The sequence below is a fragment of the Aquicoccus sp. SU-CL01552 genome (assembly GCF_040365005.1).
Classification (GTDB): domain Bacteria; phylum Pseudomonadota; class Alphaproteobacteria; order Rhodobacterales; family Rhodobacteraceae; genus Antarcticimicrobium.
Window position 1 is genome coordinate 56714 of record NZ_BAABWV010000015.1, and the last position, 51447, is coordinate 108160.

A 51447-nucleotide genomic window follows, 5' to 3' on the forward strand; every position below is an offset into this window, starting at 1 on the left:
GGCGAGGTCTTCCGTACCTTCGGTCATGATGTGGCCTGCCCTGCGTCCTGGACGCAAACCACATCTTCGCCAAGGCGAAGGACCCATTGTCGGTTGACGCCGGACACGCGGATGACGCCGTCACTCAAGGCTTGGCTGTTCACCGCGCGTTCCCTGCCGTTCGAATATCGGAAGATGGCGGGCACCGGCGCGTGCCGCGCGAACCGGAAATACGTGAAGGTACCATCATCCCAGATGGCCGTCGGCGTGAACTCTTCTCGGGCGCTGACCGCATAGTTCGCGTTCGGCGCATCGGCCGCAACCGCCCTGGTGGGTTGCACGCGGTTTTCAGGATAGCGGAACTGCACGACATAATGCGGCGTCTCCCGGGCTTCGACGACATGGAAGTAGTAGGAGCGGCGGTTGGTGTAGACGGTGATGTTGGTGGCGACGCCAGATGCTATCGGCTTGATGGCGAAGGCACGGCCACCCGGGACACCGTCGAATTGAAACCCGACCGTATCGCCGGCGATGATCGAGCGGATGGTTTCACCCTCACCGAATTCGACTGTGGTGACGCGGGTCAGAGTCGTGACGACACGGTAAACCTGGCCCTCAGTCCAGGTCGCCACGCGCACGCGATTGTCGTGCGAGCCTGGGCGGGGGGTGGTCTCGGCCAAGGCAGTTGTTCCCGCGAACGCGAGTATGCTGGCGGCCAACAGCGTAGAGATTGGAGTGCGAGTCATTCGGAACGGTCCGATCGGATGGCATATTGGGTAACAGTGAAGCCGAAAGGGTTTTGCCAGACATCGTCGATCGCGCGGGTCCGCTCGGGCCGGAATTCGAACATCAACGTGGCAGTGAACGATCCATCCTGCACCCCCTGCGGGCTTGTCAGGCGCTTTCTGAGCCGCACCTGGGCGCGGTTATCGCCAATAAGGGTGATCGATGCGATCTCAACGGCCATCTCGGCCGCAGCCCCGTAACGCGTCGGCGGATAGCTCTCCTGCCCCGATGTCCACATCGCGCGCATGTTGGCCTCGGCCGACCCGGAAGACTGTGCGAGGACACGGCGGACACGAAGGTCGTTGTCGAGCTGGTTGTAGGTTTCGCGGTCGAGAATGTAGCGGTAGATTTGCGCTTCGATCACGGCAGGCCGTTCGGCGAGCGACACGGTTTCAACCGTGGCATTGGGGAGCGCCATCCCGGTCGCGGGATCGTAGGGCACAACCACGGGAGGCGGCGTTTCGACCATCAGCGCGACAGCTGCAGCCGTCAAACAGCCGAATACGCCAAAGCCCGCCCCGGAAAGGCCGATCATCCGCCAAAGCTGTTCCCGGCGCAGGGCACCGTAGACAAGTTCCTCTTCCACGAGTTCGCGCGCAGTCATCACCCCTGCCCCACTCACGGCTCAAGATCCGGCAAGGTGAAGTCCATGTAGCGGCGTTCTTCAGCAACGGTGGCGGCGTCAACCACGCCTGCATTGCCAGCGCCGAGGGTTTGGATCGCTTCCAGCTCCCACATCCGGGTCATGGCGATGGCGAGTTCCGCCGTGACGCGTGTGTTATGATCCATCGAGGCTTTGAGATCTTCCATGTCCGGGATCATCTCGACCAGACGTTCCACCCGCTCGAGAGACTGTTCCGCCTCTGCGTGGCTGTTCTGCGCCGCCGCCGACATCACAGCACCTGTGGTTGCCCGCGTGGCCACGCCTTCGGCGCCCGGATTGTCGCTGGTGGCGATCTCGCGGAGTGAATCCTCGTCGAACCCGGCGCTTGCCAGCGCCTGTTCCATCTGCGTGCGCATGGGCCCGGCATTGGGCCCGATGAGAGCGCTCCAATCGCCCGCCTGGATGCCTCGGATCAGGCCGGGGATGTCTTCGAAGTTGGCCTCAAGCAAGGTGTCGAGGTCCCCGCCCATGGCAAGCCCGAGGATGCTGCGCGGCCCGGTGAGCGAGGCATACATCTCGTTCAGCTGATCGAGTTGACTTTGCAGCATGTCCAGTTGCTCCAACGCATTGTCCAGAAGATCCGTCTGGATCCCGAAATCCTGCAGCATCTGTTGAAGCTGGCGGATTTCCTGGGCGATGTTCTGAGTGTCCACTGTGGGCACACCCTGTGCCGCGACAGGTCCGGTGACATTGAGGGTGAGCGCGAGAGCAATGCTACCGGCGAAAAGGGAACGGGGCAGGCGCAGGTTCAACGCAAATCCTCCTGACTGAAATCCATGAATTGCCGCTCGGCAGCCTGCGCTGCCGCCAAGGCGATCTGCTCGGCGCTGAGTGGCTCGGTTCGGGCGGCCTTAATCCGGGTCCGGATTGCGACCAGCCGGGCCAGTTCGGCCCGGGCATAGGTGTTGAGAGCGATGGCCTCGTGCAGGTCTTCGGTTTCGCCAATGCGGGTGATGATGTCCTGAACCCGCAGGGCGGCGGCACGGACCGAGATCAGCGAATAGTCGCCATAGACCCCTGCGCCGTGGGCCGAGAGGCTGAAACTCGCGTTGGCGAGGAGCACAGGGTCGATGGTGCCAAGCGCATCAATGCCGCCTACGGCGGCGAGGTAGCTGTTGTACTGCTGCGGGATCACCACGACATAGGCTTGGGTTTCCGCGAAGGGCGGCACACCGCCATAATCCTGCACATTGCCCGGACCGGCGTTATAGGCGGCGAGCGCATGGATAATGTTGCCATCGAACATGTTCAGCATCTGGGCGAGGTATCGCGCACCGCCCGTGACCTGCAGATAGGGATCGTCGTAATAGGCCGGGTAGATCCCGAGATCGCCTGCGGTACCGGGCATGATCTGGGTGAGGCCGAAGGCCCCCACGGGTGAGCGTGCCCCGATCTGGAAACGGCTTTCCTGCCAGATCAGCGCCTGCAAGAGACAGCGCCATTGCACGAGCGAAAGACCTGCGCGGCCGACCCCGGACAGACTATGGGTGTCGCGTGCTGCGCGGATGATCAGCTCCTCGATCCCCTCCCGGGCATCGCCGAACATCCGGGCCGCGGCCGGATTGTTATCCTCGGGCGCATAGAGGCTGGCGGCGGCGCTTTCGACGTCACCAACCGACCCCTGCCCCGCCTCGAGCCCGGCCACGGTGCCTGCGACATCGCCGGAGCCGAGGGACATGGCATCCATCAGCCCTTCGAGCGAGGCGAGTTGTTGCCGCTCGATCTCGGCCAGTTCCTCCTCGCGGGTCAGCCGGTCCTGTTGCAGTGCCAGGTCCCGATCAGTCTGCTCGAGGATCGCCTGCCGCTCTGCAAAGAGGCGCAGATCGAAGGTTGGCACGCCTTGGGCGACCGCTGGCCCCGCCGCGGGAGCTGCCAGTGCAAAGCCGATCATTGAGAGAGGAAGCCAGGTCCGCATTGGCTCAGTCGCCCGCCCCCAAGAGGACGAAATCGCAGGCCGTGTCGCGCCGCGTGACCTCCGCCCCCATGGTCGAGATCGTGGCGGTGGCGGTCCCTGCCTGCGCAGGAGCCTCGTGAAAATTGAAGCAGTTGGCTTGCGGGGGGTTATGCTCCGCACAGGCCGTCAGGGTCAGGCCGAGCCCGAGCAGCGCGACGCTGCGAATGATGGTACGGGTCATGTCACTCTCCAGAAATCAGGACGTTCGCGATAATCGGCGCCGACAAGCGCTTCGCCCTTCTCCATTCCGCCAAGGATGGTCACGAGCGGGCCGAGCGCGCTGAGATCGGCATCGATCACGACGGAACCACGGTCGTCGCGTACAAGCGCGAGCCGCGAGGCCGAGCCGACGCCTAGAAGCACGTCGAGCTCTTTCTCGGTCAGGCCGAGCATCGCGTAGTCAGCGGCGGAAGCACGAATGTTGGGCAAGAGCACCTGCGTCGGCACCGCTTCCACGATGGTCTTGCCGGTGCGCGTGCGCTCGAGCTGGCTGGCATATTGCGTCATCATCACGACGACGGCGTTCTGCTTGCGGGCGGTCACCAGCCAGTTGCTGAGTCGCTCCGCGAAGTAGGCGTTGTCGAGGGCTTTCCATGCCTCGTCGATGACGATGATGGTGGGCTTGCGGTCCTCGATCACCCGCTCGACCCGGCGGAAGAGGTAGGACAGGACCGCCATGCGTTCCCGCTCGCTCTCGGAATCGAGGATGCCGGTGAGGTCAAAGCCCGCGACGTCTCCATCGATGCTGAAACTGTCCTCGGCATTGGCCCCGAAGATCCAGCCGTAGCGACCCTCGGCCGTCCATTCCTGCATACGCTCGAAGAGATCGCCTTCGTCATCGGTCGAGACCAGCAGCGAGGCGAAATCCGACCAGTTCCGTAGGCCCGCATGTCCTGCGCTCGCGTTCTGGCGTACGACCTCCTGCAGTCGGTTGGTCTGCACCGGGGTCAGAGGCCGGTCGCGGCGCTCGAGAAGACTTGCAAGCCAGTCGGCAAGCCAGGCCTGCCCGCGGGCGTCGATCTCGGTTTGCAGCGGGTTCAGACCCGTGGGTCGCCCTGCCCGCACCGTCGAATAGCTGCCGCTGAGCGCGCGTACGGCCATCTCCATGCCCGCGCGATAGTCGAATACGAAGACCCGCGCACCTGCCCGCCGTGCCATGGTCATCAGGAAAGCCGCCAGGACGGATTTGCCGGAGCCGGGACGGCCGAGGATCAGCGTGTGGCCTCCCGTGGGCTCGCGATCCGGCGCGCCCTGTTCGTGGAAGTTGAAGCGAAAACCACTGCGCTCGGGTGTCGGAAAGAGCGTGATCGGCACGCCCCAGGGGACTTCCCGCCCTGTCTTTCCGAGCGGGGTGCGGTGGAAGGTGGCGAGATCGGCGAAGTTGTGGTTCGTGATTGCGGCCTTGCGGCTGCGCGCCCCTGTGTTCCCGGGATGCTGCGCCATGAAATGCGCCCGCGCCCCGAAGGCTTCCGAGATCAGGTTGATCCCGGAAGTGGCGGAGATGTTGCGGATTTCGGCCGCGATGTCGTCAAGCGCCGTCTGGGTGCGGGCATAGACGGCCAGGGTCATGTGGTGCTCGCCGAAGATCAGGCGTTTGGATTCCAGATCGTCCTGCGCGAGTTCCAGTTCCTGGGCGAGACTGACGGCTCCGTCATTGGCGGCCTGCATTAGCCGCAGCTGCCGCTTGATCCGGCCCGCCATGATGTTGGCGTTGATCGGCACAAAAGAGTGCGTGACCACCATGTCGACGGGCAGATTCAACTCGTCGAGCATCAGGCTATCGGTCTTGGCCGGGTAGTTCTTCACCGCAAAGATCGCCCCGAGCTTGTCGCCGACGGCACCGTCCGAGAGTGCGATGGTCGTGCCGCGGAAGGTGACGCGCGTATTGGCTACGTCCTCGGCGATCACACCGAGGCGCGACCGGGGGAAGAGCGGGTGCTCCTCGCCCGTGTTGAGTGAACCGAGGAAGCCCAGAAGCTCGCCGGTGCTTGCGGCCAGCAGGCGGGGCTTCAGCTCATCGAAGGAGGACAGCAGAAACCCCACAACCTCGTCGAGCTTGCGCAAGCGGCGGGAGGTGTCGGCCGCATGTCGCGAGCGAGACGCCCCAAGTCCGAACGGCAAGCGGCTGCCGGTCTCAGGTCGCTTCAGCACCGTCAGGGTCAGCGTCTTGTCGCGCAAACCCGCGCGGCCGAGATGCGCGTGCCATCGTTCGTCGACGGCAGCCGCAAACCCTTCGCCCTGAACGGGCGGCAGGGTCACGTCGACCGCTTTCGAGACCTTGTGCAGGTAGAATGAGAACTCGGTCCCGACCTGCGCCACGATGCCAGCCAGCAACCCTCCGATCCGGTCGAGATGCGCGTCCTCGCTCGTGGTGCTGTTCACCCCCTCGAGCCTGATGCATTGCATCAGTTCGTTGCCGCGTGTCCGGATCGTTCGGTCGTTCACGAGGCTCACATAAGGCAGCATCATTGAGAGCCGCTTCTCGCCCTTGACCCATGCCGGTAGCGCGGTCAGCGGATCGATGGCGTTCTCAACCTCATAGGCAATTCCATCACGGGGCATAGCTGTCGCCTCCGTGCAGCTTGCGATTCGTCGTGGGCGGGGTTTCCTGCAGGGTGATCACCAGGACATCGAGGAAGTTCGGATCCCAGTCTGCGGCCTTCCAGAGCGCCGGCCAGGCCAGCCCCGCGAACACAGCGACCACCCAGCTCTGCACCCAGAGAAACAGAAGCGTCGAGCCGAAGAGCCAGACCATGGCGTACATGATCGGCAAGCCCATCAGCTTGGGTGGCCTGAGAAGGCCGATGAACACGCGGGACTGGTCAGCCATGGACGGAGCTCAGGTGGTCCAGATGGCGGCGACGATGGTGGGTGCTGCGGCGATGCCCGCGATTGCAACCACGACCCAGAGCGCCTGACGGAAGTCGAGGATGCCAAAGAGCCAGGAAAGGAACACCCCGATCAGTGCGAGCGTGCCAATCACGATCCCCAAGGGACCGGTAATCGCATCGACAATGCCTTGAAGCAGGGTCTGTACCGGCGAGAGGTCGATGCTCTGTGCAAGCGCTGGACCCGCCAGCATGATAAGGGCCATCGCGCTGAGCGCGACGATCGAAGGTCTCGATGTCATGAAAGATCTCCTCTGAGCCGCTCAAACACGGCGGTCACACGGGCCACATGCCCTTGGGTTTCTCGAAAAGGGGGGATGCCGCCGTGGTGTGTGACCGCCTCAGGGCCAGCGTTGTATGCCGCAAGGGCCAAGGAGCCCTCGCCGAACTGGTCGAGCATCATCAGCAAGTAGCGGGCTGATCCGTCGAGGTTCTGCGCAATGTCATGTGGGTCCACGCCGAGGTCGCGGGCGGTATCCGGCATAAGCTGGCCAAGGCCTATGGCACCGACAGGGCTACGTGCAGCCGGATTGTATGCGCTCTCGACTTCGATATTGGCCCGGTAAAGGAGCGCCCAATCAGTGACTGAAAGCCCTGCGCGACGCAGCGCACCATGCCCGGCATACCGCAGAGCCGTGGTCTCGATCGCATGGAGGATTTCTGGGGTGGCGCGGGCGGCGGATCGAGCCGGGATCGCTGTCTCGCTCGTTGCGTCAGGAACGCAAGGTTCTGCGAAGAGAAAAAGGCGCCCGTTTGCCTCTTGAGAAGAGGATATCAATTGGCCGTCTGGGCGGACCTGGAAGATGAAACCGTCGGCCAGGGCCGGGGGCGCGGAACAAACGCCTGTACCCAAAGCAACGACGAGCGCAGTCGCGCGGTCAGCTGCCTTTGACCGGAGGCGCGGCGTGGCGCTCGCGGCCACCTTCTTCAAGTGGGATGCTAGCGGTCGTACAGCCCATGTCGGCCAGGAAACTGACAAGGCCAACGATGGTTTTGAAGTCGCGGAGCTTGAGGACGCTTCGGCTGGTGACGAGCATCTTATCGTCACGCCCATCAGTGGCGACGGCGCGGATGACCCACGAGCCGTACCAGCTGTTATGGCGCTTCTCTGCTCTCTCCTTGCAGACCACCTCAATGAGGTAGCCCTCGGCGAGCAAGCCGCGCAGTCCGTCTTCTGTAACCACATTCGGGGCTTCTTCTATCATGGCCTTCCCTTGGGTCCTTGTTCTGCCTGGGTGCAGTATCAGGCCCACGGGGTCGCAACACCGTGAGCGATACAAAACAACATTAATGATAGCAAGACAATAATGACGTGTTGACGAAGTTCGCCTTGCTCCGATAAAAGTGATAGCCGACAGAATGATAATCTTAAAGGCGGCAAAGGAGTTTTGCCCTGCGCTTGTTTATTGCGCGCAACGCACCGTTGCTGTTCGCGCTTCTGCTTGGAAGCATGCCGGTAGCCGCCGCTGCGGATTGCGTACCTCCCGAACGACCGTTCTTGCCTCAGTCTCGGGAAGACATTCGAGAATATGCCGATCTGCTGCGATCCGATTTCGAGGGCTACATCGCCGACATCCAGGACTACTTCCGCTGTCTTGATGCCGAGCGCCAACGCGCGTTTCAGGAGGCGCGCGAGGTCAGTGAGGACTATGGAAGGCTAGTCGAGCTATTGGAATGAGGAGACGCATGGCTTAGCCGCCGTCGAGATCCTCGTAGTAGACGAGCGCGGGCATGTTGCGGCGCTGGTGCACGATGCGCAGGATAACTGCCGCGCCATCCGCCGCATCTAGCCGCTTGTAGAAGATCACGTGACGCTGGCAATTGACGGATCGCATCCCTGGGACGAAGAGACTCCTATCCCGCCCTCTGTCGGGATCCCCGGTGATCCGCTCGAAGGCGGTGACCAACTGGCGGTAATAGACGAGCCATTGGTCCCTGCCCCAGGTCTCGACGGTGTAGGCACGGATCTCTTCAAGGTCGGCCCTGGCCCGACCGGAAAGTCGAATAGTCATGCGGGTCAGCGATCAAACGCATCCGGTTCGAAAGCATGGGCATCGAACTCGGCGAAGTCCCCATTTTCGGCTAGGGTGGCTGCCATCTCGAGATCGGCCTTGAGGGCGTAGAACTGCCGCGCGCCATCCCGCTCCATCAGCATCCTTACGCCGGCACGCACGACTTCGCTCAGATTGGCGTAGGCGCCGGACTCGATCTGCGCCTGCACATACTTCTGCATCGGTTCGGTCAGGTGGACGTTTGGCATCAGACTCTCCTATCTATGCTCGATCCTATCAGATACTGACATAAATCTTCAAGCTCATGTTCGGTTCCAACATGGGGCCAAACATAGGCTCGTTGCTCCATCCCGTCCTTCTGCGTCCGGATTCCAGCCGGGGAACCAGGCGGGACAGTTTTCCGTTCCGCCCGTCCCGAGACCATGAGCGCTGCGACTCGCCGTGTGATGGGCTCATGCGGTCTGTTCTTCCATGACCGCTTTCGTGGCCGCATTGGAACGCAACATTTTCCTTTTGTCACAAATGTTTGTTTGGCAGTTAACGTGAGTGGGGACCGCTATTTTGGCCGCTTTCAAGACGCCACAAAAGCCCAAATCGGCGTCAAACCTTGGAAGCCGTCACGCGACACAAGCGAACAATCGCATGTCACCATCAATCAAATCTCCTTGCTATCAGTAATGTTGTTTCGTATCGCTGCACCATTATAGATGGAGTCGGCATCATGAAGCACGTGATCCACGGCGTGGCCACGGCCACGGCAATCAGCATATCTGGACTATTGGCCTCGTCAGCACCGGCTCAGGCTTATCAGGTCGACTGTGCGATCCTCCTCTGCCTTGCGGGGGGCTGGCCTGCCTCCGCGCCCTGCGCGCATGCCAGAGCGGTCTTCATTCGGCGGATCACACCCTGGCCGATCGAGCCGCCCTTGCAAATCTGGCGGTGTCCGATGGGTGTTTCGCTCAACGATCCCAGTCCGATGTCGCCCATGGAACGCCTTTATGCCATCACGTTCCGCGATTCGCCCGAACCGCCCGAACCGCAGGAGACGATTCCGATCCCGCTTGTCCGCGTCCAGGCGGATGAACAAGCCGACATCGACATCTCGGGCGACGCCTTTGATTTCGTGCGCAGCATTCGCGTTTATCACATCCAGTACCGCCAGCATGAAAACCGAGATGGCGACTGCAATCGCAGCGACTCGACGCGATTGGGGTCCTACGGCGTGCAGGGCGACTACCGATGGACAAGATCCACCGTGGGCCAGGTGCCAGCCGCATCCGGCCTGAGCATCCCGAATGGATGCGGCAGCTACTTCTACCGCTCCGTCTTCGTCGACTGGCGTGATCACGCCGGGATCTATGGTTCTGAAGAAGTTCGCTACTGACAAAATCTGCGCGCGGTTTTGCCGCGCGCGTCCTTACAACCCGGCACGGAAGGCTGTGCAAAACGCCAAAAAAAGGAGACGACGCCAGACCGTGAAGCCTGACGCCGTGCTAGAAAACTCCGTGAACAAGAGTTTCCTAGCGCACCGCTAAAACACCTGCAACCAGCAAAGTTGTTTTGCTGGCAAGAATGTTGTTGTCTCACGACATGGCGTCGGATCTCCAAGGAGACCTCGACCATGGAACCTACGACCGGCCTGATCCTGCGACGGATTACGCAGACAAATCTCTCTGTTGCAGCGCACAAGCTTGCCACCCTCATCCTCGACGCCATCGCCTGGAAGGATGGCTACAACGGTTTGTCGCGCGGAACGGCAGCCTTCACCCTCTCGGCTTTGGCGGAGAAGATGGGTGTTTCACGACAATATCTTTCGGTTCTTTTGAGCGAACTTGAGACGTCGGAGTTGCAGCTCGAGCGGGCAAAGCCGAATGGAAAATTCGCGCCCTGGATCTTTCGGTTTTCCGCCTTCGACGAGGAGAGTGAAACCCATGATCTCGTGTCAGGTGAAGGCGACACATCACTATCTAGAGATAATAATAACAAAACTATCTTCTCAGGGCTGATCGAAATCACCCCGAGTTCGAACGTTTTTCAGACCAGTTGGGCGGAGCTCATCAAAGCAGCGAAGACCACCCTGCCCTGCTGGAACGTCGACACCCAGGTCATCTGGGATCGCTTCCTCGCTTTCAACCGGTCCCGAGGCAACGGTAAGGTGCCTGCCGGCTTTTTGCTTGGCTTCATGCGCAGATGGCGGAATTCGTCGGGAACTCCACCTCGTCCCGCGGTCAAGCCGCCCGCGAGACCAATAACGGACCCCAAAGAGCGCGAATTGCTGAGACAGATGCAAGCCGCACCAACTGCGAACCGCCAGTTCCACGCGTCCGACTTGTGTCGCTTGATTGGACACGCTGCCTACGAAGCGCGGGTACTCGATGTGATCCGCAAGTTTGGGTGCCAAAGGTTTTCAGCGACCTTGGCCGTGCACGGACGAGCGGTGTTGGCGGGAGAAATCTCGAGGTAAGGCTCAATTACGTCAAGTTTGGATCGAGTGACCTGCAAAGTCTTTCATCGATCCATACCTGAGCTCGAGCTTGAATGCCATCAGAGGTTTGAAGGAGGATCTCGCGGCCAGCATGGCTTCTGGAGAGTGTCTATCTCTTTGTTAGATGGCCCTGCCTGGTCAAACCCCGCACAACGCGGTCCGCCATGTTGGCGCAACGTGCACCATCGAAGGGATAGATGGCATCAAAGCCCCCTTTCACCCGGCGCTCCAGATCCTGTCGCAACCAGCGGCGTGCCCGGAACAGCCGGGTTTTGACCGTAATCGGGTTGAGTTCCAGGTCGCGGGCGATCTCTTTCTGCGTCATGCCTTCCGTTTCGCTCAGGACGAACACGAGACGCAATTCGTGGGGCAGACAGTCTACCAGCTCTTCAAGGATCCGTCGAAGCTGCTGGCGCCCATGCACGGTCTCGGCGGTTTCAGAGACCATTCCCGGAAAAGGCGTAACGGAAGTCCCATCGTTCTCATTCACCGTATCGTACTCCTCCTCCTGGTGCTTTCGACGCAGTTGCATCAGGGCGGTATTGATCGCAATGCGTGTGATCCAGGTCGAAAAAGCAGAGGTTCCGCGAAAGCTGTCCAGACGTCGAAACGCTGCGAGATAGGTTTCCTGCACCACATCTTCGGCTTCGGCATCCGTCGCAACGATCCCCCTTGCGACCCTGAACAGCCGAGGGTTGTTGCGCCGGATCAGTTCCCGGACCGCGGGTTCAGAACGTGCAGCCGCAGCCGCCAGCAGGTCGCCCTCGCTGATCGTTTCGTCGATGATCTGGTGTTGATCGACCCGGTGCCGGGACAGATTGGTCATTCGTATTCCTCCCGCAGGATCCGGCCGCGGGCGATGATGTCGTCCACCCGCGGAAATCCTGCAAGCGCCTCGGGCTCAAGATCGTCGCTGTCGCCCGCCGCCCCCTCCCATCCCTGATCGGTTGGCTGACCGACCAAGATCCGGCCGACCATTCCTGCCATTTCATGCGGCAGGCAATAGTAATCGTAGACACCGGGAACCGTCAGCGTGACCTCGAAACTCTCACCGGGCAGCAGGAAGTCGCTGTCCCACGCGACGGCCTGTTCCGGAATACGCCGTTGCCGATCAAAAATGTCCGGATGGTAGGCGGTCGCGGTATGGCTGTTCCCGGGATCTCGGTTCACGAAACGTACGGTCGTGCCCGGGGCCACCGCAAGGCCAACCGGTGCGAACCAGACATGCTCTCCCCGTGCGGTTCCCTTCATCTCAATGGTTTCACCAGGGCCCGCCAATGTGACGCGCGGAAAGCCGAGGGTGGCGATCACGCCACCCCCGACCATAAGAAACTCTCTGCGGCCCGGCGTCATTCCGCAAGCCTCGATTTGGCATCCTCGTCGTGGAACAGCACGACATGGGCATGGGGCCTGTCCACGCCGGGATGCCCGGCGTTGAAGTAGATGTCGACGGATGAAACCGTGTGATTGCCGACCGCCAGCCCGTCATAGGAGGTACCGCTCTGCAGGTCTTCCAAAGGCGTCATGTAAACCGTGGCCGAGAGATTGCCGTCATGGTCATAGGCCAGGAACGGGCCGGCTGGGAGCGTATCCGGGTCAACGAACAGCGTGCCGAGACCCGGGATGAATTCCGGCAGGGGCAGCGCATTGCTGACCTGGATATAGGGGGCGCCCGGGGGCGACATCTGCAGCACGTCCTCGTCATGGGCAAGGGCATTGCCCGTGGACAAAGTGAGCGCGATCGCGGCGAGAGTGAGAGCGGATTTCATTTTACTTCCTTTCAATGTCTGAGGTGCCACAGTCGTGGGCACCTGTCTCTTTGATGCGCCAGAGTCAGAAAGGTTCGCAGAAATGTTTCGCCGTCAGGTTTTGGCCCGCCTGGTTGTGGCAGGTTCCATGTTATCTTGCTTGGGCAGCCCTGTTCGGATGACCGACCGGAAACGTGCTCTTTCCCAGAATCTCGCCACGCCTATCGACGATCAACCGCAGGGCGCGGCCCTGGTGACGGAATGTCAATCGCCAACGGCCCGCGTCCTCACCCTCTCCCGTCTCGCAAAGAGATGCGATCTGCCCGCCTTGCATCCGGTGACGGGTTTCTTCGACGGACAGGTCAAACGCGTCGGCCAGAACCAGCGCGTCGACGACGAATTGGTTCCCGCGTCGTTCAACGTCGGTCATGTCCTGTCTTGCCAGTAGCCATTTGCCGCCGCGACGGTGGCGAAATGCGTCGCGACCACCTGGCTGACAGCGATCAGGGCGCCGGAGTCTTCGGCGTATTCCGGTCGCAACCGGTCACGCACGTCGGCGTCTGGTTGGGTCAGCTTCACGGCCACACGTGCAAGCTTTACCGCGAGGTCATAACCCTCTTCGGGCGTTGTCGTCTTCAGTGTCGGGAGCCAGTTTGCCATCGGATTTACCTTCTGTTTCGATTGCTTGATCAGGAGGGATGATGCGCCACGCGGCACCATCAGGGTCATCGAACTGTCCGTTTCTGAGCGCCCAGAAAAACGCGCAGAGACCTAGCAGACCGAGTCCGATCGAGAGAGGTATGAGCAACAGGAGGCTCACTGCCGCTCACCCGCGATTGCCAGGTAAGCATGCCAGGTGCCGTGACCAAGAACCGGGAACAGGACGATCAGCCCAATCAGGCCGGTTACGACTGACAGGCCCAATCCCAGGGCGACAAACAGACCCCAAACCAGCATGGGGCGCAGATTCTTCACCGTCATGACAAAACTCAGCCCCATGGCGGTCAGCGCATCGGTCTTGCGCGACACCAGCATGGGAATGGAAAAGACGCTGATCGCGAAGGCGAAGGCCGCGAACAACCCGCCCACCAGAGTACCGGTGATGATTAGCGCCCATCCCCGTGGCGTCGTCAATGCGTTGATCAACGCCTCCTCCGCGCCGGGGAACGGGCTAAGGCCAAAAAACAGCGCATAGAGCAGGTCCGCGGCCCTGAGCCAGAACAGGACGAGCAGTCCGAGCAGCAATCCTGCATAGGCCAATTGCCCGCCCGACGCCGGCCGGAACACCAGCATGTCGGAAAACGAAACCTGTTGACCCTGTGCCTGCCTGTGGCTTTTCTCGTAAAGCCCGATCGCCAGGAACGGGCCGACAATCAGGAAGCCTGAGATCGCGGGCAGCGCGAGATACAAGAGATGGCTCGCGTGGAGTGCCCAGAGGACCGCATAGGATACCAGTGTCAGAAACAGCCCATAGGCAAGGCCGGCCCACGGCGCCATTCGCACATCATGCCAACCTGCCCGCAACCAGTCCGCCGCCGAAGACGATGGCAGGTCGCGTGCGTGGGGCGAGGCGGGCCGATCCGGGTTTCGCAAGGTTGGTAGTGGTTCCAGCATCCCGTTCTCCTTTTCAGCAGGACCGCCTGGCAGGCATCGCCCCGGCCGTTTCGCGGCAGTCCGGCTGCGATCGCAGGGCAACGGTCAGCAGATGCGCATTCGCGCCGAGGAACAGCAGGACGGCGGCCAGCGCCGCGCCGACCGCCAACCGTTTTTGCACGGCCGGCCTCATTGTCCGCCTCCTTCGGGTCGGCCAAGCCGGGCCACGTAGAGCGCCAGGAGGTTGATTTCGGCCTCTGACAGGCGACCCGACCAGGCCGGCATCACCCCGTGGCGCCCGCGTCGGAGCGTTTCCATCACCGTTTCCCGGTCCTGGCCATAGATCACCGCCTCGTCTGTGAAGGAGGGTGCGCCGATTTCGAGACCTCCCGTCCCGGTCTCGCCGTGGCAGGAACTGCAATTCTCCGAAAAGAGCGTGCCCGCGGCGCTCTCGAAATCGACAACTCCACCGCGCATTTCGGAAACGAATTCGGCCAAGGCCAACCGATCAGATCGCTCCATCCAGTCAAAGGTCGGCATTTCGGCGTAGCGGGTGTCGGGATCTTCGGTATTGATGCCGTGGCGAATGGTCGTGGCGATTTCTTCCGTGTCGCCGCCCCACAGCCATGTTTCGTCCGACAGGACCGGAAAGCCCGGCCCTCCCTGCCCGTTCGTGCCGTGGCAGGCCGCGCAGTTGTCGGCGAACAGGCGCGCGGCGGCGGGCATTGCGGTCGCCATCAGTGTCGCGTCGGATTGCAGAGCGACGAAATTCTCGCCCTCGAAACGCGACAGCCAGTCCTGCCGCCTGTCGGCAAGGCTGTTGAAGCCCTTGATCGCTTCTTCGCTCTGGTCCAGCCCGAGCAAGCCACGTGTGTAATCGCGTCCGGTCGGCCAGGCGGGCAAGAGAATCCAGGCAACGACCGAATAAAGAAACGTCAGCACCAGTGCCCAGATCACGACCTTCGGAAACGCGGTATTGAGCTCGGTGATACCGCCCCAGTCGTGCCCCGTGGTGTCGTAGCCGGTGACCGGATCGATCTTGCGATTGCCCGTATGGGGATCGGCGCCGGGCAGTTGCCTCGGATCGGTCGGGTTACTCATCTCCAACCTCCTTTGAAGGCAGCACGGACCGGGCGGCGGCGTCATAGGCCTTGCGCCGGGACGGGCTGTAGGCGCGGATGACGACAATCAGGAAGAACCCCATCAGCCAGATCAGGCCAACCGTCTTGGACAGATAGACCAGCATGTCATGGGTCATTGGGACCCCCCCGCCAGTATCCGGTAGGGTGCATCGGTCAAGGTGCCCAGCGACTGGAGATAGGCCACAAGCGCATCCATCTCTGTCAGGCGAGACGGATCACCATCGAAGACTCGGGCCTCGGGACGTTCCCCGTAGCGCTCCAGAAATCCGTCCACTGCGTCGCTGTCCGGGCGGCTTTGCGCCAGCGCATCGGCTTCCGCCGCCGCGATCATGTCCTCGTCATAGGGTACGCCAAGCCGGGCCAGCGTGGCCAACGCGTCAGATAACAGATCGGTATCAAGGGGACGCGTCAGCCAGGGGTAGGACGGCATGATCGAGGCCGGCACCACGCTGCGCGGGTCGATCAGGTGCGCCACATGCCAGTCGTCCGAATACTTGCCGCCCAGTCGCGCCAGATCCGGGCCGGTGCGCTTCGATCCCCAGAGCATCGGGTGATCGTAGGCGCTTTCCGAGGCCAGCGAATAGGGGCCATAGCGATCCAGTTCGTCGGCCAGGCTGCGCACCATCTGGCTGTGGCAGGCATAGCAGCCCTCGCGGATGTAAATCTCGCGCCCGGCCAGTTCCAGAGGGGTATAGGGGCGCAGGTCATCGGGAAGCTCAACCGTTTCGTCGATGGTGAACAGCGGTGCGATTTCCACGATCCCGCCGATCGAAGCGGCCACGATGATTGCCGCCACCAGCCCCATGGAGATTTTTTCCAGATTGTAGTGCAGTTTTAGCATGGGCTCACTCCGCCGGCTGCGCGACAAGGGGCCGGTCGGTGGCATCCTCCGTCGTTCCGCGCATCGTGGCGCGACAGTTCCAGGCGCAGATCACGGCCCCGGTCAGGAACAGCCCTCCGCCGATGGTGCGCAGCAGGTAATAGGGGGCCATCGCCTCGACCGACTGGACAAAGCTGTAGGACAGCGCGCCGTTCTCGTCATAGGCCCGCCACATCAGCCCCTGCGTGATCCCGGCGTTCCACATCGATATGACGTAGACGAGTGTGCCTGTGACGGCGAGCCAGAAGTGCCATTCGACGGCCCGTGGCGACGCCATCTCCGTCTTGCCACTGAGTTGCGGAACCAGCGTATAGATCGCACCAAAGACGATCATCGCCACCCATCCGAGCGTGCCGGAATGGACGTGGCCCACGGTCCAGTCGGTGTAGTGCGACAGCGAATTGACCGGGCGAATGGCGAGGAACGATCCTTCGAAGGTCGACAGACCATAGAACACCGCGGCCACGAACATGAAGCGCAGCGTGGCGTCGTCGCGCACCTTGTGCCAGGCGCCGTTCAGCGTCGCGATGGCATTGCCCGCCGAGGCCCAGCTTGGCACCAGCAACATTACCGAAAATGTCATGCCGAGCGTCTGCGCCCAGTAAGGCAGCGCGGTGTAATGCAGGTGGTGCGAGCCCACCCAGATATAGAAGAAGGTGATGCCCCAGAAGCTGACGATCGACAGGCGGTAGGACCAGATCGGTCGCCCGGACCGCACCGGGAGAAAATAATAGAGCATTCCGAGGAACCCCGCGGTCAGGAAGAAGGCAACCGCATTGTGGCCATACCACCATTGCACCATGGCATCCTGCACGCCCGACCAGATCGGAAAGCTCTCTGCCGTCGTCCAGCGCACGGGAAGCGCGAGGTTGTTGACGATGTGCAGCATCGCCACAACGAGGATGAAGGCCAGGTAATACCAGTTGGCGACATAGATATGCGGCTCGTTCCGGCGGGCAAGCGTGCGGATATATAAGACGAAATACGTCACCCAGATCACCACCAGCCAAAGATCCGCATACCATTCGGCCTCGGCATATTCCTTGGATTGGGTTGACCCCATCAGATAGCCGGTGACGGCCCAGGCGCAAAACAGGTTGTAGCCGATGAGCACGACCCAGGGGCTCAGATTGTCGGCGAGCCGCGCGCGCGAGGTGCGTTGCAGGACGTGGAAAGACGTGGCGATCAGCGCGTTTCCGCCAAAGCCGAAGATAATCCCGGTCGTGTGCACGGGACGCAGTCGACCGAAGCTGGTAGCCGGCCAAGGCGGCGTTCCCTCTGGCCAGTACAAGAGCGCTGCAACCCAGACGCCGATGCCCATGCCGATCATCGCCCAGATCAGTGTCATGACAAGTCCGAAACGGGTCGGCGCGTCATAGTAGCGTTGCAACCGATTGGCCGGTGGCTCGGGATCATAGAGCGCGCCGCCGAGCAGAAATGCGAGCGCGATCCCGAGCCCGAGCGCCATGAACCCGTGGGCCGACATGACCCCGTGACGCGCCGATGCAGCCATGGCAAGGCCCATCAGGGCCAGCAGGACCGACAGAAACATTCCAACCCGGCGTTCGGAAACCGACAACGATGCTGTCATCTTGATCTGCCTTTCTTCGTCATGCGGCTGCCGGTTCGGGAAGGGCGATATCGGCGAGCGTGGATCTGTTCAGATCGGCGATGAACTGACGCTCCGCCTGTCGAAGCCGGGATTTCAGGCGGCAACATCCGTCGATCGAACAATCTCCGCCATCCGGCCCGAAACACTCAACGAGCGACTGTCCCTGTTCGAGCAGCCGCACGACGTCGCCAAGCCGGATCTCGGCGGGGCTGGATCGCAAGACAGCGCCCCCATTCACCCCGCGTCGGGTCTCGACGATGCCTGCCTGCGCGAGCCGTTGCATGATCTTCGCCAGGTGGTTGCGCGATAGTTTGAACTCCTCTGCCAAATCTGCCGTTGAGAACGCCCGGTCGGGCGCGCTCGCCATCCGCATCAGCATTCGAAGTCCGTAGTCGGTGAAGGAGGTAAGGTTCATGGCGTCCCGCAGATCTCCAAATCGGTATTTACAATACCTATTTAGCAGAGATAGCATGAGACTCAAGATCAATTTCCCGAGGCCCCCATGTCGACTGCCGTCTCACAGATCAATTCCGCCCGCCCGCAAACGACCGCCGAGATCATGGCGCGGACCGGGCTGGACGAAGAAAAGCTGACCGAGCTGGTGCATTGCTTCTATGGCAAGGTGCGCGCGGACCCGGCGCTTGGTCCGATCTTCGCGGAGCGGATTTCGGATTGGGGCCCGCACTTGGAGCGCATGGTGGCCTTCTGGTCTTCGGTCGCGTTGATGACGGGCCGGTATCACGGGGCCCCGGTGCCGGCCCATATCGGCCTGCCCGTGGACTGGGATCATTTCGACCGCTGGCTGGTGCTGTTTCGCGAAACCGCGACCGAAACCTGCCCACCCGAAGGCGCTGCGCATGTCATCGAACGCGCCGAGCGGATCGCGCGCTCGCTGCATATGGCGGTCGAGGATGCGAAGCCCCGGACAATTCCATCACTGCTCTGACCCGAGGATACGAACATGACAAAACCACTGCCCCCGCAAGACCCGAGCGACCTGACCAGTTTCATCGAAACCGAGTATCACGCGAAACACCGTGCCCAGCTTCCTGAACTGGCGACCTTGTCGGAAAAGGTCGAAGCGGTCCATGCCGGGCAAACGGATGTTCCCGCGGGATTGGCCGACCTGCTGCACCGGATGATCGGTGACCTCGAAGTTCACATGAAGAAAGAGGAACTGATCCTGTTCCCCGCCATTCGCAATGCGGCGGCGGGGCTGGATGCGCCGATTGCGGCGATGCGCGCGGATCATGACGACCACGAAGCCGAAGTCGGCCAAATCCGGCAGTTGACCAACAACCTGACATTGCCGGATGGCGCCTGCCGAAGCTGGACGCGGCTTTATACCGGGGTCGGTGAATTCCTTGACGACCTCGAAGAGCATATCCGGCTGGAGAACGACGTGCTGTTTCCGCAATTCGAAACGCAGGAGACAGGCCATGTCTGAGCTACACCTCCCAAAACCCACCAGGGACCTTGTCGACCGGCGTCATGCCCTGGCACCCGATGCCGAAGACGCATTCCGCGCGTTCTCGAAAGCGGTGTTCGCCGAAGGGGCGCTCGATACACGCACCAAGCAGCTCATCGCTGTGGCCGTGGCGCATGTGACCCAATGCCCGTGGTGCATCGAAGGCCATGTCAAGGCGGCCAAGCGTGAGGGGGCCTCGGGCGAACAGATCATGGAAGCCATCTGGGTTGCATCCGAAATGCGCGCCGGGGCGGCCTGGGCACATGCGCTGAAGGCGGTGGAGATGATCGGCGACACGGGCCAACCGGACAGCTGATGCCCCCGGCAAGGCCCCCCATCCCCGACACCCTCGGCGAGCGTATCCGCGTCAAGCGGATCTATCGCGCAGCGCGGGTGTCGGATGGCAAGCGGATTCTGGTCGATCGTCTTTGGCCACGCGGCGTGGCGAAGGACCGCGCCCGACTGTTCGACTGGTGCAAGGACATCGCGCCGAGCGATACGTTGCGACACTGGTTTCATGCCAATCCCGATCAGTGGCAGGACTTCGTCACGCGCTACCGGGCGGAACTCGCCACGCGCGAAGATTTGGTGTGCGAGCTTGCCGGATACGCGCAGGGCGATATCGTCACGCTGCTCTATGCCTCGAAGGACGAAGAACACAACAATGCCATCGTGCTGCGGGACTGCCTGCGCCAATGGTTGGAAAGGGAGAGGAAAAATGATGGACCGGCCCAATGACGAGGCTCTGCGAACGCCGCTTCGCGATCTGCTCGGATGCGAGGTGCCCATCCTGCTGGCCGGCATGGGCGGCGTGTCCCGATGGGACCTGGCGGCGGCGGTGGCCAATGCGGGCGGCTACGGGATGTTGGGCATGGTGCGCGAACCCATCGACCTGATCACACGGGAGGTCACCGCGATGCAGGCGGCAACGGACCGGCCCTTTGCCGTCAATCTGATCCCGGCGGCGACCGACCCGCAGTTGCTTGAGGCGCAGATCGCCTGTTGCCTCGATCTTGGCGTGACGGCCTTCTGCTTTTTCTGGGATGTGATGCCGGATGTGGTGGCGCGGGTGAAAGACGCGGGATGTCTCGTATTGCATCAGGTCGGAACGGAGGCCGCCTCGCGGATGGCCGAAGCGGCCGGGGCGGATGTGATCATCGCACAGGGGATCGAGGCGGGCGGCCATGTGCACGGACGAAGTCCCGCCTTCGGGCTGGCGGAACAGATACTGGCCGGGACCGACCTGCCGGTCGTGGTCTCGGGCGGGATCGCGACGGGCGAAGGGCTTGCCGCCGCATTGGCGATCGGGGCCAGCGGCGTGCAATGCGGCACCGCCTTTCTGGCGACCGAAGAATCCTTTGCGCATTCCTATCACAAGTCTCGCATCGTCGAGGCCACGGGCGAGGATACGGTGCTGACCGATGTGTTCGTTCTGAACTGGCCCAAGGGCGCTGCGGTGCGGGTGATCGGCAACAGCGTGACGGAGGGTCTAAAGGGCTATTACCTGGGTCACGACCCGGACAGCCTGCCGCGCGAGACCATCGCCCATGACGACGATCAGCCCCGCCTGCGCTTCAGCACGGATTCACCCTTGCGCACCACAACCGGCGATCTGGAAGCGATGGCGCTCTATGCCGGTCAGGGCGCGGGAAATATTGCCGATATCGTCCCTGCGGCCCCACGTCTGAACGCCATGGTCGCGCAGGCCCGGCATATCCTGAAGGGCCCGGTGCGTAACGGTTTCACGGCGATGTCATGAGCGACGACTTCAAGAGCTTCCGCTGCCAAAGCGACTTTTCCTCACCGCCCTGCTATGCCGCAGAGGTTGCGCCGGAGTATTTCGATCCGCTGGCGGTCGATCCCGAACAAGCCCGCGACGTGGCCCGCTGGCGCAAGGCCGAACGCACCCGCCTGCGCGACGCGCGCCTGGCACTGTCGGTCGCCGAGCGCAAGGAGATCGGCGCGGCGCTGGCCGGGTACCTGCGGCAGGTGTTGCAAGACCGCTTCGGCGGGGCGCAGGGCAAGGTCTTTTCCGCGTACTGGCCGATCAAGGGCGAACCCGACCTGCGCCCGCTAATGGCCGACCTGCACGAGGCTGGCGTGACCGTCGCCCTGCCGTTGGTCGAAACCAAAGCCGCCCCGCTCACCTTTCGCCGCTGGACGCCCGAAACCCGCATGGTGCGCGGCGATTGGAACATTCCCGTTCCGCCGCCGGACGCCCCCGTCGTCACGCCCGACATCGCGCTTGCCCCCCTCGTTGGCTGGACGGCGGATGGCTATCGCCTCGGCTATGGCGGGGGCTATTTCGACCGGACATTGGCGGCGCTGAACCCGAAACCCTCTGTCATCGGCATCGGGATCAAAGCGGCGCAGCTTGCAACCATATATCCGCAACCCCATGACATTCCTCTCGATCTGATCCTGACCGAGACCGGATTGCACAGCGGTTGAGGATCAAATAGATGGATTAATAAATGTGCATTTGCCTTGCTGACGCACACATTTTCCGCACCCCTTTCACATTCCCCCTAAAGCGACGAAGTACATGAAGAATATCGATGAAAAGCTGCAACCGATCCTTGCCGAAGTAATGCGGCGCAATGCCGGCGAGCCAGAATTTCACCAGGCCGTCCACGAGGTGATGGAAAGCCTCGGGCGCGTGGTCGCAAAGAACCCCGATTACCTTGAGCAAGCGCTCATCGAACGCATCTGCGAGCCAGAGCGTCAGATCATCTTTCGCATTCCCTGGGTGGACGATCAGGGCAACGTCCAGATCAATCGCGGCTTTCGCGTCCAGTTCAACTCGGCCCTCGGCCCCTATAAGGGCGGGATGCGTTTCCACCCCTCGGTCAACCTGGGGATCATCAAGTTCTTGGGCTTCGAACAGATCTTCAAAAATGCACTGACCGGCCTGCCGATCGGTGGCGGCAAGGGCGGTACGGATTTCGATCCCAAGGGTAAATCCGATGGCGAGATCATGCGTTTCTGCCAATCGCTCATGACCGAACTGCACCGCCATCTGGGCGAGCAGACCGATGTGCCAGCCGGCGATATCGGTGTAGGCGGGCGCGAAATCGGATACATGTTCGGCCAGTACAAGCGCCTGACAAACCGATACGAGTCGGGCGTATTCACCGGCAAAGCCATTGCCCACGGCGGATCCCGCGCTCGAACCGAGGCAACGGGTTTCGGCAACACCTATTTTACCAAGGCCATGCTTGAAACGCGCCAGACCGATTTCGACGGCAAGCGCGTGGTCGTGTCCGGTGCGGGAAATGTGGCAATCCACACCATCGAGAAAGTGCAGTCATTTGGCGGCATGGTCATCGCCTGTTCGGATTCCAGCGGTTATGTCATAGACGAAGCTGGGATTGACCTGTCTTTGCTTCAGGAAGTCAAGTCCATACGCCGCAAGCGCATCTCGGAATATGCGCGCCTTCGGGGGAACAGCGCGCATTTTGTGTCGACCGACAAAGGATCAATTTGGGATTTGCCCTGTGACGTGGCGATGCCCTCGGCCACCCAGAACGAATTGACGGGCAAGGATGCAAAGTCACTGGTTAAGAACGGTGTGCTGGCTGTCGGCGAAGGCGCGAACATGCCCTGCACCCCCGAGGCGATCCGCATCCTGCGCGAGGCCGGCATCCTGTTCGGGCCTGGCAAAGCTGCAAACGCGGGGGGCGTTGCAACGTCGGCACTGGAAATGCAGCAAAACGCCAGCCGTGATCGCTGGAGCTTTGAGCAGACCGAACAACGGCTGGCACAGATCATGAAGAGCATCCATGATCGTTGTGCTGAAACTGCCGATGAGTATGGCGCGCCCGGCGACTATGTCCTGGGCGCCAACATCGCCGGTTTCGTGCGGGTTGCCGAAGCGATGCGTATGCTTGGGGTGATCTGAGCCAATCCGGAGAACTATCGGAAGACCAGGGCGATCTCTTCGTTGCCGAGCAGCCTCCACTCACCCGGGTCGAGGCTGTCTGGCAGGCAAAGATTGCCAAGACGTTCACGTCGAAGGGTCTCGACGAAATTGCCCGCAGCGGCGAACATACGGCGAACCTGATGGTATCGGCCTTCGGTCACGGTAATCAGGGCTTCGGTTTCCGATATGATTTCCAACACCGCCGGTGCCAGCGGTTTGTCTTCGCCCTTGAGCGTGAGTGTACCCGACGCAAACAGAGCGATTTCTTTACCGTCGAGTGGACGTGCCAGTATGGCGCGATAGGCCTTGCTGATCTGACTTTTGGGGCTGCTGATCCGGTGCAGAAGGTTGCCATCATCGGTCAGCAGCAGGAGCCCTGATGTTTGTTTGTCCAAACGGCCAATGGTTGAAATCGCGGGATCGCGGCGCCGCCAACGTGCGGGCAAGATGTCATAGACAAGTGCGCCCGCCTCCTTGTGCGAACAGGTCACCCCCACAGGTTTGTTCATCAACACGACCATACCTGCAAGCGGATCAAGCGCCTTTCCCGCGACTGTCATACGGCTTGGCAGATCCGCACTGATAGGGATGCGAACGGCGGCGTCCAAGATATCTTCCTGATCGAAGACAATACCACCATAGCGTGCCAACTGCGCGATGTCCTTGCGTGTGCCATAGCCCATCGAAGACAAGAGCTTGTCGACGCGTGTAGTTGAAACCTTTGACATATCCGGTTTCCTTGTGGATCATATTCAGTGCAGAGGGAAACACACTCTCTCTCTCACTGCGGTAGACGACAGAGCGACAGGCAGGATTTGCTACTTCCGAGAGGTTACGAGACTGATATCACGGTTAACGTTCTGCGCTGTTCCGCACGGGTGTCCCAATGAAACGATGTGCCTTCGGGCAATCCAAGAAGCGCTACCCCGATCGGCGTCATGACGGAAATCTTGCCGTGCGCGATATCGGCATCCTCGGGATAGACAAGCATCACTGTTCTTTCCTGCCCAAAGAATTCATCGCGATACGTGACCCTGTTTCCGATCGCGACCACATTCGCCGGCAACTTTGCCGCAGGCAGGATTTTTGCGCGGCCAAGCTCTTCCAGCAAACGCTCGGCCAGATCGGCATTGCGCGCTATCGCGCCTTCTGCCAGCGCTTCCAGATGGTCTAGATCATCGGCATTGATGATGATCTTCGGATTTCGTGTCCGACGACTACGCGACTTAGTAAGTTCTTGCGGTGCCATGGTGGCCGCTCCTTATGTGAAGAAATGCAACAGTGCGGGAAGCAGACGGACCCGTTGGTCCGGTTCAGGTCTGTCAGGAGATTTCAGATTGCCTGGGTCACGCGCGAAACCGTGACGGATCGAACGGATCCGTTTTCGCACAGCAAGGGCGCGCGTTGACCAGCCAACATCCCGATGAGGGTTACGCCCAAGATCGAATATGCAGGGATGACCCCCGTGCCCTGCCCCCATCGAGCCCGATGGACGAGCAGACCATCCTGAACCGGACCTTGGTCAATAACGTATTGGAATTGACGACCGCTCGTTACCATACGCGCGGCGTAAAGGTTTTTGACTGGTTTCAGTGTCATCAACTTGTGTCGAATAATATATGATAGCATAATCTCAGCACGGTCTTGCGACTCATCGCATTGCTCCTGATATGCTTTCAGCCTGTGATAGTCAGCTTCCGGAACTGGCGAACACTCGCGCGGCCCGTTTTGACCGTTAAGCTGTTTCTCAAAAGTAGAAAACCGATGTTCGTGGATGTTGGACATGACTTCCCCCATGGCCACCGTGGCCGCGTGCTCATCATTGAAACTTGAGGAGACCCCGGGGGTGCAGCAGGCGTAAACGCGCCTAGACCGCCCGGGGAAGCGGGCGGTTCAGCAGAAGAAAACGATAGTGATCTGCATGTTCCAACATACCTCTAGAGTTAGGCAGTCAAATTGGTTGTGTCAATCAGATCGATTTCGACGTCGCACTATCGGCGGGCCTGTGACACCTCGTTCATTGGCGTTCTTCACGATTGCTGGCATGATCAGAACACAGGAGCACCGGGCACCAGAGGGCTGGTGCTACCAAGTGCCCGAGGAGCGAAAATATCCGAAAGAAAGGCGCACTCTGCATGCATGTTCTGCTCACGCGACCATCCTTCCAAGCCGAACTCATGCGGCCTTGTCTGGAACAAAGAGGATGCAAGGTTTCAGTTGAACCGATCTTGAACGTGTCTTCGGCAGGCCCGAACACAGACGCGTTCCGCGGAGTCGACATTTTCGTTGTTACGTCCATCTTTGCGTCTTTGTATATCGTCAACGCGGGCTTTCTGAAGACGACCACACCGATCTATGCCGTTGGGCCGGGAACGGCGGCGCCGCTACGCCAGGCGGGATTCTCGCGGATCTTTCAAGCAGACGGTGACGCAAAAAGCCTTCTCGATCTCATCCTGAAAGAAGTCAGGCCAACGGATGGGACGATCACCTACCTGAGTGGACAGAACATTACCGCAGACATCGCACAAGATCTGGTCTGTCGGGGCTACAAGGCTCGACGTGTCGTCGTCTACAAAGCCGAGCCCGCGCAGACCCTGTCTGAGGCAACTCGGGACTTGATAAGCAGGCGGAGTATCAATTGCGTTATTTTCATGTCCTACCGGACCGCAGATTTCTTCACGGAACTATGCCATTCGTCCGGGCTTTCAGATTGCTTGGGTTCCGCGACCGCGGCAGTGCTTTCCGACAAGGTGGCAAGCGGCCTGATATGGAACCAGTGGAAAGAGGTTCAGGTGGCGGCGGCGCCGTCAAACGATTCCATCATTGACCTTGTTTGCCCTACCAAGTGAGCCTTCCACCCCCCGCCGGATGGCCAGGGTTTTCGTGAATGGAGTGATCGGCTGTGCCACCTCCTTCCATTGCGCTGAGTCCGCTTTTTCAGCCCCGATGGTCAGCGCGGCAGGGTATCCGAGGTGCTTTCGGTCCTGTTCCGATGCAGGATCAGACGCACTCCCCACAGGCAGGCAATTGCCCACCCGCTTCCAGCGAACCACCCGGCCAGCACATCCGTTGGCCAGTGCACGCCGAGATAAACCCGGCTGATACCAACCATGACCGTCACCGTTATCGCCAACGAGAGAACATAGATTTTCAGACGCCTGTCGCGCAGAAAGTGCGCGATCAGTGCTCCAAGGGTCAAATAACAGACCGCTGCCATCATGGAGTGGCCAGAGGGAAAGCTTGCGGTGCTGACGATTGAACCATGTGGCGCGAGCTCAGAACGGGGACGGTCAAAGGCCGTCTTCGCAAGACTAGATGCCACGATACCTCCGCCCACAGTCCCAAGCAAATACACCATCAACGCAAAGTCCCGTCTGAGCAGAAAGAAACCCGCGGTGGCGAGGGTTGTCACCGTCAGTATGGCGACGCCCCCCAAGGCAGTTACATCGCGCGCCATCTCCTGAAGCCATAATGGTCCAAGGGGTTCGCTGATATCGCGAGCCTTTCTGAGCAACAACAGAATATCGCTGTCGAGGTCATGGGTCGCACCTTCAATTACCTTGTCGGCCAGCTCGGCGAAGGCCCAGAACAAGGCGACGAACAAGGTTAGAAACAGGAGCGAGCTCAGTTCCACATTCCTGCGAAGCCATCTGATGACCGGCTGTTGTTCCCCAAGGGATAGCCCCATTCTTAAATCTCCTGACCATGTTTTGATAGCTCTAAGCAGACCGTGTTGCTCGCCCCAGCCGTCCCACTCTGGCGCTATCTGGCCGTTCGTTGCAACTGATGTTGCATTCCCAAGGCGAAGCGACCATGTTCGAACAATGACGAGATTCGTTTTTCATAAGAGGTTCCTGCAATATGCAGGAAATCTGCTGAACCGCAGGTAGCCCCGAGCGGGCAACATTTGTGTTGTCGGGCTTCGGGGATTGATCGGTCCGCCACAACAAACTCACCGGAACATGATTTAACCACCTCGGCGTGGTATTGGCGTGTTTGGGGTGTGCTTTGGCTTAACCTCTTTATGATGGACGAACACATGTCTGCATTCGAACAACGCGATGCGCACGTCTCTATGTATCGACGCATCATTTGCCGTTTGCATGGAAAGATATTCCGGCAATGGATTCGGGTACCATACAAGAGATGGCTACGACGCAAAATGATCGCGTCCCTCGCTGCTCTGGATAACAATACGCTTTGGGATATTGGCATTCCGCGAAATGAAATCGAAGCCGCTGTAGATCGCGTTGTCGACTCATCAACGACAGATCTGAGTGCAAACGGTATCAGGCATCATTTCCTTGCAAGCAGTCATGCTGCGAGAGTGCGACATGTACGCAATGCTGATCGGACTGCCAGAGAGAGTGTCTTGTCATGACTGAACTCTACCTCCTATTCCGGAACATTGTTCCGACGCGCAGGCAACCCGGGGCAGCTTGAAAAACGCATACCACGTGGCTGTTCCGGGACTTTCACCAACGTCTGAAACGTAAATACTATGGCAATGTCTTTGTCGCTTGAGGAGGTTGAAATGACCTATCCTAACCAAAATGTAGATGCTCTCGAGGCCAATTCCAAGGGCAGCAACGAGTACGAAATATTGAAAGCGCACGCGCTTGGCTGCCGACTTTCCCAGTTCGATAAGCGCGCTCTTACAGAGTATCTAAATCACGCCGATCAGATGGGCACAGGTGTCTACTTGGCGTTGTCTCGACTGTTACGCAGAAAATTGAAATATGCACCAGATCTGATTGGAAATGACCCATTGGACTCGATTGCTATACGAGGGTCCCGGATCTCATTCGCAATCGACAAGCTACGACCACAGAATGGCCGATTGTTAAGTCGCGAATTCTATCAGCCTGGGCAAGACGACATTAGTTTGGCATCTCTGCTTGGTGCCACCTTGATCGGAATGAGTGCCGGTGAAAGCGCGCCATTTCTACAAGCTGATGGTTCATTCAGGCAAGTGCATTTGATCAGTGTGGATTACCAACCCGCACTCCACATTCTTGAAAAACAATAGGTTTCGAATGGTCCAAGTTCGCTTGCTTAGACTTGTACGTGCATCTAGCAGGCGGACCTTTTGTGAAAAAACACAACAAGACAATGCCTTGGCAGACCAGTGACAAACCCTGTCATTATGGCGGGGTTTTTATTTTTCGCTCTTTTGGGTGAGGGTTTTTCGGTGGATCAGGCTGGCTGAGGCGCGCCTTTCCACATCGCCATTGCGATCTTTTTGATGTTCTGGGCTGTGGCTGCGAGGAGGGCTTGGGTCTGGACTTTAGCGAGGCTTCTGAAGCGGGCGTATCGGTGGCCGAAGAGCTGTTTGGCATCTGCAAAAGATCGTTCGACTGTTTCCTTTCGGCGTTTGTAGAGCCTTTTGCCCCAATAGGTCAGCCGGTGGGCATCGACGCGCTCGCGGGCATCCGCCCAGACGTGCCGGGTGCCCGCGTGCAGCTCCACCAGCATTGATCAGCTTGTCGTAGCTCTTTGAAGCAAGTGAGTGGTCTGCAGATCCCGGGCGGCGAAGTCGATAAGGGCCCGAATCTTTCGAGGCAGGGTCCGACCTTCGAGATAGACGGCGCTGACCGGTCCCCCGTCCATGTCGAAATCCTCCAGCAGGGGAACGAGGCGGCCAGTGTCCAGCATGTCCGCGATCGCGAACCGGGGCGCATAGGCGATCCCCATGCCGGCGGTCGCAAGCTCGATTGCCGCCCGAGCCGAGTTGACATGGAACCGGCCCCGCACCTGTGCGACAATCTCGGTGTCGTTCTTTCTGAACACCCACCGATGCGGTTGGCGGCGGTTCATGTCGACGATGCAGGCGTGATGCACGAGTTCGTCAGGTGATTGCGGAGATCCTTGGAATTTCACGTAGTCGGGATGAACCACCAGGCAGCTATGGAAGACACCAAGCTTGCGGGTCTTGAGCGAAAGTGTCTCTGACACACCTATCCGGAACGCCAGGTCGATGCCGTCGGCGGCCAGATCGACGTAGCGGTCGTCCAGCCTCAGATCGAAGGTCAGATCCGGGTGCGCTTCGGCGAACCGGGCCAGCATGCCGGCCACGTAGACTTCGCCGAAGGTCACGGGCGCCGAGACCCGGACGATCCCGCTCAGGCCGCGCGATCCTTCCGAGACATTGCTCAGGAGAGCATCAAGCTCGTCGAGGACGGCCGGCGCCCGCGCAAGGAGATCCTCCCCGGCCGGTGTCAACCCGACCTTCCGGGTCGTCCGCTGGAGCAAGCGCGTGCCGAGGCGCGCCTCCAGTTCGGCCACGTATTTCGAAGTCAGGCGGTTCGAGACCCCCAGTTGCTCGGCTCCGGCAGTGAAGGAGCCGGTCCGCGCGGTGGCCACGAAAGCCTTGAGTTCGTCCACGATATCCATATCGACCCCTTTAAGAACAAAATCGGGATAGTCATTCAATAACATCGTCATTTTATGGAAGATAGATAAGCCCTACTTTGACTTCAGTGAACAACAGGCCGCCTGAGGGGCGGGAAACTGAAGGAGAATGCAATGCGTATCGCAGTTATCGGAAACGGAAACGTCGGCTCCGGTCTCGCAAAGGTGCTGGGCCAGGCCGGCCATGAGGTGGACCCCATCGGCCGCAACGGCGATCTGTCTGCCGCCGTCTCCCAGGCGGAGCTGGTGGTCCTGGCCACGCCCTATGGCGCCGTGGCGGATCTTGCCGGCAAGGCCGACTTCACCGGCAAGACCGTCGTCGATGTCTCGAACCCGGTGACCGAGGACTTCTCGGGCCTTCAGGTCGGGCACAAGACCTCGGCCGCCGAAGAGATCGCGTCCCGGCTGTCTGGCGCGACGGTGGTGAAGGCGTTCAACACGATCTTCGCGCAGCACTACGGCGCGGGCCTCAAGGTGAATGGACAACCGATCCAGACCTTCGTCGCAGCCGATGACGAGGCCGCGCGCGAGAGTGTCAAGGCGCTCGCCGCCGAGATCGGCCTCGAGCCGGTCGATGCCGGCCCGCTCTCCAACGCCCGCTACCTGGAGCCCATCGGCTTCCTCAACATCCAGTTCGGCTACGTCTTCGGTCACGGCACCGGGATCGCCCCGCGTTGGCAGTTTTCCTGAACCTTCTGAACGGAGCAAATGACATGACGACCCGAACCAATGCCGACTATGCCGCTTTCGTCCTTCGCGTTACGAGTGGCGTGGCCTTTCTCGCCCATGGCTGGATGAAGGTGAGCCTCTTCACGATCCCCGGCACCGTGGCCTTCTTCGAAAGCCTCGGCCTGCCCGGCTTCTTTGCCTATCTGACTATTCTCGGTGAACTCGGCGGCGGGCTCGCGCTGATCCTTGGCGTCGGTGTGCGCGCCGTTTCGATCCCGCTCATCGCGATCCTGCTCGGCTCTGTCTGGGCCCATTCAGGCTTTGGCTGGAGCTTCTCGAACGAAGGGGGCGGCTGGGAATACCCGCTCTTCTGGACGGTGGTGCAAGGCGTCGTTGCCGTCCTGGGACGCGGCGCATTCGCCCTCCGTGTCCCGGAACTCGACCGCCGCCTCGGCCAGTTCGCCTGACCTTCCGCGTCGGCCGCGGGAATCCTTCCGCGGCCGCACTCTTTCCCAAGGAGACCTCGCCATGACCACCGCCAACCACTTCTTCGACATGAATACCGCGCCGATGCGTATAGGCGCGGTCCGGCTCAAGGTGCGCGACCTCGATGCGGTCTCCGCCTTCTACCAGAGAGTGCTCGGGCTCGTCCCGGTTGCGACCAGCGAAAATCGCATCACCCTCGGCACCGGCGACACGCCGCTTCTGGAGCTTCAGGGCGACCCGGGCCTTTCCCCGCTCGATCCGCGGCAGGCAGGGCTCTTTCACACCGCCTTCCTGATGCCGACACGATCCGACCTGGCCCGCTGGGTCGCTCACATCGCAGAGGCGGGGGTGCCGCTTCAGGGTGCCTCGGATCATATCGTCAGCGAGGCGCTCTATCTCGCCGATCCCGAGGGCAACGGCATCGAGGTCTATGCGGACCGCCCGGTCTCGGCCTGGCACGGCGAGGGCGGCGAGATCCGGATGAGCACCGATCCGCTGGACCTGCAGGACTTGCTGCAAAGCGCCGCGGGCACCGAATGGTCGGGCTTCCCCGACAACGGCAGCATCGGCCATGTCCACCTGCAGGTGGGCGACACGGGCGAGGCCGACCGCTTCTACCGCGACGTGCTCGGCCTCGATATCGCCGCGAGTTATCCCGGCGCCAGCTTCTACGGCAGCGGCGGCTACCACCACCAGCTTGCCGGCAATATCTGGAACAGTCGCCGGACCGGCAAACGTCCCGAGGGTATGGCCGGTCTCGATTCCGTCGAGATTGTTGTCCAGAACGCCGAGGACATCACAGGCATTGCCGCCCGCGTCGAAAGCGCCGGCATTGCCAGCACCCGCAACGCGGACAGCCTGACCCTGAACGACCCCTGGGGCACCGCCATCACGCTGAAGACTTGAGGAGACGATCATGCTTCGAGACGGAAAATGGGTTGCTGACTGGCAGCCGGTCCAGGCCAAGGACGACAAGGGCGGCTTCGTCCGCCAGACATCGAGCTTCCGCAACTGGGTCACGCCTGACGGCAGCGCCGGGCTGACCGGCGGGGGCGGCTTCAAGGCCGAGCCGGGGCGCTACCACCTTTATGTCGCGCTGATCTGCCCATGGGCATCCCGCACGCTGATCGGGCGCAGGCTGAAGGGGCTGGGGGACATGATCTCGGTCTCCGTCGTCGAACCGGAACTCTCCGACCAGGGCTGGCGCTTTGGCGATCCGACCAAGGCTGAAGGCGCGTCCTACATGCACGAAATCTACACCCGGGCCGACCCGACGATCTCGGGCCGGGCAACGGTGCCGGTGCTCTGGGACAAGGCTCGCGGGACCATCGTGAACAACGAGTCCGCTGACATCCTGCGGATGCTGAACTCCGGCTTCGGAGAGTTGGCGGACGACAGCCTCGATCTCTATCCGGCTGACCTGCGCGCGGAGATCGACGCGCTCAACGACCGCATTTATCCGGCCCTGAACAACGGCGTCTACCGCACAGGCTTTGCCACCACGCAGGTCGCCTACGAGGAGGCATTCCGCGAGGTATTCGCGATGCTCGATGAACTTGAAGATCGTCTCGCTGACGGGCGAGACTTCCTTTCGGGAGATCGCTTCACCGAGGCCGATGTGCGGCTGTTCGTGACGCTGGTGCGCTTCGATGTGGCCTATCACGGCCTCTTCAAGTGCAACCTGCGCCGCATCGCGGACTACCCCGCCCTGAGCCGCTACCAGGAACGCATCCTGGCGATCCCCAGCGTGCGCGATACCGTCAATATCGACCACATCAAGCGCGGCTACTACTCGATCAAGGCGCTGAACCCCACCGGCATCGTTCCTCTCGGGCCGGAATGTTCCCTGGGCTGACGGCGCCGGTGGCCCTCAGAATCAAGACCGTGGCGCGCGCGGGGCGCGCCAGCCCCGCCAGACACTGATCACCCGGAACCCAAAGGCCGCCCCGACACCGGCGACGGCGATCCAGACCTCCGGGAGGCCGAGCACGGTACCGGCCACCACGATTGTCGCGCCGACCGTCGCGGCCAGCGCATAGACTTCTTCGCGCAGGACGCGCGGGATTTCGACAACAAGAAGATCCCGCGTCGCACCACCGCCGACGGCCGTCAGAACCCCGAGCAGGATCGCGGGAAACGGGTCGAGACCGAACAGGAGCGATTTCTGGCAGCCGCTGACCGCGAAGACCCCAAGCCCGAGCGCGTCCAGCACCATCACGGGCTTGTGCAATCGCTCGAGCAGGCGATGCCCGAAGAACACGCAGACACCCGCCGCCAGAGCCGTGAGAAGGTAGCGCGGATCCTCCAACGCTGTTGGCGGCGTCGCGCCCAGAAGCATATCCCTGATCATGCCGCCCGCGAGGCCGGCTGCGACCGAGAGGACAGAAATCCCGAATATGTCGAGGCCGCGGCGGACCGCCACAAGTGCGCCACTGATGGCGAACACGAAGGTCCCGAGAAAATCCAGCCAGAGTCCCAAAGATAGCATGTCCATATCGTCACCGGGCTATGTGATTGGCGTACACCTTCGCTCAATCTCGGGAAGCCGTCCATCCAACGTAGCCCCGCCAGCGAGGAATACGGCGAAAGCGGGACGGCAAGCGGCCGTTTTGCCGAGTTCAATTCTAACGTCGGCCCACCGGCGCCTTAAACATGTTCCGGCGGTTAATTTCGAAGCGGCTCCATCACGAAATGTCGACCGAACTGCGGCAGCGTGGGTCACCACAGGCAAGTCTCGCTTCGGCGCAGTTCTCGATAGGGAGAGCCTTCTGGAAATAAGCCTGTATGAAGAAAACACACCATTTTCCGGTGACGTTCCCAGGCTGAAGATTCCCCACGCGTGCAATTCCAGTTATCTTGTATTCATGGATATAATTCCAATCACAACTGTGATCGCATCGCTATTTCTTGTAGTCTGTGCGGCACAGCCGTTCGTCGCGCGCTTGCGTCTGTCCTACACAGTGATCCTCGGCCGTGCTGGGTATGATGATCGGCGCAGGAGCAATCTTCTTTTTGCGCACGGAACTGACCGAAGAACTGACCCCGGTGGCCGAAGCAATCCTGCAGCTTCCGCTTCGATCCACCGTCTTCGCTTCGAGGGCGCGAGTCTTCTGAACGATGCCGCCGCTATCGCGCTCTTCGGCCTATTTATGGGCTTCGTCTTGCTGGGAATGCCCGATCCCGACCTAGGTGAGGAGCTGGCGCCATTTCCAGTTCTGATCTTCGGCGCGCTTGCGGGCTGACTGTCCGCACGGGCGGCAGTCTGGGTCATGGCGCTCGTCGGCCGTTATAAACTGGCGCAGGTTTCGATCTCGGTCGTGATCCCTTACTCGCTTTTATCGGAGCCGAGCAGAGCATTGGCGCCTCGGGGGTCATCGCGGTAGTTGCCGCCAGGCTGACGCTGAACCTGACCGGTCCCAACCGCCGGCCACCGCAGGCATTGATCAACCCGCGCGAACTCTGGAACGTGCTGGCGCACGGGGCCGGGGCATTGATTTTCATCGTCCCTGCCTCCTGTTTCCGCGACTGCTGGAAGAGGTGCGCATCGAGGATTTCGTTCTCGTCGACATGGTAATCCTCGGCGCCATGGCCGCGCGGGCGGTCATCCTGTTCGGGTTGCTGCCGCTACTGACGGTGCTCAAGCTCTCACCTGCAGGTGAAAGACCCTGCCGTGTGGCGAGCCTCTTAGGTGGCCTGCGCGTCTCTCCGCGCCGGGACTATTCACTTCTCTGGATAAGCGCCATAATAGGCACTGTAAATACCACTTCATGGATGGCAGATGCGCCTTGCCAGCGCGCCGGTCCCGGCTTTTCCCACGGCTGATCTCGCCGATGCATTCCAGCTTTCCCGCAACCATCTCATTAAGATCATGCAGAAACTCGGCCGGGCCGGACTGGTGCAGACACGTCGTGGGGGCAGTGGCGGTGCCACCCTGGCCCACGCCCCGGAAGCGATCCGGCTGGGGGACGTGGTGCGAGTGTTGGAAGAGGGCCAAGCCCTTGTCGAATGCCTCCATCCGAACGGCGGGGATTGCATGATCGACGGATGCTGTCGCCTAAAGACCCGGCTTTGGGTGGCCGAGACGGCCTTTATCGAGAACCTCAACCGTTCGACCCTTGCCGATGTTGCCCTCCCCGCACCGGAACCTGTCTGACGCGGCTTCATGACGCCATGTTGGCGCACGTTAACTGAGACTGCACGCAACGTGCGGTTCCTTACCGAAGATCGGACCGCTACTCGACGCGTCAGGCCGTTTCCACGGATTCGATCTTCATAACGCGGACAATGACAGTACTGCCGTCTTTTTTTTCAGGGGCTCTTCCTGGTGCCTTGACATGCCTAAGAGAGTTGCGCCGAGCAGGGACCCCACCGGAATGCGGCCCGGCTGTTCTATTATGCTCATAGTCAAAATGCCCTTCTGTACAGGGCCATTGCTTTCAGCATATGTGATGCGTTTCATAGGCAATGCGATTTGGTCGATGCCTTTGCCAACCGCTTTCCCGGCCTTTCGTATCTTGTAGCGCAGGATCCCTTCTACAAGACGCGGCATTTTCTGTGCCGCGGGGTCATCTCGGGAAAGTAGCCACTCGATGTCGGCGCGGTCAGAAGGCCGAAGGAAAAACTCGGCGTCGTTGAGGTGCTTTTCTGGCGTGGTGTCGTAAGCAAAGCTATTCGGCACCCGCACATGTTGTGCGTTGGTCATGTTTGTCTCCCAGGGACTGAGCTCTGCAGACCCGATGTCTCTATCAAAATGTTCGAGAAATCCCCGGGTGGCCGTGAACGCAGTTACGCGCTCGCCGCCCGGGCAGGGAGGCGGTTCAGAAGCAGAAACCGGAAGAGGCTTTCGTTCGTAACCATGCTTATAGGCTATGCAACAAATGGATTCTGTCAACCGTCATGGCCGCGGTGCGGCGAAGTGGCACCACTATGAGAGTCAGTTGTCGCTGCCGCGCGACTATAGACCGAGGTCTTTGATCTCCTTTGGCGGGGCGTCGTCCATATGCCTCGTCCGCCTCTGATGGCGTCAGTGCCAGAAGGTCGCAGGCCACGCCGTGCTCTTGATATACGCACGCGGAATGCCGATATCTCGGTCATGACCATGTTCAGTCTTCATACGAGGTTCCTGCTCAACGCAGGAAACACCCTGAACCGCCGGTAGCCCCGGGCGGGATCAGGCCGCTTGCCGGTCCACGCCTCGGGGTCTTCTCGATCTCTTACAGATCAGTCGAAGTGACAATCGCGCCAATCTGGCCGGAAGATCATGCCTGTGCGGGTCGCCCGGCTGACGTGGTGCGTGCGTCTCGGTTCAGTTTCTTCGTCATGGAGCATGACATGCACCCCCACCTCGTCAAATCCGATCCCCCTCACTTCCCACGCCCTCGAACGGCCAGTCAGCGCAACCGCAAGCCCGGAGCGTTTCGACGTTGGCTCCGGACCACATTTCTCCAATGGCAACGCCGGAAGATGATCGAAACTCTTCGAGGCATGGACGATCGCCTGCTGCGCGACATCGGGATTGATCGCAGTGATATCCCGCGCGTCGTCAATGGTCTCACAGATCGTGAACTGAGCATGCGTCCAGTTTCTCCGGATGTGCAGGTCGATGCGCGGTGGCGCGGCGGCCGAGCGGCATAGCCGGTCCCATTCGCGAGAACGCGCACCACTGGACTGCAGTGGTGCGCAGCATTGGCGGTGTAGTTGCTCCCTATGGAGCGATGGAAAGGAGTGACAAAATGATGCTTTGCAAGGCAGATTTCGAAGAACTGTTCCCGAGGCTCTTCCGGCCAAGTGACATGGAGAGGTCGGTCGCTGAGCCGAGCGTCAAATGCCTGGCGCGGTGGGAAGATGATGGTGGTCGCACGACTTCGGCAAACATCATCCCGCTGCCACACCGCCGGCGGATGCAGGAAACTCGACGTGACTCAATCTTCGAGGTGCGCCGTCGGTGACCCCCCGTCGTCGAAGTCCGCCTCGTGGATTTCGTCAACAATTCGCCTTCTTCACCTTTGCGGGATCTGCGCATCCTTGTCCGTTCCAAAACCCGCCCGGTCTCGAAGATTGACAGGGTGCGCCCAAAGACTAAGGTCTCCTCATGGTCACGCACGAAAACCTTTTTCGGTTTCTGCTTCTGAACCGCCCGGGTCCCCGGGCGGTCTGCGCATAGGCGCGTCTTCGACCACCCGGGGCTTTCTCACATCCTTGCATCTGAGAACGCGGGCTTTACCGCTCCGGGAGACATATCATGACCATTACCAGGATCACCCACCAGCCTGCCGGCACTGACTTTCGATCGCTCTTTGAACGCTCCGCTGTCGGGCGCGGCTTTCTTCTCACTGTCGAAGACCGGCTCGGTATTGAGCGCCTGCTCCGCTATCGCGGAACCAGGAATTCGCCCAATCCCGCTCTGCTAAACGGGCTGCTGCGCCACAAGCTGCGGATCTCGCGCGGAACTCCCGAGCCGGCCTCGCCTGATCTTGTCGTGGCCGGATGCCACGTCACCTACATGATCAGCGGTGAGGGCGCTCGCAGCGGCGTGCTCTCCATGAACCCCACGCCGGTCCCGGGACATATTCTCGTTGCTTCATTGCTTGGGGCGACCCTGATCGGGATGCGAAAGCTGCAGAAGGTTCCGCTTCTGCGGGATGACGGTCAGATCGAAGTCGTCGTGGTGTTGGATGTGCATCCGTCTCCGGACCACGCCGCGGCCTGATGCTCTGATCCGCCCCTGGCGGATCAGGGACCGTGGCCACCCATAATTCACTCACACCACCAGATGGTGGAAAGGAAACTACGATGAACAAACAACTCTCTACGTCACGCGGCACCGGCCGGCGGCCCAGGGTCGTCATAGGTGCTGATTGCCTGGAAAGGCTCGAGGCACTTGCGGAGGGCGCGATCCAGCGCAACCCGGACCTTGCCGACCGGCTGCTCGGCGAAATCGGCCGGGCCCGTATCGTTCCGGCGGCGAAACTCCCGCAGAACGTCGTGGCCATCGGTCGTGCGGTCACCTATCGGGATGAGTCGACCGGCCAGGAAAAGACGGTAACGCCCGTCTATCCAGAGGACGCCGACATCGCACGCGGGCGGATCTCGATCCTGACACCGATCGGGGTTGCCCTGATCGGACTGGCAGAGGGCGCATCGCTCCACTGGGACACCAGGGACGGAGAGCGGCTGTCGCGTAGCCCTTAATTCCGAGACATGACGCTTTGAGCGTCAAATTTGCCCTTAAATACGATATTCCAGCGCCTTCGAGCGGAGTTTCCGCGTCTTGCCATAGAGTATCTGGCCGAACCCTGTCTCAGGTTTAAGGGCAAAATATCGGAATTGAAGACAAAATCTCATATTTAAGGGCAAAGGTTGGCCGTTGATTTCGTTGGTTTTCTCATCTCACAATTAAGGGCTACGCGACAGCACGTGTCTTAACTCGAGCAGCCTTCGCAGGCGGCCTCAATCGGGCGGTTACGTGAGGATTTGGAGCTACTAGGAGTGCCGTCACAAGTTCGTTTCAAGGGAGATATTGCTGCATGGCGTCGCCTAGCTCCACGATAACGCTCACTTGAAACAAAACACAAGCTGGCGAAGCGGCAATCCGCCCCCCGCGCTTTGACTTAGGTTTTTAGGGACCAAAACGCGAGGTAGGGAGCTGTGCATTTAGTTCATGCCGTAGCTTGCCCGGTCCAATTTGTCGTAGATCTCAGCCTTCGCCAGCAAGGCCAGCGCGTCTGTGTCGGTATGATCCACTTCGGCCAGCAACTCGGCCCAGCGATCCACGATGCGTTTGTAGTCTTCCAGCAGCGCTTCGGGGTTCTCGACCCCGCGGCCTTTGGCGTTTTCGATCAACACAGCTTCATCCGCTTTCACGAATTCCGCGAGTGAATCCTTCAGCGCTTGGTCCGGCTCAAAGACTTCCATACCGCCCTCTTTGGCAGCGGAAACGGCTTTTTCGACATCCTTGTCGAACTCGACCCGGTGCTGCGCAAGGTAGTAAGCCATCTGGTCGAATAGCACGCTGCGCGACTCTTCGGACAGGGACTGCCAGAACGTCGGGTTATAGCCCCATTCGAAACCAGCGTAGTAACTGCCCACGGCTAGCATGTTCATGTGGGTTACCACATCCGAGAGCGAGAAAGAGTCCAATGCGTCGGCTGCCGCCACGGCACAGTCAAGCGAGCCCGTGTCGAGGCCAGTATACATCTCACTTGAGGGGGTCGACACGGGCACCGCGCCAACATGTTCCGCAAAGCGCGACCAAGCACCACCGGCCATGCGCAGCCGTTTGCCTTGAATGTCCTCATAGGTTGCGACGGGCGTGTTGCACATCATGTAATATTCTGAGGTCGAGTAACCGCCGCCAAAAACCACGCCATTTTCTTTCCACTCGGCCAAAGCGGCCTCATTGGTCAGGCCAAACTCGGTCGAGGCAAAGGCCATGACCATCGGGTCAGTGTTGTAGAAGGCGAAGTTGCCGATCAGGTTGGCGACTGGCAACTCGGATGGAGTGTAAGTGCCCGCGTGATAAGTCACCTGTGCCACGCCGTCGCGCACGCCTTGCAAGGAGGCCGCAGGGGGCAGCAGCGAGCCACCGGCGAACACGGTGAAGTTCACGTCGCCGTTGGTTTCTTCGGCCACACGTTCGGCGAATTCCACATAGGGGCCGCGCACCATCGAATGACGCTCTGCAAAAAAGTGGTTCGCGTTCTGCGCGACGGCAGCGGTGCCGAGGCCACAGGCCGCAAGGGCCATCATGGATATGTTCAGTTTCATATTGTCGTCTCCTCCGGTTAAAAAAGCATCACTGCGCCATGAGTGAGGGCAGGAACAAGCTGATCGCGGGAAAGGCGATCAGGATCAAAAGCGTCACGATATCCATCGCGATGAACCACGTCGTGCCCGAGATGATGTCCCGCAGCTTGACCTCGCCCGACAGCGCGCTGTGGAGGACGTAAAGGTTCAGACCTACAGGGGGTGTCACAAGGCCGATCTCCAGCAATTTGATGCAAATGATACCGAACCATATCAGGTTGATATCTGCGGCCTCTAGGACTGGCAGCAGGATTGGCAAGGTCAGCAGGATTAGACCGATAGAGTCGATAACCATGCCCAAGATCACGAAAAGTGTAGCAATCATCAGGATGATCACGACCTGATTGTCAGAGACCGAGAGCATAATATCCGTCAGCGCGCGGGGGACGCCTGACAGCCCCATGAACCGGGTGAACATCACCGCCCCGATAGACAGAAAGAAGATCGAAGATGTCGCCAGTGTTGTCTGACGGATCGCCTCGGACAGTGCTTTCCGAGTCAGTGAGCGGCGCAGAAGAGCGACCGTCGAGGCAAGGAAAGCGCCGACGGCACCGGCCTCGGTCGGGGTGAAGAAACCACCAAAAATGCCGCCCAAGACGCCCAGTACTAGTACTGGGAAAGGCCAGACCGACCAAAGTAAGCTGAGCAGTTGCACGCGATCAATTCGCCCAACAACGGGCGGTGCAAGCGATGGTGTGAAAGTGGTCCGAACAGTAATCATCGCCATATAGACAAAAGCTGACAGCGCGCCGGGAATAACGCCAGCGATAAACAACTGACCAATTGATTGCTCGGTAAAAATGCCATAGAGAACCATGAGGATCGACGGCGGGATCAGCGATCCAAGCGTGCCCGAGGCTGCAACCACACCGGTGGCCAGCGACGGATGGTATTTTGCCTTCAACATTTCCGGCACAGCGATTTTCGACATCGCAGCAGTCGTCGCGATGGAAGAGCCAGAAGCGGCGGCGAACAAGCCACAAGCCCCGACACTGGCCGAAGCCAACCCACCCGGCACCCGCGCCAACAACACACGCAGCAAGTCAAATGCGCCTGCCGTTAGCCCAGTGTTCGCGGCGATAAATCCCATAAAAAGGAACATGGGGATCGCAGTTAGCGACCAATCACCGATAAAGTTGAACGGCATGGCGCTGACAATGCCAAGCGCGGCTTGCAGGTTGAACATGATGGTGATGCCAACGAATGACACCGCCATCAACGCTGTCCCAATGGACATGCGAAAAGCCAGCAGACCAAACAATGTCCCAACGCCGATCCAGCCGATAACTAGGTTGCTCATGACATGCCCTCATCGAGTTCGGACTGGGTGACAGGCTGTCCGCGCAGCACCAATACGGCACGCACAAGTGCAGCGAGGCTGGCAAGGCCAAAGCCAAGCGGCAGAACCATTCTTGACGGCCAGACGATAACCTCACGCCCGCCCATTACAACCTCACCGACATGAAGCGCGCGCATTGCATCAAGCCCTGTACGCCATGCCATAATGGCAAGAATAGCGGCCGCGGCGAGGCAACTGAATATCAGCGCGAGTTTTTTAAGCCAATTCGGAAAGTGATTGAACAGAAGATCAACCGAGATCTGCTGGTCCTGCATCTCAACGAAGGCCATCGGCAACATGACTAGCGCGACCATATAATAGTAGGATGACATCTCGACCGTGCCTTGGATCGGCGCGTTCCACACGAGTTTTGCAACAACGTCTGCCACGACATTCAGCATCATCGCGACAACACTGAAACCGCCGATAAACATCAGCCATGAGCACAATCTGTTAAACAGTGTCAGCATCGGGCCTCCTCCCCATACCAAGACGGGATCAGATCCCGTAATTCCGATTCAACTTCTCCGCTCAGGGTTCAGTTGACAAATAGTGATGATTGATCGAGTGATAACGAAACATGATCAATGGGAATAATGCGGATGGATGCTATCTCGAAACCCACCCGGCTTGACCTTCGACACTTGCGCTATGCTCTGGCCGTGGCCGACGCCCAAGGGTTCCGTGCGGCGGCTAAAATGCTCAATATCGCGCAACCTGCCATTTCGAAAGCCGTTAAAGACACCGAAATTGATCTGGGCTTCCGTATATTTGACCGCAGCGGCCCATGGGTGGTGCCTACACCTGAAGGCAACATTTTCCTAGACGATGCGCGCCAAACCGTCGCGCAGTTCGAGCGCACGATCCGCGCATCGCGTCAGAATACAACGGGCGCACGCGGGCATATCATCGTTGGCTACTCCGCCCTCGCCACATCGCGACAAATCTCCGAGGCACTGGATGATTTCCATCGCAGCGTGCCGGGCGTGCAGATCGAAATGCATGTCATGTCTACCGATAATATACTGAAAAATTTGAAATCCGGCGTGATAGACTTGGGTTTTTTGCTGGCGCATCCTACCGTCGGTGCGCCGGGGATCGAACAGATACCGGTCTGGAGTTCTCGCATCGGTGTTGTCGCCCCCGCCGGAGAGGCTCCCGCACGGGTTAATGATTTGAAAGGCGCACCCTTCGTCATGGGGCTACGGGAAAACTGGCGGTCGTGGCGCGCGCTTCTCGACAGTGCATGTGATCAGGCCGCTCTTAGCCCCGTGGTGGTAGATGAGGCTTGGGACGTGCAGGTGATCTTGCAGCGCGTAGCCGAGCGTCGCGGCGTGACGCTTTTTCCCATGAGTATAGCCGACAGCCTGCCAGCCGCGCTAGAACTGGTACCTATTGATGGGTTGGATGCAGAGGCAACAATCTCCATGGCATGGAGCATCAAGGCCGATACGGGCCTACTGCGCCAGTTCCGCAATCACTTCCCCCCACCGGGTTGATCGCGTTCGGTTATCGCACGATACCGCAAGTCTATTTGCGTAATCCGTCCATAGCGCGATTTTATGCGCCTATGAAACAAACGCCAATCGCCCCCTTCGACTTGCCCGAAGCGCAGCCTTTTCTTCTCGAAGGCAGCGATACCGGTTTCCTCTTTTTCCATGGCTTCACCAGCTCGCCGCAAAGCGTGCGTGAGGTTGCCGAGAAAATTCAGGAGGTCAGCGGCGCCACGGTGTATTGCCCGCTGTTAGCAGGTCATGGTGAGACCCCCGCCGCCTTGGCAAAGACAAACCAAGCCGACTGGGTGGCGTCTGCTGAAACGGCGCTCGAAACGCTATCCTCGCGCTGCGCACGGGTGGTCGTCGGGGGGCTTTCCTTGGGGGCGACGCTGTCGCTCAACCTCGCTGCTCGGATGCCAGATAAGATACAGGGCGTGGTCAGCATCAATGGCTCAACAGGTCTCTACCGTCCGGAAGTGGTGGCACCTATCTACGATACAAAGGGTGCCGCGTTTATCGAGGGGATCGGGTCCGATATCGCCGAGTTCGGGATGGCCGAAATCTGCTATGATCGCATCCCTCGAGAAACGCTGAACGAGCGCTTTCTCTTGACCAATGCCACCGGTGCGCTGTTGCCTCTAATACGCCAGCCCATTTTGATCCTGCAGTCGCGCTGCGATAATGTCGTCGATCCCCAAAACGCACACCGCATCGCCACATCGGTAAGGTCAAGCGAGATACATCTCAACTGGTTGGAGCGGTCTTATCATGTGGCGACATTGGATTATGACCGTGGGCTAATCTCTGAGCGAATTGCCGAATTTCTGCGACAAGTAGCGACTGTTACGAAATAGCCTGCTATTGTAAGGCACTTGGCAATGTCCCTGAGAGCTACCTGGTCCGCCGTTTGATCTGTGGTGCTCAGACCAGAAGCTACGGCACCCTTTCGCTCACGATCCTGAAAGCGATCAGGGCGCAGAGCTACCAGCTAGCTAGCACGGTTCTCCGCGAGGTGCTGGGTGCATTGGACGGTGCCGATGAATGGCCATCCGATGAGGTTTTCCGGCGCAACTGGATCGGCCGTCAGTTCTATGGCTATTTTAAGCGTGACCGACTGCTCAGCTTCAGAGTCTGAAGTTCCACGCAGCAGGTCGTTGAGACTAGCTTGCGGGTGGCCGCGAGCTAGTCTTGAGGTAACGAAGGGCTCTACGCCGTTGATCTTGCCGGTCTCGATAAGCGATGCCGCCTTCATCGAGACCGGCTGTCGCGTTGCCCTTAAATCCGAGATGCGACGCTTTTGGCGACAAATTTTGCCCTTAACTGCGAGATTCGGCTGTCATCATTCCTGTGCTTCTCGCGCGCCTTTGCGCGATGTGATCAACTGCGTGTCGCGTAGCCCTTAATTCCGAGACATGACGCTTTGAGCGTCAAATTTGCCCTTAAATACGATATTCCAGCGCCTTCGAGCGGAGTTTCCGCGTCTTGCCATAGAGTATCTGGCCGAACCCTGTCTCAGGTTTAAGGGCAAAATATCGGAATTGAAGACAAAATCTCATATTTAAGGGCAAAGGTTGGCCGTTGATTTCGTTGGTTTTCTCATCTCACAATTAAGGGCTACGCGACAGCCACGGCCAAACCGATATTGAGCGCCAGAACGATCCAAAGCGTCCGTCTCTCCATTGAATCTTGTCTAGCGGCCATTTTGTGGTTCCAGCTTGTGTTGTACGACACATTAACTTCTGCGGCAGATCTGCGTTCCAGCCGGAATGTTGGCTGAATTCCTTCAGGCCCCGATTTCCTCGTGTTCGGTCAAGCATTCCGAATGGTCCCGCAACACCTCAAGCACCTTGCAATCTCCCGTCCGCCCGCCGCTGCATTCGTGAACCATGCGTTTCAGTTCCGTGCGCAGCGCCTTCAGGCGGGCCATGCGCTGCTCCACCTGTTTGAGCTGGCGACGCGCGATGGCATCAGCCTCATCACAGGGCCGGTTGGGATGGTCGCTGAGGTCGAGCAGCTCGCGGATCGCATCGAGCGAGAAACCGAGTTGTCGCGAATGGCGGATGAAGGACAGCCGGTCGAGCTGTGCATTGTCGTAGCGCCTCTGCCCGCCTTCGGTCCTGCCAGGTTCGGGCATGAGCCCAATCTGTTCGTAGTACCGGATGGTCTGCACCTTCGTGCCAGTCTTCTTTGACAGAGTACCGATCGTGAGCATTTTCGCCTCCATGAAAAAGATACAGTTTGTGTAGGTTTTGCCGTCGGAATAAACAAGTGTCGGTTTCACAGACGCGTGAGTTCAAGCTATACCATGATTTCGTGCTTGAACCTCTAGCAGCTAGAGGATGTATCCGCACAGGCAATAAGAATCAAAATCAGGCGAACAGGATTGTCCCTTACATCGGCACAGAAGTTTCTTTGGGTTTTGGCAGGCGTGGCAGCGCTTGCCTTCATATGGCTTTTGCTATGGTCCGATTATCGTGCCGATAGCGCCCGAACCGACGCCGAACCGCCTTTTTTCGCTGAGTTCGAACTGACGGACCACCAGGGTATGGTTCGAACCGAGGAGGACTTTGCGGGGCGCTGGATGCTGGTTTTTTTCGGCTTTACCAACTGCCCCGACGTCTGCCCGACGACCCTATCCGAGGTCGCGGCGGTGATGGACGGTCTGGGCGACGATGCCGCCAAGGTCCAGCCGATTTTCATCACCATCGACCCCGAACGGGACACGCCCGCCGCACTCGCCGAATACGTCCCGCTGTTCGATGCGGGCATCATCGGTCTGACCGGCACGCCGGAACAGATCGCCGCCACATCCGAGACGTTTCCGATCTTCTTTGAACGCGTCGAAGAGGCTGCGGCGCCGGATGGTTACACGATGGGCCACACGTCGCATTTGTTCCTCTTCGATCCCGACGCGGGCTTCGCCGACTCGTGGCCCTACGGCACCTCCGCCGAAGAGATACTCGCCGATCTGGAAGAGAGGTTCTGACCGACATGAACCGTATGTCCGGAGAAACAGCCCTCGGGCTGGCGTGGATCATCGCGCTCGTCGCCTCGCTTGCCGTGCTTTTTGTCGGCGAGGTGCTGGGGCAGACGCCCTGTGTGCTGTGCTGGTTCCAGCGCGCCTTCATGTTCCCCTTGGCCATTGTCCTCGGGCTCGGCCTTTGGTGGCGGGACGGCCGCGTGGGGCGCTACGGCATCGCATTGGCGCTTGGCGGCGGCGCAATCGCCCTCTGGCACATGGGGCTGTACGTCGGTCTTGTTCCCGAACGCGTCCAGCCCTGCACGGCCACCGGCCCCTCTTGCACCGATGACAACCAACTGGTCTTCGGCATCCCTATCCCGCTGATGGCGCTCGCCGCCTTCGCGCTGATCGGGGCGCTGTCGGCCCTTTCATTGAAGGACACACGAACATGAATCGACGCGGCCTGATCCTGTCCGTTCTTGCCCTCGGCGCCGCCGGTTTCGGCGGAGCCACCTGGTTTGCAATCCGCCCCGGCCCAGTGGCCGAAGCGGAGCCCGTTGCTCCGGAACTTGCGGAGGCGATGATCCGCCCCTACTCGCCCATCCTCGGGCCTGCGGATGCGCCCGTCACGATCGTCGAATTCTTCGATCCGGCCTGCGAGGCCTGTCGCGCCTTTCATCCCATCGTGAAGGACATCATGGCCGAGCATGGGGAAGCTGTCCGCGTCGTGATCCGCTACACGCCCTTCCACGGCGCGGCATCCGAGGAAGCCATCCGCGTGCTCGAAGCGGCGCGCATGCAGGACGTTTACGTGCCGGTGCTCGAGGCCGTTCTGCGGGAACAGCCGAGATGGGCGTCGCACGGTGCCCCGGCGCCTGGCCTGATCCTTCAGATCGCCGCCACGGCCGGACTCGATGCCGAAGCCGCGCGCACGCAAATGCTGGCACCCGGTGTCGTGGCGATCCTTAACCAGGATCGTGCTGACGTCGAGGCCGTGGGAATTCGCCAGACGCCCACATTCTTTGTGAACGGCAAGCCGCTCGATCCATTCGGGGAGGCAGAGTTGCGTCGTCTGGTGGCCGCCGAAGTCGCTGCCGCGCAAAGCTGAATGGAAAGGGCAGGATCAGAACGATGAAAAAGTATATTTTGACTGGCACACTGGCCGCGCTTTTGACCCTTGGAGGGCTCTCGGTGCCCGCGCTGGCCGGACCCGAGGATGTTGTCGTCGAGAACGCGTGGTCCCGCGCCTCCATCGGGATGAACCGTCCCGGGGCCGCTTACATGACGATCCGCAACACTGGCGACGAGCCGGTGACGCTGATCGGCCTTACAACACCGCTCGCGATGATGCCCGAAATCCACGAGACGAAGACCAATGCCGAAGGTGTGAGCTCCATGAGCCCGGCGGGGGAGATCGCGATCGCCCCGGGCGAGAGCGTCGCGCTCGAACCGGGGGGCCTGCACGCAATGCTGATGCGGCTACAAGAACCGATGACGGAAGGGGACACCTTTCCGCTGACCCTGCTTTTCGACGACGGAGGCGAAGTGACGGTCAAGGTGCCGATCCTCGGAATCGCCGCGCGGGGGCCAGAGGACTGATGCGGCGACGGGCGGTCCTGGGGTACGGCGCGGCTGGTGTCGGGGCGGTCGCCCTGATGCTCTTCGTCGGTTGGTGGCAGGTCGATGGACCCGGTGGACCCGAACCTGTCGGGCAGCGGCCTGTGGCCCTGACCGAGATGGATTTCCGTCTGACGGATCATGAGGGCAACGCGGTCGGGCCGGAAACCCTGATCGGTCGCCCGACGATGGCGTTCTTCGGCTTCACCTACTGTCCCGATGTCTGCCCGACCACGCTTTCTGACATTTCGGGATGGCTCGACGATCTGGGAGACGAGGCCGACGAGATGAACGTGGTTTTCATCACGGTCGATCCCGAGCGCGACACTGTCGAAACGATGGCCGAATATGTCGGCTACTTCCATCCGGCGATCCGCGGCTGGACGGGACCGGAAGAGCAGATAGCGCGCGTCGCGGACGGCTTCCGCGCCACCTACGAGCGAGTACCGGCGGAGAGCGGCGATTACACGATGAACCACACCGCGAGCGTCTTCCTGTTCGCAGCCTCTGGGCGATTCGTCACCATGATCGACTATCACGAGCCCAAAGAATTCGCGGTGCCGAAGATCCGCCGCGCGCTGGAAGAAGAAATGGAGGGGGCGACATGAGGCTCAGAACTTTGGCGGCTTGTGTCGCAATTGCGGGGACGGTTTCGGGAGCGGCTATCGCCATCTCTGATTCCATGTCGAAAGAACCCGTGCCGCCGGAACTTGCCCAGGCAGGTAGCTGGATGCCCCAAGGTCCTGAAGCCCCCCAGAACGTTGACATCCCCGTGACGCTGCCCGCGGCGGCATGGGCAGACGATGCACCCGACCTCAGCCCGCTGCCCCTTCTGCAGGCCGCGTTTGCCGACAGGCCGGTGCAAGCGATCGAGCCACCCCTGTCGACGTGGTCGCGCGACATTGCTCCGGGCGAAACGCTCGATTTCTTGCTGTCAGAGGCCGGTCTTGCGGCACCTGACAGAGCCGAAGTTGCCCTCGCGCTTGGTGCGGAATACGATCTGCGACGGCTGCGGCCGGGGCACTCGGTCACTGTCGCTTCGACCGTGGACGGCAGCCCCCGCACCGTCTCACTCGCCGTCGAGGACGGGGTTCGGATCGAGGTGGTTTTCGGCGAGCAGATGTCCACGCAGGTCGTGGCTCCGGATCCGGAAATCGTAACCCTTGCCGGCGAAGCCATGATCGACAGCTCGATCTTCGCGGCACTCGACGAAGCCGGCATACCCGCCCGTTTTTCCGTGGACCTTGCGCAGATGCTGGGTGGGACCGTGGATTTCCGCCGCGAGATGGCCGGTGGCGAAACACTAAGGCTTCTCTGGCGTGAGGCGCGGGTCGGAGAGGACAGGATCGGACAGCCCGAACTCGCCTTCGCCGCACTGGAGATCGGCGGTTCGCTTTACGAGATCGTATGGCCGGACGACGGCAGCGGTCAGGCGACGATCTACGTCGATGGCGAGGTGCTGCGCGTCTTCGCACAGCCGGTAGAGGGTGCGCGCCTCAGCTCGGTGTTCGGACGCCGCACGCATCCGGTCTTTGGCAACGTCCGGATGCACACCGGCGTCGATTTTGCAGCGGCACGTGGGACACCGGTTCAAGCGACGGCACCGGGGCGGGTCAATTTCATCGGCTGGCGCGGCGGATATGGTCGCGTGGTCGAAATCTTGCACGGCTCCGACACCATGACGCGCTACGCGCATCTGAGCGCCGTGCCGGAAGACTTGGCACAAGGCCAACGCGTTGCGGCGGGAGACGTGATCGGCCGCGTCGGCGCGACTGGCACGGCGACAGGTCCGAACCTGCACTATGAGGTGCTCGTGGATGGGCGCCCGACTGACCCCCTCTCTGACGACCGGCTCGCCGAAGCGGCCGAGAGCGATGCGGATGATACCGCCGCGCTCTCGCGTCTGGCCGAGGCGCGGGCGCTTCTGAATGAAAACCTCGGCAGCGAGATTGCCAAAACGACAACCGAAAGGCTCTGACCCATGAAACGCATGACACAAGTTCTTGCCATCACGCTCGCCCTGTTCCCAGCGGCCCAGGCCCTCGCAGAGGCAACGGCGATCGACGTCCGCAAGACCAACGGATGCGGCTGCTGCCTCTCGTGGATGAAACATCTCGAAGAGAACGGGTTTGTGCCGACCGGCCAGGACATGTTCGGCGGGCTTCTCGTGCGCTTCAAGCTAGACAACGGCGTGCCGCAGCGCATGGTCTCCTGCCACACCGCGCTCATTGACGGCTACGTCATCGAGGGCCATGTACCGGCCGCTGACATCCGCCGCCTTCTCGAGGAGCGCCCGGACGCCGTCGGCCTCGCTGTTCCGGGGATGCCCTATGGCTCGCCCGGCATGGGGCCAGAAGACGACCGCGAGGCCTATGATGTCTTCCTCATCCGCAAGGACGGGTCGACGGAAGTCTTTTCGAGCTACGCCGAAGGATAATCTGGCCCGCCCATGGAAAATCTGTCTCCGATAATGCTCGGCTTTCTCGGAAGTCTTGCCGCCGGATCGCTCACAGCAGTCGGAGCAGTTCCCGTGCTGTTCGGGCGCATCCCGTCTCGGGCCACACGCGATCTGTCGCTCGGCTTCGCTGCCGGTGTGATGCTCGCCGCTTCTTTCTTTTCGCTGATCATCCCGGCATTGGATGCGGCGGAGCCGATGTTCGAAAACGGCGCGATGCCTGCGGCCATCGTATGCGTTTCGATTCTTCTGGGCATGGGGGCTGTCGCCCTGATGAACGAAAAGCTGCCGCACGAGCACTTCAAGACGGGACGCGAAGGGCCCGAAGCGGCGTCTTTGCGGCGGGTCTGGCTGTTCATCATCGCAATCACGATCCACAACTTCCCCGAAGGCCTTGCGGTTGGGGTCGGCTTCGGATCCGGAGGTATGGAGGGCGGTCTGCCGCTCGCCATCGGCATCGGGCTTCAGAATGCGCCCGAAGGATTGGCCGTCGCTGTATCTCTGCTGGGCGAGGGATATCCGAAGCTGCGCGCCTGGGGCATCGCGGCGCTGACGGGCATGATCGAGCCGATTGGCGGTTTGCTCGGGGCCGGCATCATCACACTGTCGGAACCGCTGCTTCCATGGGGTCTGGCCTTTGCCGCGGGCGCAATGCTCTACGTCATTAGCCACGAAATCATCCCCGAAACCCATCGCAGCGGCCATCAGAACAGGGCGACGCTCGGTCTCGCAGTCGGGCTCGTTCTGATGCTGTTCCTTGATGTCTGGTTGGGATGAGGCAATGTCACTAAACAAGGTATCTCCGATGATCGGCGTCTTCGCAGCACTTGCTGCGTTCGCGATCGATCAGATCACCAAAGCCATTGTCGTTGCGAATGCCGTCACTTTAAGCGCCGGAATTCCCGTGTTTCCGGGATTCAACCTCGTCTTTTATCGTAATGACGGCGTGACTTTCGGGATGTTGGGCGGCGCGCCGTGGTGGAGCCTCATCGCTTTCGCTCTTGCCATCTGTGTTTGGCTGGGGGTTATGCTGTTTCGCGCCGACAATGCGGTGGAAACGCTTGCCTACGGTGCGATCATTGGCGGAGCCCTGGGCAATGTCATCGATCGTGTGCGGTATCGGGCTGTAACAGACTTTCTCGATTTCTACATTGGCACAACACATTGGCCTGCCTTCAACTTGGCCGATGTATTTGTCGTCAGTGGCGTGGGGCTCTTGCTCGCCGCGCCATGGATCAGCGCGCGGCGTTCGATCAAGTCGTGAAGCCGGAAATTCTGAACCGCATCGCTCTGCGCCACCGTTTGCTTTCGCGGATGACGCTTGGTTTCGCCGCCGGGGCGATGACCGTTCTGACTTTCCCGCCTCTTTCGATTCTCCTGCTCGTTCCCGTTGCCTATTCCGCGTTGTTTGTCGGGCTTCGCGATCTCTCCTTCGGGCGCGCTTTCCTCGTCGGCTGGGCGTTTGGTCTCGGCCAGTTCGGTTTCGGGATTTGGTGGATCGCGGAAAGTTTCTACGTCGAGGCCGAGCGGTTTGGGACGATGGCGATTCCGGCGGTCGCGGGATTGTCCGCAGGTCTCGCGATTTTCCCAGCCATTGCCGCTGCGCTTTTTGCCGAAATCGCGCGGCGCGGAGCCATGGGCAGTCTCTTGGCCTGCCTCCTGTTCGCGACCTCCTGGACCGTGGCCGAGTGGTTGCGTGGTCACGTTCTGACAGGGTTTCCCTGGAACCTGGCCGGTTACGCACTTGTAGACTACGCCGCCCTTCGCCAGACCGCCGCCTGGGTCGGAAGCTATGGGCTAAGCTTTCTCACCGTGTTCGTCGCGGTACTCCCTGGCGCGGCTGCTATGGCGTCCGGGCGGCAACGATTGACCATCTCGCTCATGGCGCTGGCCGGAATCGCGACGATGTGGGCTGTCGGCACGCTGCGCCTCCAGTCGGATGCACAACAGCCACCCGGTGTCGACCTGCGCATCGTCCAGGGCAACATTCCACAAGAGGAGAAATGGGCTCCCGAGAACCGCGAGGCGACCTTCGCGCGCTATCTTGAGCTTTCAACCCGGCCCGGCGATTTCG

70 protein-coding genes and 3 pseudogenes (2 of these 73 only partly in view) are annotated in these 51447 nt (G+C 60.5%); 34 read left to right on the plus strand and 39 right to left on the minus strand.

The window, feature by feature from the left end; translation table 11 throughout:
* The 11 genes in view from ABWV23_RS16545 to ABWV23_RS16595 are tightly spaced (at most 14 nt apart) and all read right to left on the minus strand, a layout consistent with a single transcriptional unit that may run on beyond the window.
* Window positions 1-27, minus strand: the 5' portion of a protein-coding gene (locus ABWV23_RS16545; RefSeq protein ID WP_353349738.1) for a TraB/TrbI/VirB10 family type IV secretion system protein. The gene continues 1299 nt to the left of window position 1, outside the view; the window shows 27 of its 1326 coding nt (coding positions 1-27); it begins with the start codon at window positions 25-27; the stop codon falls past the left edge of the window.
* Window positions 24-725, minus strand: coding sequence for a TrbG/VirB9 family P-type conjugative transfer protein (locus tag ABWV23_RS16550; protein ID WP_353349740.1), 702 nt, complete (start codon window positions 723-725; stop codon window positions 24-26). Before ABWV23_RS16550 ends, ABWV23_RS16545 begins: the two co-directional genes overlap by 4 nt.
* The gene (locus ABWV23_RS16555; protein ID WP_148380044.1) at window positions 722-1369 is read right to left on the minus strand and encodes a VirB8 family type IV secretion system protein; all 648 of its coding nucleotides are present in this window, start codon (window positions 1367-1369) and stop codon (window positions 722-724) included. The genes ABWV23_RS16550 and ABWV23_RS16555 overlap by 4 nt, the downstream gene beginning before the upstream one ends.
* A 14-nt stretch (window positions 1370-1383) precedes the next feature.
* Complete coding sequence (locus ABWV23_RS16560; RefSeq protein WP_353349742.1) at window positions 1384-2181, minus strand: type IV secretion system protein; 798 nt, start codon at window positions 2179-2181, stop codon at window positions 1384-1386.
* Complete coding sequence (locus tag ABWV23_RS16565; protein ID WP_353349744.1) at window positions 2178-3344, minus strand: lytic transglycosylase domain-containing protein; 1167 nt, start codon at window positions 3342-3344, stop codon at window positions 2178-2180. The genes ABWV23_RS16560 and ABWV23_RS16565 overlap by 4 nt, the downstream gene beginning before the upstream one ends.
* Before the next feature lie 4 nt (window positions 3345-3348).
* Window positions 3349-3564, minus strand: a complete 216-nt coding sequence (locus ABWV23_RS16570; RefSeq protein WP_353349746.1) for a hypothetical protein — start codon at window positions 3562-3564, stop codon at window positions 3349-3351.
* On the minus strand, window positions 3561-5945 hold the full coding sequence (locus ABWV23_RS16575) for a VirB4 family type IV secretion/conjugal transfer ATPase (protein ID WP_353349748.1): 2385 nt from the start codon (window positions 5943-5945) through the stop codon (window positions 3561-3563). The genes ABWV23_RS16570 and ABWV23_RS16575 overlap by 4 nt, the downstream gene beginning before the upstream one ends.
* The gene (locus ABWV23_RS16580) at window positions 5935-6213 is read right to left on the minus strand and encodes a VirB3 family type IV secretion system protein (protein ID WP_009574151.1); all 279 of its coding nucleotides are present in this window, start codon (window positions 6211-6213) and stop codon (window positions 5935-5937) included. The genes ABWV23_RS16575 and ABWV23_RS16580 overlap by 11 nt, the downstream gene beginning before the upstream one ends.
* A gap of 9 nt (window positions 6214-6222) precedes the next feature.
* A complete protein-coding gene (locus tag ABWV23_RS16585) occupies window positions 6223-6513 on the minus strand; it encodes a TrbC/VirB2 family protein (protein WP_010138154.1) in 291 nt (96 codons plus the stop codon).
* Window positions 6510-7193, minus strand: coding sequence for a lytic transglycosylase domain-containing protein (locus ABWV23_RS16590; protein WP_353349868.1), 684 nt, complete (start codon window positions 7191-7193; stop codon window positions 6510-6512). The genes ABWV23_RS16585 and ABWV23_RS16590 overlap by 4 nt, the downstream gene beginning before the upstream one ends.
* Complete coding sequence (locus tag ABWV23_RS16595) at window positions 7150-7476, minus strand: hypothetical protein (RefSeq protein WP_010138156.1); 327 nt, start codon at window positions 7474-7476, stop codon at window positions 7150-7152. The genes ABWV23_RS16590 and ABWV23_RS16595 overlap by 44 nt, the downstream gene beginning before the upstream one ends.
* A gap of 245 nt (window positions 7477-7721) precedes the next feature.
* Between ABWV23_RS16595 and ABWV23_RS16600 the strand changes: the two genes are divergently transcribed.
* Window positions 7722-7949: a hypothetical protein gene (locus ABWV23_RS16600; RefSeq protein WP_353349870.1), complete on the plus strand. Its 228-nt coding sequence runs from the start codon at window positions 7722-7724 to the stop codon at window positions 7947-7949.
* A gap of 13 nt (window positions 7950-7962) precedes the next feature.
* On the opposite strand, the gene ABWV23_RS16605 is transcribed toward ABWV23_RS16600, so the two are convergent.
* Window positions 7963-8283: a type II toxin-antitoxin system RelE/ParE family toxin gene (locus tag ABWV23_RS16605; protein WP_353349752.1), complete on the minus strand. Its 321-nt coding sequence runs from the start codon at window positions 8281-8283 to the stop codon at window positions 7963-7965.
* A 5-nt stretch (window positions 8284-8288) separates the two neighbouring features.
* On the minus strand, window positions 8289-8531 hold the full coding sequence (locus ABWV23_RS16610) for a type II toxin-antitoxin system ParD family antitoxin (RefSeq protein ID WP_353349754.1): 243 nt from the start codon (window positions 8529-8531) through the stop codon (window positions 8289-8291).
* Between the two features lie 174 nt (window positions 8532-8705).
* Between ABWV23_RS16610 and ABWV23_RS16615 the strand changes: the two genes are divergently transcribed.
* The 3 genes from ABWV23_RS16615 to ABWV23_RS16625 all read left to right on the plus strand — a co-directional run bounded on the left by ABWV23_RS16615 (window position 8706) and on the right by ABWV23_RS16625 (window position 10747).
* Entirely contained in the window at window positions 8706-8990 is a 285-nt protein-coding gene (locus ABWV23_RS16615; RefSeq protein ID WP_353349756.1) for a hypothetical protein, read from the plus strand.
* 14 nt (window positions 8991-9004) lie between these two features.
* Window positions 9005-9667 carry a hypothetical protein gene (locus ABWV23_RS16620; RefSeq protein ID WP_353349758.1) on the plus strand — a complete coding sequence of 221 codons (663 nt, stop codon included), beginning with the start codon at window positions 9005-9007 and terminating at the stop codon, window positions 9665-9667.
* Between the two features lie 237 nt (window positions 9668-9904).
* On the plus strand, window positions 9905-10747 hold the full coding sequence (locus ABWV23_RS16625) for a hypothetical protein (protein ID WP_353349760.1): 843 nt from the start codon (window positions 9905-9907) through the stop codon (window positions 10745-10747).
* A gap of 130 nt (window positions 10748-10877) precedes the next feature.
* Here the strand turns inward: ABWV23_RS16625 and ABWV23_RS16630 are convergent, their stop codons facing one another.
* From ABWV23_RS16630 to ABWV23_RS16690, 13 genes and pseudogenes are all read right to left on the minus strand, one after another.
* On the minus strand, window positions 10878-11594 hold the full coding sequence (locus ABWV23_RS16630; protein ID WP_353349762.1) for an RNA polymerase sigma factor: 717 nt from the start codon (window positions 11592-11594) through the stop codon (window positions 10878-10880).
* Window positions 11591-12079 (minus strand): plastocyanin/azurin family copper-binding protein, encoded by a 489-nt coding sequence (locus ABWV23_RS16635; RefSeq protein WP_353349764.1) that lies wholly within the window; start codon window positions 12077-12079, stop codon window positions 11591-11593. Before ABWV23_RS16635 ends, ABWV23_RS16630 begins: the two co-directional genes overlap by 4 nt.
* 38 nt (window positions 12080-12117) lie before the next feature.
* A complete protein-coding gene (locus ABWV23_RS16640; protein WP_353349766.1) occupies window positions 12118-12537 on the minus strand; it encodes a hypothetical protein in 420 nt (139 codons plus the stop codon).
* 130 nt (window positions 12538-12667) lie between these two features.
* A complete protein-coding gene (locus ABWV23_RS16645; protein WP_107754745.1) occupies window positions 12668-12946 on the minus strand; it encodes a DUF6522 family protein in 279 nt (92 codons plus the stop codon).
* Entirely contained in the window at window positions 12943-13245 is a 303-nt protein-coding gene (locus ABWV23_RS16650) for a hexameric tyrosine-coordinated heme protein (RefSeq protein WP_502901665.1), read from the minus strand. The genes ABWV23_RS16645 and ABWV23_RS16650 overlap by 4 nt, the downstream gene beginning before the upstream one ends.
* Window positions 13246-13261: 16 nt before the next feature.
* Window positions 13262-13336 (minus strand): annotated as a pseudogene (ccoS, locus tag ABWV23_RS22410) (cbb3-type cytochrome oxidase assembly protein CcoS); the annotation flags it as partial.
* A complete protein-coding gene (locus ABWV23_RS16660; protein ID WP_353349770.1) occupies window positions 13333-14130 on the minus strand; it encodes a DUF2189 domain-containing protein in 798 nt (265 codons plus the stop codon). The pseudogene ccoS and the gene ABWV23_RS16660, both read right to left, overlap by 4 nt.
* Window positions 14131-14143: 13 nt before the next feature.
* Entirely contained in the window at window positions 14144-14302 is a 159-nt protein-coding gene (locus ABWV23_RS16665; RefSeq protein WP_353349772.1) for a hypothetical protein, read from the minus strand.
* Window positions 14299-15210 (minus strand): cytochrome-c oxidase, cbb3-type subunit III, encoded by a 912-nt coding sequence (gene ccoP / locus ABWV23_RS16670; RefSeq protein WP_353349774.1) that lies wholly within the window; start codon window positions 15208-15210, stop codon window positions 14299-14301. The genes ABWV23_RS16665 and ccoP overlap by 4 nt, the downstream gene beginning before the upstream one ends.
* Window positions 15203-15367, minus strand: coding sequence for a cbb3-type cytochrome oxidase subunit 3 (locus ABWV23_RS16675; protein ID WP_353349776.1), 165 nt, complete (start codon window positions 15365-15367; stop codon window positions 15203-15205). Before ABWV23_RS16675 ends, ccoP begins: the two co-directional genes overlap by 8 nt.
* The gene (gene ccoO / locus ABWV23_RS16680) at window positions 15364-16092 is read right to left on the minus strand and encodes a cytochrome-c oxidase, cbb3-type subunit II (protein WP_353349778.1); all 729 of its coding nucleotides are present in this window, start codon (window positions 16090-16092) and stop codon (window positions 15364-15366) included. Before ccoO ends, ABWV23_RS16675 begins: the two co-directional genes overlap by 4 nt.
* Before the next feature lie 4 nt (window positions 16093-16096).
* A complete protein-coding gene (ccoN, locus tag ABWV23_RS16685) occupies window positions 16097-17722 on the minus strand; it encodes a cytochrome-c oxidase, cbb3-type subunit I (protein WP_107754752.1) in 1626 nt (541 codons plus the stop codon).
* Between the two features lie 19 nt (window positions 17723-17741).
* Window positions 17742-18158 (minus strand): RrF2 family transcriptional regulator, encoded by a 417-nt coding sequence (locus ABWV23_RS16690; protein WP_353349781.1) that lies wholly within the window; start codon window positions 18156-18158, stop codon window positions 17742-17744.
* Window positions 18159-18245: 87 nt separating this feature from the next.
* Here ABWV23_RS16690 and ABWV23_RS16695 point away from each other — a divergent pair, with 87 nt between their 5' ends.
* From ABWV23_RS16695 to gdhA, 7 genes are all read left to right on the plus strand, one after another.
* Entirely contained in the window at window positions 18246-18689 is a 444-nt protein-coding gene (locus tag ABWV23_RS16695) for a group III truncated hemoglobin (RefSeq protein ID WP_353349783.1), read from the plus strand.
* A gap of 15 nt (window positions 18690-18704) precedes the next feature.
* Window positions 18705-19190: a hemerythrin domain-containing protein gene (locus ABWV23_RS16700; protein WP_353349785.1), complete on the plus strand. Its 486-nt coding sequence runs from the start codon at window positions 18705-18707 to the stop codon at window positions 19188-19190.
* Window positions 19183-19527, plus strand: coding sequence for a carboxymuconolactone decarboxylase family protein (locus tag ABWV23_RS16705; RefSeq protein ID WP_107754756.1), 345 nt, complete (start codon window positions 19183-19185; stop codon window positions 19525-19527). The genes ABWV23_RS16700 and ABWV23_RS16705 overlap by 8 nt, the downstream gene beginning before the upstream one ends.
* Entirely contained in the window at window positions 19527-19949 is a 423-nt protein-coding gene (locus ABWV23_RS16710) for a DUF488 domain-containing protein (RefSeq protein ID WP_353349788.1), read from the plus strand. The genes ABWV23_RS16705 and ABWV23_RS16710 overlap by 1 nt, the downstream gene beginning before the upstream one ends.
* Window positions 19930-20970: an NAD(P)H-dependent flavin oxidoreductase gene (locus ABWV23_RS16715; RefSeq protein WP_353349790.1), complete on the plus strand. Its 1041-nt coding sequence runs from the start codon at window positions 19930-19932 to the stop codon at window positions 20968-20970. The genes ABWV23_RS16710 and ABWV23_RS16715 overlap by 20 nt, the downstream gene beginning before the upstream one ends.
* Window positions 20967-21662 (plus strand): 5-formyltetrahydrofolate cyclo-ligase, encoded by a 696-nt coding sequence (locus ABWV23_RS16720; protein ID WP_353349792.1) that lies wholly within the window; start codon window positions 20967-20969, stop codon window positions 21660-21662. The genes ABWV23_RS16715 and ABWV23_RS16720 overlap by 4 nt, the downstream gene beginning before the upstream one ends.
* A 94-nt stretch (window positions 21663-21756) precedes the next feature.
* Window positions 21757-23112, plus strand: a complete 1356-nt coding sequence (gene gdhA / locus ABWV23_RS16725) for an NADP-specific glutamate dehydrogenase (protein WP_353349794.1) — start codon at window positions 21757-21759, stop codon at window positions 23110-23112.
* A 14-nt stretch (window positions 23113-23126) separates the two neighbouring features.
* Here the strand turns inward: gdhA and ABWV23_RS16730 are convergent, their stop codons facing one another.
* The 3 genes from ABWV23_RS16730 to ABWV23_RS16740 all read right to left on the minus strand — a co-directional run bounded on the left by ABWV23_RS16730 (window position 23127) and on the right by ABWV23_RS16740 (window position 24918).
* Complete coding sequence (locus ABWV23_RS16730; protein ID WP_353349796.1) at window positions 23127-23861, minus strand: 16S rRNA pseudouridine(516) synthase; 735 nt, start codon at window positions 23859-23861, stop codon at window positions 23127-23129.
* Window positions 23862-23965: 104 nt separating this feature from the next.
* Window positions 23966-24382 (minus strand): nucleoside diphosphate kinase regulator, encoded by a 417-nt coding sequence (rnk, locus tag ABWV23_RS16735; protein ID WP_353349798.1) that lies wholly within the window; start codon window positions 24380-24382, stop codon window positions 23966-23968.
* Window positions 24383-24465: 83 nt separating this feature from the next.
* A complete protein-coding gene (locus ABWV23_RS16740; protein WP_353349800.1) occupies window positions 24466-24918 on the minus strand; it encodes a hypothetical protein in 453 nt (150 codons plus the stop codon).
* Window positions 24919-25268: 350 nt separating this feature from the next.
* Between ABWV23_RS16740 and ABWV23_RS16745 the strand changes: the two genes are divergently transcribed.
* Window positions 25269-25982: a uroporphyrinogen-III synthase gene (locus ABWV23_RS16745; protein ID WP_353349802.1), complete on the plus strand. Its 714-nt coding sequence runs from the start codon at window positions 25269-25271 to the stop codon at window positions 25980-25982.
* Between the two features lie 101 nt (window positions 25983-26083).
* Here the strand turns inward: ABWV23_RS16745 and ABWV23_RS16750 are convergent, their stop codons facing one another.
* The gene (locus ABWV23_RS16750) at window positions 26084-26821 is read right to left on the minus strand and encodes a phosphatase PAP2 family protein (protein ID WP_353349804.1); all 738 of its coding nucleotides are present in this window, start codon (window positions 26819-26821) and stop codon (window positions 26084-26086) included.
* Window positions 26822-27667: 846 nt separating this feature from the next.
* On the opposite strand from ABWV23_RS16750, the gene ABWV23_RS16755 reads away from it, so the two are divergent.
* Window positions 27668-28162 carry a hypothetical protein gene (locus ABWV23_RS16755; RefSeq protein WP_353349806.1) on the plus strand — a complete coding sequence of 165 codons (495 nt, stop codon included), beginning with the start codon at window positions 27668-27670 and terminating at the stop codon, window positions 28160-28162.
* A 167-nt stretch (window positions 28163-28329) separates the two neighbouring features.
* Here ABWV23_RS16755 and ABWV23_RS16760 read toward each other — a convergent pair.
* A pseudogene (locus ABWV23_RS16760) lies at window positions 28330-28584 on the minus strand (transposase); the annotation flags it as partial.
* Window positions 28585-28611: 27 nt separating this feature from the next.
* Window positions 28612-29526: a LysR family transcriptional regulator gene (locus tag ABWV23_RS16765; RefSeq protein ID WP_353349872.1), complete on the minus strand. Its 915-nt coding sequence runs from the start codon at window positions 29524-29526 to the stop codon at window positions 28612-28614.
* Between the two features lie 132 nt (window positions 29527-29658).
* On the opposite strand from ABWV23_RS16765, the gene ABWV23_RS16770 reads away from it, so the two are divergent.
* From ABWV23_RS16770 to ABWV23_RS16785, 4 genes are all read left to right on the plus strand, one after another.
* Window positions 29659-30234, plus strand: coding sequence for an NADPH-dependent F420 reductase (locus tag ABWV23_RS16770; protein WP_353349808.1), 576 nt, complete (start codon window positions 29659-29661; stop codon window positions 30232-30234).
* A 23-nt stretch (window positions 30235-30257) separates the two neighbouring features.
* Window positions 30258-30680, plus strand: coding sequence for a DoxX family protein (locus ABWV23_RS16775; RefSeq protein ID WP_353349810.1), 423 nt, complete (start codon window positions 30258-30260; stop codon window positions 30678-30680).
* Between the two features lie 61 nt (window positions 30681-30741).
* Window positions 30742-31605: a VOC family protein gene (locus tag ABWV23_RS16780; protein WP_353349812.1), complete on the plus strand. Its 864-nt coding sequence runs from the start codon at window positions 30742-30744 to the stop codon at window positions 31603-31605.
* Window positions 31606-31615: 10 nt separating this feature from the next.
* Window positions 31616-32554 (plus strand): glutathione S-transferase family protein, encoded by a 939-nt coding sequence (locus ABWV23_RS16785; RefSeq protein ID WP_353349814.1) that lies wholly within the window; start codon window positions 31616-31618, stop codon window positions 32552-32554.
* Window positions 32555-32575: 21 nt separating this feature from the next.
* Here ABWV23_RS16785 and ABWV23_RS16790 read toward each other — a convergent pair whose 3' ends face one another.
* Complete coding sequence (locus tag ABWV23_RS16790; protein WP_353349816.1) at window positions 32576-33193, minus strand: trimeric intracellular cation channel family protein; 618 nt, start codon at window positions 33191-33193, stop codon at window positions 32576-32578.
* Between the two features lie 370 nt (window positions 33194-33563).
* On the opposite strand from ABWV23_RS16790, the pseudogene ABWV23_RS16795 reads away from it, so the two are divergent.
* Together ABWV23_RS16795 and ABWV23_RS16800 are read left to right on the plus strand one after the other, a co-directional pair.
* A pseudogene (locus tag ABWV23_RS16795) lies at window positions 33564-34398 on the plus strand (cation:proton antiporter domain-containing protein); the annotation flags it as partial.
* A 79-nt stretch (window positions 34399-34477) separates the two neighbouring features.
* On the plus strand, window positions 34478-34852 hold the full coding sequence (locus ABWV23_RS16800; RefSeq protein WP_353349819.1) for an RrF2 family transcriptional regulator: 375 nt from the start codon (window positions 34478-34480) through the stop codon (window positions 34850-34852).
* Between the two features lie 117 nt (window positions 34853-34969).
* On the opposite strand, the gene ABWV23_RS16805 is transcribed toward ABWV23_RS16800, so the two are convergent.
* Entirely contained in the window at window positions 34970-35401 is a 432-nt protein-coding gene (locus ABWV23_RS16805; protein ID WP_353349821.1) for a hypothetical protein, read from the minus strand.
* 629 nt (window positions 35402-36030) lie between these two features.
* On the opposite strand from ABWV23_RS16805, the gene ABWV23_RS16810 reads away from it, so the two are divergent.
* From ABWV23_RS16810 to rnk (ABWV23_RS16820), 3 genes are all read left to right on the plus strand, one after another.
* The gene (locus ABWV23_RS16810) at window positions 36031-36333 is read left to right on the plus strand and encodes a DUF1127 domain-containing protein (protein WP_353349823.1); all 303 of its coding nucleotides are present in this window, start codon (window positions 36031-36033) and stop codon (window positions 36331-36333) included.
* A gap of 607 nt (window positions 36334-36940) precedes the next feature.
* Window positions 36941-37408, plus strand: a complete 468-nt coding sequence (locus ABWV23_RS16815) for a hypothetical protein (protein ID WP_353349825.1) — start codon at window positions 36941-36943, stop codon at window positions 37406-37408.
* 83 nt (window positions 37409-37491) lie between these two features.
* Window positions 37492-37890 carry a nucleoside diphosphate kinase regulator gene (gene rnk, locus ABWV23_RS16820; protein ID WP_353349827.1) on the plus strand — a complete coding sequence of 133 codons (399 nt, stop codon included), beginning with the start codon at window positions 37492-37494 and terminating at the stop codon, window positions 37888-37890.
* A 462-nt stretch (window positions 37891-38352) separates the two neighbouring features.
* Here the strand turns inward: rnk (ABWV23_RS16820) and ABWV23_RS16825 are convergent, their stop codons facing one another.
* The 3 genes from ABWV23_RS16825 to ABWV23_RS16835 are packed head-to-tail and all read right to left on the minus strand — an operon-like array spanning window position 38353 to window position 41313.
* On the minus strand, window positions 38353-39465 hold the full coding sequence (locus ABWV23_RS16825) for a C4-dicarboxylate TRAP transporter substrate-binding protein (RefSeq protein ID WP_353349829.1): 1113 nt from the start codon (window positions 39463-39465) through the stop codon (window positions 38353-38355).
* Between the two features lie 28 nt (window positions 39466-39493).
* Window positions 39494-40804 carry a TRAP transporter large permease gene (locus ABWV23_RS16830; protein ID WP_353349831.1) on the minus strand — a complete coding sequence of 437 codons (1311 nt, stop codon included), beginning with the start codon at window positions 40802-40804 and terminating at the stop codon, window positions 39494-39496.
* The gene (locus ABWV23_RS16835; RefSeq protein WP_353349833.1) at window positions 40801-41313 is read right to left on the minus strand and encodes a TRAP transporter small permease; all 513 of its coding nucleotides are present in this window, start codon (window positions 41311-41313) and stop codon (window positions 40801-40803) included. The genes ABWV23_RS16830 and ABWV23_RS16835 overlap by 4 nt, the downstream gene beginning before the upstream one ends.
* Window positions 41314-41487: 174 nt before the next feature.
* On the opposite strand from ABWV23_RS16835, the gene ABWV23_RS16840 reads away from it, so the two are divergent.
* The gene (locus tag ABWV23_RS16840; RefSeq protein ID WP_353349835.1) at window positions 41488-42342 is read left to right on the plus strand and encodes a LysR family transcriptional regulator; all 855 of its coding nucleotides are present in this window, start codon (window positions 41488-41490) and stop codon (window positions 42340-42342) included.
* Between the two features lie 71 nt (window positions 42343-42413).
* The gene (locus ABWV23_RS16845) at window positions 42414-43193 is read left to right on the plus strand and encodes an alpha/beta hydrolase (protein WP_353349837.1); all 780 of its coding nucleotides are present in this window, start codon (window positions 42414-42416) and stop codon (window positions 43191-43193) included.
* Between the two features lie 134 nt (window positions 43194-43327).
* Here the strand turns inward: ABWV23_RS16845 and ABWV23_RS16850 are convergent, their stop codons facing one another.
* Both ABWV23_RS16850 and ABWV23_RS16855 read right to left on the minus strand, forming a co-directional pair.
* Window positions 43328-43591 (minus strand): transposase domain-containing protein, encoded by a 264-nt coding sequence (locus tag ABWV23_RS16850; protein ID WP_353349839.1) that lies wholly within the window; start codon window positions 43589-43591, stop codon window positions 43328-43330.
* Between the two features lie 531 nt (window positions 43592-44122).
* On the minus strand, window positions 44123-44551 hold the full coding sequence (locus ABWV23_RS16855) for a MerR family transcriptional regulator (RefSeq protein WP_013959865.1): 429 nt from the start codon (window positions 44549-44551) through the stop codon (window positions 44123-44125).
* A gap of 207 nt (window positions 44552-44758) precedes the next feature.
* Here ABWV23_RS16855 and ABWV23_RS16860 point away from each other — a divergent pair, with 207 nt between their 5' ends.
* The 10 genes in view from ABWV23_RS16860 to lnt are tightly spaced (at most 28 nt apart) and all read left to right on the plus strand, a layout consistent with a single transcriptional unit that may run on beyond the window.
* Window positions 44759-45325: an SCO family protein gene (locus tag ABWV23_RS16860; protein ID WP_272009253.1), complete on the plus strand. Its 567-nt coding sequence runs from the start codon at window positions 44759-44761 to the stop codon at window positions 45323-45325.
* Window positions 45326-45330: 5 nt separating this feature from the next.
* Window positions 45331-45753 carry a disulfide bond formation protein B gene (locus ABWV23_RS16865; protein ID WP_018001722.1) on the plus strand — a complete coding sequence of 141 codons (423 nt, stop codon included), beginning with the start codon at window positions 45331-45333 and terminating at the stop codon, window positions 45751-45753.
* Complete coding sequence (locus ABWV23_RS16870) at window positions 45750-46409, plus strand: DsbA family protein (RefSeq protein ID WP_018001721.1); 660 nt, start codon at window positions 45750-45752, stop codon at window positions 46407-46409. Before ABWV23_RS16865 ends, ABWV23_RS16870 begins: the two co-directional genes overlap by 4 nt.
* 23 nt (window positions 46410-46432) lie before the next feature.
* Window positions 46433-46900, plus strand: coding sequence for a copper chaperone PCu(A)C (locus tag ABWV23_RS16875; protein ID WP_018001720.1), 468 nt, complete (start codon window positions 46433-46435; stop codon window positions 46898-46900).
* Complete coding sequence (locus ABWV23_RS16880) at window positions 46900-47526, plus strand: SCO family protein (protein WP_026155632.1); 627 nt, start codon at window positions 46900-46902, stop codon at window positions 47524-47526. The genes ABWV23_RS16875 and ABWV23_RS16880 overlap by 1 nt, the downstream gene beginning before the upstream one ends.
* Window positions 47523-48896 (plus strand): M23 family metallopeptidase, encoded by a 1374-nt coding sequence (locus ABWV23_RS16885; RefSeq protein WP_026155631.1) that lies wholly within the window; start codon window positions 47523-47525, stop codon window positions 48894-48896. The genes ABWV23_RS16880 and ABWV23_RS16885 overlap by 4 nt, the downstream gene beginning before the upstream one ends.
* Window positions 48897-48899: 3 nt before the next feature.
* Window positions 48900-49355 (plus strand): DUF411 domain-containing protein, encoded by a 456-nt coding sequence (locus ABWV23_RS16890; protein WP_018001717.1) that lies wholly within the window; start codon window positions 48900-48902, stop codon window positions 49353-49355.
* A 12-nt stretch (window positions 49356-49367) separates the two neighbouring features.
* Window positions 49368-50150: a ZIP family metal transporter gene (locus tag ABWV23_RS16895; RefSeq protein WP_026155630.1), complete on the plus strand. Its 783-nt coding sequence runs from the start codon at window positions 49368-49370 to the stop codon at window positions 50148-50150.
* A 28-nt stretch (window positions 50151-50178) separates the two neighbouring features.
* On the plus strand, window positions 50179-50637 hold the full coding sequence (gene lspA / locus ABWV23_RS16900; protein ID WP_018001715.1) for a signal peptidase II: 459 nt from the start codon (window positions 50179-50181) through the stop codon (window positions 50635-50637).
* Window positions 50604-51447, plus strand: the 5' portion of a protein-coding gene (lnt, locus tag ABWV23_RS16905) for an apolipoprotein N-acyltransferase (protein WP_018001714.1). It continues 734 nt past the right edge of the window; the window shows 844 of its 1578 coding nt (coding positions 1-844); the start codon lies at window positions 50604-50606; the stop codon falls past the right edge of the window. Before lspA ends, lnt begins: the two co-directional genes overlap by 34 nt.

Bases quoted from the DNA above. Each gene is read 5' to 3' on its own strand.
- ABWV23_RS16550 (WP_353349740.1), bottom strand. From the start codon at position 725: ATGACTCGCACTCCAATCTCTACGCTGTTGGCCGCCAGCATACTCGCG.
- ABWV23_RS16555 (WP_148380044.1), bottom strand. From the start codon at position 1,369: ATGACTGCGCGCGAACTCGTGGAAGAGGAACTTGTCTACGGTGCCCTG.
- ABWV23_RS16565 (WP_353349744.1), bottom strand. From the start codon at position 3,344: ATGCGGACCTGGCTTCCTCTCTCAATGATCGGCTTTGCACTGGCAGCT.
- ABWV23_RS16570 (WP_353349746.1), bottom strand. From the start codon at position 3,564: ATGACCCGTACCATCATTCGCAGCGTCGCGCTGCTCGGGCTCGGCCTG.
- ABWV23_RS16575 (WP_353349748.1), bottom strand. From the start codon at position 5,945: ATGCCCCGTGATGGAATTGCCTATGAGGTTGAGAACGCCATCGATCCG.
- ABWV23_RS16580 (WP_009574151.1), bottom strand. From the start codon at position 6,213: ATGGCTGACCAGTCCCGCGTGTTCATCGGCCTTCTCAGGCCACCCAAG.
- ABWV23_RS16585 (WP_010138154.1), bottom strand. From the start codon at position 6,513: ATGACATCGAGACCTTCGATCGTCGCGCTCAGCGCGATGGCCCTTATC.
- ABWV23_RS16595 (WP_010138156.1), bottom strand. From the start codon at position 7,476: ATGATAGAAGAAGCCCCGAATGTGGTTACAGAAGACGGACTGCGCGGC.
- ABWV23_RS16600 (WP_353349870.1), top strand. From the start codon at position 7,722: ATGCCGGTAGCCGCCGCTGCGGATTGCGTACCTCCCGAACGACCGTTC.
- ABWV23_RS16605 (WP_353349752.1), bottom strand. From the start codon at position 8,283: ATGACTATTCGACTTTCCGGTCGGGCCAGGGCCGACCTTGAAGAGATC.
- ABWV23_RS16610 (WP_353349754.1), bottom strand. From the start codon at position 8,531: ATGCCAAACGTCCACCTGACCGAACCGATGCAGAAGTATGTGCAGGCG.
- ABWV23_RS16615 (WP_353349756.1), top strand. From the start codon at position 8,706: ATGAGCGCTGCGACTCGCCGTGTGATGGGCTCATGCGGTCTGTTCTTC.
- ABWV23_RS16620 (WP_353349758.1), top strand. From the start codon at position 9,005: ATGAAGCACGTGATCCACGGCGTGGCCACGGCCACGGCAATCAGCATA.
- ABWV23_RS16625 (WP_353349760.1), top strand. From the start codon at position 9,905: ATGGAACCTACGACCGGCCTGATCCTGCGACGGATTACGCAGACAAAT.
- ABWV23_RS16630 (WP_353349762.1), bottom strand. From the start codon at position 11,594: ATGACCAATCTGTCCCGGCACCGGGTCGATCAACACCAGATCATCGAC.
- ABWV23_RS16640 (WP_353349766.1), bottom strand. From the start codon at position 12,537: ATGAAATCCGCTCTCACTCTCGCCGCGATCGCGCTCACTTTGTCCACG.
- ABWV23_RS16645 (WP_107754745.1), bottom strand. From the start codon at position 12,946: ATGACCGACGTTGAACGACGCGGGAACCAATTCGTCGTCGACGCGCTG.
- ABWV23_RS16650 (WP_502901665.1), bottom strand. From the start codon at position 13,245: ATGACCCTGATGGTGCCGCGTGGCGCATCATCCCTCCTGATCAAGCAA.
- ABWV23_RS16660 (WP_353349770.1), bottom strand. From the start codon at position 14,130: ATGCTGGAACCACTACCAACCTTGCGAAACCCGGATCGGCCCGCCTCG.
- ABWV23_RS16665 (WP_353349772.1), bottom strand. From the start codon at position 14,302: ATGAGGCCGGCCGTGCAAAAACGGTTGGCGGTCGGCGCGGCGCTGGCC.
- ccoP (WP_353349774.1), bottom strand. From the start codon at position 15,210: ATGAGTAACCCGACCGATCCGAGGCAACTGCCCGGCGCCGATCCCCAT.
- ABWV23_RS16675 (WP_353349776.1), bottom strand. From the start codon at position 15,367: ATGACCCATGACATGCTGGTCTATCTGTCCAAGACGGTTGGCCTGATC.
- ccoO (WP_353349778.1), bottom strand. From the start codon at position 16,092: ATGCTAAAACTGCACTACAATCTGGAAAAAATCTCCATGGGGCTGGTG.
- ccoN (WP_107754752.1), bottom strand. From the start codon at position 17,722: ATGACAGCATCGTTGTCGGTTTCCGAACGCCGGGTTGGAATGTTTCTG.
- ABWV23_RS16690 (WP_353349781.1), bottom strand. From the start codon at position 18,158: ATGAACCTTACCTCCTTCACCGACTACGGACTTCGAATGCTGATGCGG.
- ABWV23_RS16695 (WP_353349783.1), top strand. From the start codon at position 18,246: ATGTCGACTGCCGTCTCACAGATCAATTCCGCCCGCCCGCAAACGACC.
- ABWV23_RS16700 (WP_353349785.1), top strand. From the start codon at position 18,705: ATGACAAAACCACTGCCCCCGCAAGACCCGAGCGACCTGACCAGTTTC.
- ABWV23_RS16705 (WP_107754756.1), top strand. From the start codon at position 19,183: ATGTCTGAGCTACACCTCCCAAAACCCACCAGGGACCTTGTCGACCGG.
- ABWV23_RS16710 (WP_353349788.1), top strand. From the start codon at position 19,527: ATGCCCCCGGCAAGGCCCCCCATCCCCGACACCCTCGGCGAGCGTATC.
- ABWV23_RS16715 (WP_353349790.1), top strand. From the start codon at position 19,930: ATGATGGACCGGCCCAATGACGAGGCTCTGCGAACGCCGCTTCGCGAT.
- ABWV23_RS16720 (WP_353349792.1), top strand. From the start codon at position 20,967: ATGAGCGACGACTTCAAGAGCTTCCGCTGCCAAAGCGACTTTTCCTCA.
- gdhA (WP_353349794.1), top strand. From the start codon at position 21,757: ATGAAGAATATCGATGAAAAGCTGCAACCGATCCTTGCCGAAGTAATG.
- ABWV23_RS16730 (WP_353349796.1), bottom strand. From the start codon at position 23,861: ATGTCAAAGGTTTCAACTACACGCGTCGACAAGCTCTTGTCTTCGATG.
- rnk (WP_353349798.1), bottom strand. From the start codon at position 24,382: ATGGCACCGCAAGAACTTACTAAGTCGCGTAGTCGTCGGACACGAAAT.
- ABWV23_RS16740 (WP_353349800.1), bottom strand. From the start codon at position 24,918: ATGTCCAACATCCACGAACATCGGTTTTCTACTTTTGAGAAACAGCTT.
- ABWV23_RS16745 (WP_353349802.1), top strand. From the start codon at position 25,269: ATGCATGTTCTGCTCACGCGACCATCCTTCCAAGCCGAACTCATGCGG.
- ABWV23_RS16750 (WP_353349804.1), bottom strand. From the start codon at position 26,821: ATGGGGCTATCCCTTGGGGAACAACAGCCGGTCATCAGATGGCTTCGC.
- ABWV23_RS16755 (WP_353349806.1), top strand. From the start codon at position 27,668: ATGACCTATCCTAACCAAAATGTAGATGCTCTCGAGGCCAATTCCAAG.
- ABWV23_RS16765 (WP_353349872.1), bottom strand. From the start codon at position 29,526: ATGGATATCGTGGACGAACTCAAGGCTTTCGTGGCCACCGCGCGGACC.
- ABWV23_RS16770 (WP_353349808.1), top strand. From the start codon at position 29,659: ATGCGTATCGCAGTTATCGGAAACGGAAACGTCGGCTCCGGTCTCGCA.
- ABWV23_RS16775 (WP_353349810.1), top strand. From the start codon at position 30,258: ATGACGACCCGAACCAATGCCGACTATGCCGCTTTCGTCCTTCGCGTT.
- ABWV23_RS16780 (WP_353349812.1), top strand. From the start codon at position 30,742: ATGACCACCGCCAACCACTTCTTCGACATGAATACCGCGCCGATGCGT.
- ABWV23_RS16785 (WP_353349814.1), top strand. From the start codon at position 31,616: ATGCTTCGAGACGGAAAATGGGTTGCTGACTGGCAGCCGGTCCAGGCC.
- ABWV23_RS16790 (WP_353349816.1), bottom strand. From the start codon at position 33,193: ATGGACATGCTATCTTTGGGACTCTGGCTGGATTTTCTCGGGACCTTC.
- ABWV23_RS16800 (WP_353349819.1), top strand. From the start codon at position 34,478: ATGCGCCTTGCCAGCGCGCCGGTCCCGGCTTTTCCCACGGCTGATCTC.
- ABWV23_RS16805 (WP_353349821.1), bottom strand. From the start codon at position 35,401: ATGACCAACGCACAACATGTGCGGGTGCCGAATAGCTTTGCTTACGAC.
- ABWV23_RS16810 (WP_353349823.1), top strand. From the start codon at position 36,031: ATGCACCCCCACCTCGTCAAATCCGATCCCCCTCACTTCCCACGCCCT.
- ABWV23_RS16815 (WP_353349825.1), top strand. From the start codon at position 36,941: ATGACCATTACCAGGATCACCCACCAGCCTGCCGGCACTGACTTTCGA.
- rnk (WP_353349827.1), top strand. From the start codon at position 37,492: ATGAACAAACAACTCTCTACGTCACGCGGCACCGGCCGGCGGCCCAGG.
- ABWV23_RS16825 (WP_353349829.1), bottom strand. From the start codon at position 39,465: ATGAAACTGAACATATCCATGATGGCCCTTGCGGCCTGTGGCCTCGGC.
- ABWV23_RS16830 (WP_353349831.1), bottom strand. From the start codon at position 40,804: ATGAGCAACCTAGTTATCGGCTGGATCGGCGTTGGGACATTGTTTGGT.
- ABWV23_RS16835 (WP_353349833.1), bottom strand. From the start codon at position 41,313: ATGCTGACACTGTTTAACAGATTGTGCTCATGGCTGATGTTTATCGGC.
- ABWV23_RS16845 (WP_353349837.1), top strand. From the start codon at position 42,414: ATGAAACAAACGCCAATCGCCCCCTTCGACTTGCCCGAAGCGCAGCCT.
- ABWV23_RS16850 (WP_353349839.1), bottom strand. From the start codon at position 43,591: ATGAAGGCGGCATCGCTTATCGAGACCGGCAAGATCAACGGCGTAGAG.
- ABWV23_RS16855 (WP_013959865.1), bottom strand. From the start codon at position 44,551: ATGCTCACGATCGGTACTCTGTCAAAGAAGACTGGCACGAAGGTGCAG.
- ABWV23_RS16865 (WP_018001722.1), top strand. From the start codon at position 45,331: ATGAACCGTATGTCCGGAGAAACAGCCCTCGGGCTGGCGTGGATCATC.
- ABWV23_RS16870 (WP_018001721.1), top strand. From the start codon at position 45,750: ATGAATCGACGCGGCCTGATCCTGTCCGTTCTTGCCCTCGGCGCCGCC.
- ABWV23_RS16875 (WP_018001720.1), top strand. From the start codon at position 46,433: ATGAAAAAGTATATTTTGACTGGCACACTGGCCGCGCTTTTGACCCTT.
- ABWV23_RS16880 (WP_026155632.1), top strand. From the start codon at position 46,900: ATGCGGCGACGGGCGGTCCTGGGGTACGGCGCGGCTGGTGTCGGGGCG.
- ABWV23_RS16885 (WP_026155631.1), top strand. From the start codon at position 47,523: ATGAGGCTCAGAACTTTGGCGGCTTGTGTCGCAATTGCGGGGACGGTT.
- ABWV23_RS16890 (WP_018001717.1), top strand. From the start codon at position 48,900: ATGAAACGCATGACACAAGTTCTTGCCATCACGCTCGCCCTGTTCCCA.
- ABWV23_RS16895 (WP_026155630.1), top strand. From the start codon at position 49,368: ATGGAAAATCTGTCTCCGATAATGCTCGGCTTTCTCGGAAGTCTTGCC.
- lspA (WP_018001715.1), top strand. From the start codon at position 50,179: ATGATCGGCGTCTTCGCAGCACTTGCTGCGTTCGCGATCGATCAGATC.